Origin of the sequence: Sphingopyxis sp. MWB1 (genome assembly GCF_000763945.1) — a bacterium.
GTDB lineage: Bacteria > Pseudomonadota > Alphaproteobacteria > Sphingomonadales > Sphingomonadaceae > Sphingopyxis.
Map to the genome: position 1 here is coordinate 1,787,501 of NZ_JQFJ01000002.1, position 56,706 is coordinate 1,844,206.

General features: G+C 63.9%; 53 protein-coding genes and 1 tRNA gene (1 of these 54 running past the window's edge). 21 read left to right on the forward strand and 33 right to left on the reverse strand.

Annotated features, from left to right (window positions below; all coding sequences use genetic code 11):
* Positions 1-400: 400 nt before the first annotated feature.
* A complete protein-coding gene (locus JV18_RS0108950; protein WP_033074224.1) occupies positions 401-826 on the reverse strand; it encodes a CBS domain-containing protein in 426 nt (141 codons plus the stop codon).
* A 214-nt stretch (positions 827-1,040) separates the two neighbouring features.
* Here JV18_RS0108950 and JV18_RS0108955 point away from each other — a divergent pair, with 214 nt between their 5' ends.
* Complete coding sequence (locus tag JV18_RS0108955; protein ID WP_033075167.1) at positions 1,041-1,349, forward strand: hypothetical protein; 309 nt, start codon at positions 1,041-1,043, stop codon at positions 1,347-1,349.
* A complete protein-coding gene (locus JV18_RS0108960) occupies positions 1,339-1,722 on the forward strand; it encodes an acyl-CoA thioesterase (protein WP_033074225.1) in 384 nt (127 codons plus the stop codon). The genes JV18_RS0108955 and JV18_RS0108960 overlap by 11 nt, the downstream gene beginning before the upstream one ends.
* Before the next feature lie 21 nt (positions 1,723-1,743).
* Here the strand turns inward: JV18_RS0108960 and JV18_RS0108965 are convergent, their stop codons facing one another.
* The 6 genes from JV18_RS0108965 to hisS all read right to left on the reverse strand — a co-directional run bounded on the left by JV18_RS0108965 (position 1,744) and on the right by hisS (position 9,397).
* Positions 1,744-3,321, reverse strand: coding sequence for a DUF4139 domain-containing protein (locus JV18_RS0108965; protein ID WP_033074226.1), 1,578 nt, complete (start codon positions 3,319-3,321; stop codon positions 1,744-1,746).
* Positions 3,322-3,331: 10 nt separating this feature from the next.
* On the reverse strand, positions 3,332-4,744 hold the full coding sequence (locus JV18_RS0108970; protein ID WP_033075168.1) for a DUF4139 domain-containing protein: 1,413 nt from the start codon (positions 4,742-4,744) through the stop codon (positions 3,332-3,334).
* A gap of 95 nt (positions 4,745-4,839) precedes the next feature.
* Positions 4,840-5,685, reverse strand: a complete 846-nt coding sequence (locus tag JV18_RS0108975; protein WP_052071853.1) for a DUF4167 domain-containing protein — start codon at positions 5,683-5,685, stop codon at positions 4,840-4,842.
* 265 nt (positions 5,686-5,950) lie between these two features.
* A complete protein-coding gene (gene prmC, locus JV18_RS0108980) occupies positions 5,951-6,787 on the reverse strand; it encodes a peptide chain release factor N(5)-glutamine methyltransferase (protein WP_033074228.1) in 837 nt (278 codons plus the stop codon).
* Between the two features lie 202 nt (positions 6,788-6,989).
* The gene (prfA, locus tag JV18_RS0108985; RefSeq protein WP_033074229.1) at positions 6,990-8,060 is read right to left on the reverse strand and encodes a peptide chain release factor 1; all 1,071 of its coding nucleotides are present in this window, start codon (positions 8,058-8,060) and stop codon (positions 6,990-6,992) included.
* An 80-nt stretch (positions 8,061-8,140) separates the two neighbouring features.
* Positions 8,141-9,397, reverse strand: a complete 1,257-nt coding sequence (hisS, locus tag JV18_RS0108990; RefSeq protein ID WP_033075169.1) for a histidine--tRNA ligase — start codon at positions 9,395-9,397, stop codon at positions 8,141-8,143.
* Between the two features lie 96 nt (positions 9,398-9,493).
* On the opposite strand from hisS, the gene JV18_RS0108995 reads away from it, so the two are divergent.
* Entirely contained in the window at positions 9,494-11,434 is a 1,941-nt protein-coding gene (locus tag JV18_RS0108995; protein ID WP_033074230.1) for a M61 family metallopeptidase, read from the forward strand.
* A gap of 25 nt (positions 11,435-11,459) precedes the next feature.
* The gene (ppa, locus tag JV18_RS0109000) at positions 11,460-11,996 is read left to right on the forward strand and encodes an inorganic diphosphatase (protein ID WP_033074231.1); all 537 of its coding nucleotides are present in this window, start codon (positions 11,460-11,462) and stop codon (positions 11,994-11,996) included.
* Between the two features lie 37 nt (positions 11,997-12,033).
* Here ppa and JV18_RS14690 read toward each other — a convergent pair whose 3' ends face one another.
* From JV18_RS14690 to JV18_RS15730, 5 genes are all read right to left on the reverse strand, one after another.
* Positions 12,034-13,386 carry a mechanosensitive ion channel family protein gene (locus JV18_RS14690; RefSeq protein WP_052071854.1) on the reverse strand — a complete coding sequence of 451 codons (1,353 nt, stop codon included), beginning with the start codon at positions 13,384-13,386 and terminating at the stop codon, positions 12,034-12,036.
* A complete protein-coding gene (gene metC / locus JV18_RS0109010) occupies positions 13,383-14,594 on the reverse strand; it encodes a cystathionine beta-lyase (RefSeq protein WP_033074232.1) in 1,212 nt (403 codons plus the stop codon). The genes JV18_RS14690 and metC overlap by 4 nt, the downstream gene beginning before the upstream one ends.
* A gap of 21 nt (positions 14,595-14,615) precedes the next feature.
* Positions 14,616-15,962 carry a chromate efflux transporter gene (gene chrA / locus JV18_RS0109015; protein ID WP_033074233.1) on the reverse strand — a complete coding sequence of 449 codons (1,347 nt, stop codon included), beginning with the start codon at positions 15,960-15,962 and terminating at the stop codon, positions 14,616-14,618.
* Positions 15,963-15,978: 16 nt separating this feature from the next.
* A complete protein-coding gene (gene sseA, locus JV18_RS0109020) occupies positions 15,979-16,821 on the reverse strand; it encodes a 3-mercaptopyruvate sulfurtransferase (RefSeq protein ID WP_033074234.1) in 843 nt (280 codons plus the stop codon).
* Between the two features lie 203 nt (positions 16,822-17,024).
* The gene (locus JV18_RS15730) at positions 17,025-18,479 is read right to left on the reverse strand and encodes a hypothetical protein (RefSeq protein ID WP_033074235.1); all 1,455 of its coding nucleotides are present in this window, start codon (positions 18,477-18,479) and stop codon (positions 17,025-17,027) included.
* A 120-nt stretch (positions 18,480-18,599) separates the two neighbouring features.
* Between JV18_RS15730 and queF the strand changes: the two genes are divergently transcribed.
* Complete coding sequence (queF, locus tag JV18_RS0109030; protein ID WP_033074236.1) at positions 18,600-19,070, forward strand: preQ(1) synthase; 471 nt, start codon at positions 18,600-18,602, stop codon at positions 19,068-19,070.
* Here the strand turns inward: queF and JV18_RS0109035 are convergent.
* Positions 19,052-19,519, reverse strand: a complete 468-nt coding sequence (locus JV18_RS0109035; RefSeq protein WP_052071855.1) for a DoxX family protein — start codon at positions 19,517-19,519, stop codon at positions 19,052-19,054. The two genes, queF and JV18_RS0109035, sit on opposite strands and share 19 nt — an antisense overlap.
* A gap of 139 nt (positions 19,520-19,658) precedes the next feature.
* Here JV18_RS0109035 and JV18_RS0109040 point away from each other — a divergent pair, with 139 nt between their 5' ends.
* Complete coding sequence (locus JV18_RS0109040; protein ID WP_033075172.1) at positions 19,659-20,069, forward strand: acyl-CoA thioesterase; 411 nt, start codon at positions 19,659-19,661, stop codon at positions 20,067-20,069.
* A 33-nt stretch (positions 20,070-20,102) separates the two neighbouring features.
* Here JV18_RS0109040 and JV18_RS0109045 read toward each other — a convergent pair whose 3' ends face one another.
* The 3 genes from JV18_RS0109045 to JV18_RS0109055 all read right to left on the reverse strand — a co-directional run bounded on the left by JV18_RS0109045 (position 20,103) and on the right by JV18_RS0109055 (position 23,042).
* Positions 20,103-21,230, reverse strand: a complete 1,128-nt coding sequence (locus JV18_RS0109045) for an MBL fold metallo-hydrolase (RefSeq protein ID WP_081944758.1) — start codon at positions 21,228-21,230, stop codon at positions 20,103-20,105.
* A gap of 93 nt (positions 21,231-21,323) precedes the next feature.
* Positions 21,324-21,956, reverse strand: coding sequence for a DUF1013 domain-containing protein (locus tag JV18_RS0109050; RefSeq protein ID WP_033075174.1), 633 nt, complete (start codon positions 21,954-21,956; stop codon positions 21,324-21,326).
* Positions 21,957-22,118: 162 nt separating this feature from the next.
* Positions 22,119-23,042, reverse strand: coding sequence for a LysR substrate-binding domain-containing protein (locus JV18_RS0109055; protein WP_052071856.1), 924 nt, complete (start codon positions 23,040-23,042; stop codon positions 22,119-22,121).
* A gap of 82 nt (positions 23,043-23,124) precedes the next feature.
* On the opposite strand from JV18_RS0109055, the gene JV18_RS0109060 reads away from it, so the two are divergent.
* Positions 23,125-23,829 carry an FMN-dependent NADH-azoreductase gene (locus JV18_RS0109060; protein ID WP_033074238.1) on the forward strand — a complete coding sequence of 235 codons (705 nt, stop codon included), beginning with the start codon at positions 23,125-23,127 and terminating at the stop codon, positions 23,827-23,829.
* 3 nt (positions 23,830-23,832) lie between these two features.
* Here the strand turns inward: JV18_RS0109060 and JV18_RS0109065 are convergent, their stop codons facing one another.
* The 3 genes from JV18_RS0109065 to JV18_RS0109075 all read right to left on the reverse strand — a co-directional run bounded on the left by JV18_RS0109065 (position 23,833) and on the right by JV18_RS0109075 (position 25,811).
* Positions 23,833-24,276 carry an acetyltransferase gene (locus JV18_RS0109065; protein ID WP_033074239.1) on the reverse strand — a complete coding sequence of 148 codons (444 nt, stop codon included), beginning with the start codon at positions 24,274-24,276 and terminating at the stop codon, positions 23,833-23,835.
* On the reverse strand, positions 24,273-24,734 hold the full coding sequence (locus tag JV18_RS0109070; protein WP_033074240.1) for a MaoC family dehydratase: 462 nt from the start codon (positions 24,732-24,734) through the stop codon (positions 24,273-24,275). The genes JV18_RS0109065 and JV18_RS0109070 overlap by 4 nt, the downstream gene beginning before the upstream one ends.
* 75 nt (positions 24,735-24,809) lie before the next feature.
* Entirely contained in the window at positions 24,810-25,811 is a 1,002-nt protein-coding gene (locus JV18_RS0109075; protein ID WP_033074241.1) for an NAD(P)H-quinone oxidoreductase, read from the reverse strand.
* Between JV18_RS0109075 and JV18_RS15785 the strand changes: the two genes are divergently transcribed.
* On the forward strand, positions 25,789-26,196 hold the full coding sequence (locus JV18_RS15785; protein ID WP_443027773.1) for a DUF1192 domain-containing protein: 408 nt from the start codon (positions 25,789-25,791) through the stop codon (positions 26,194-26,196). The genes JV18_RS0109075 and JV18_RS15785 overlap by 23 nt on opposite strands.
* An 80-nt stretch (positions 26,197-26,276) precedes the next feature.
* Here the strand turns inward: JV18_RS15785 and JV18_RS0109085 are convergent, their stop codons facing one another.
* Positions 26,277-26,759: an SRPBCC family protein gene (locus tag JV18_RS0109085; RefSeq protein ID WP_033074243.1), complete on the reverse strand. Its 483-nt coding sequence runs from the start codon at positions 26,757-26,759 to the stop codon at positions 26,277-26,279.
* A gap of 48 nt (positions 26,760-26,807) precedes the next feature.
* On the opposite strand from JV18_RS0109085, the gene JV18_RS0109090 reads away from it, so the two are divergent.
* On the forward strand, positions 26,808-27,134 hold the full coding sequence (locus JV18_RS0109090; RefSeq protein ID WP_033074244.1) for an ArsR/SmtB family transcription factor: 327 nt from the start codon (positions 26,808-26,810) through the stop codon (positions 27,132-27,134).
* Positions 27,135-27,155: 21 nt separating this feature from the next.
* Here JV18_RS0109090 and JV18_RS0109095 read toward each other — a convergent pair whose 3' ends face one another.
* From JV18_RS0109095 to JV18_RS0109110, 4 genes are all read right to left on the reverse strand, one after another.
* A complete protein-coding gene (locus tag JV18_RS0109095) occupies positions 27,156-27,887 on the reverse strand; it encodes a class I SAM-dependent methyltransferase (RefSeq protein WP_033074245.1) in 732 nt (243 codons plus the stop codon).
* A complete protein-coding gene (prfB, locus tag JV18_RS0109100) occupies positions 27,887-29,014 on the reverse strand; it encodes a peptide chain release factor 2 (protein ID WP_033074246.1) in 1,128 nt (375 codons plus the stop codon). Before prfB ends, JV18_RS0109095 begins: the two co-directional genes overlap by 1 nt.
* Positions 29,015-29,083: 69 nt before the next feature.
* Positions 29,084-31,600 (reverse strand): penicillin-binding protein 1A, encoded by a 2,517-nt coding sequence (locus JV18_RS0109105; RefSeq protein ID WP_033074247.1) that lies wholly within the window; start codon positions 31,598-31,600, stop codon positions 29,084-29,086.
* 79 nt (positions 31,601-31,679) lie between these two features.
* Positions 31,680-32,894, reverse strand: coding sequence for an N-acetylmuramoyl-L-alanine amidase (locus JV18_RS0109110; RefSeq protein ID WP_033074248.1), 1,215 nt, complete (start codon positions 32,892-32,894; stop codon positions 31,680-31,682).
* A gap of 660 nt (positions 32,895-33,554) precedes the next feature.
* On the opposite strand from JV18_RS0109110, the gene JV18_RS0109115 reads away from it, so the two are divergent.
* The 3 genes from JV18_RS0109115 to JV18_RS14695 all read left to right on the forward strand — a co-directional run bounded on the left by JV18_RS0109115 (position 33,555) and on the right by JV18_RS14695 (position 39,557).
* Positions 33,555-36,314: an Rne/Rng family ribonuclease gene (locus JV18_RS0109115; protein WP_200879089.1), complete on the forward strand. Its 2,760-nt coding sequence runs from the start codon at positions 33,555-33,557 to the stop codon at positions 36,312-36,314.
* Positions 36,315-36,476: 162 nt separating this feature from the next.
* A complete protein-coding gene (locus tag JV18_RS0109120; protein ID WP_033074249.1) occupies positions 36,477-37,841 on the forward strand; it encodes a M48 family metalloprotease in 1,365 nt (454 codons plus the stop codon).
* Between the two features lie 63 nt (positions 37,842-37,904).
* Entirely contained in the window at positions 37,905-39,557 is a 1,653-nt protein-coding gene (locus JV18_RS14695; protein WP_052071858.1) for a DsbA family protein, read from the forward strand.
* Here JV18_RS14695 and JV18_RS0109130 read toward each other — a convergent pair whose 3' ends face one another.
* Genes JV18_RS0109130 through dapB form a run of 4 tightly spaced genes read right to left on the reverse strand, consistent with a single transcriptional unit; the run spans position 39,558 to position 43,784 of the window.
* The gene (locus JV18_RS0109130) at positions 39,558-41,162 is read right to left on the reverse strand and encodes a phytoene desaturase family protein (RefSeq protein ID WP_033074250.1); all 1,605 of its coding nucleotides are present in this window, start codon (positions 41,160-41,162) and stop codon (positions 39,558-39,560) included. It abuts the gene before it with no gap.
* Entirely contained in the window at positions 41,159-42,379 is a 1,221-nt protein-coding gene (locus tag JV18_RS0109135; RefSeq protein ID WP_033074251.1) for an FAD-dependent oxidoreductase, read from the reverse strand. Before JV18_RS0109135 ends, JV18_RS0109130 begins: the two co-directional genes overlap by 4 nt.
* Positions 42,376-43,053 (reverse strand): endonuclease III, encoded by a 678-nt coding sequence (gene nth / locus JV18_RS0109140; protein ID WP_033074252.1) that lies wholly within the window; start codon positions 43,051-43,053, stop codon positions 42,376-42,378. The genes JV18_RS0109135 and nth overlap by 4 nt, the downstream gene beginning before the upstream one ends.
* A complete protein-coding gene (gene dapB / locus JV18_RS0109145) occupies positions 43,050-43,784 on the reverse strand; it encodes a 4-hydroxy-tetrahydrodipicolinate reductase (protein ID WP_033074253.1) in 735 nt (244 codons plus the stop codon). The genes nth and dapB overlap by 4 nt, the downstream gene beginning before the upstream one ends.
* A 121-nt stretch (positions 43,785-43,905) precedes the next feature.
* Between dapB and JV18_RS0109150 the strand changes: the two genes are divergently transcribed.
* Entirely contained in the window at positions 43,906-44,610 is a 705-nt protein-coding gene (locus tag JV18_RS0109150; RefSeq protein ID WP_033075177.1) for an NAD-dependent deacylase, read from the forward strand.
* Between the two features lie 162 nt (positions 44,611-44,772).
* Here the strand turns inward: JV18_RS0109150 and tadA are convergent, their stop codons facing one another.
* Positions 44,773-45,228 carry a tRNA adenosine(34) deaminase TadA gene (gene tadA / locus JV18_RS0109155; RefSeq protein WP_033074254.1) on the reverse strand — a complete coding sequence of 152 codons (456 nt, stop codon included), beginning with the start codon at positions 45,226-45,228 and terminating at the stop codon, positions 44,773-44,775.
* Between the two features lie 139 nt (positions 45,229-45,367).
* On the opposite strand from tadA, the gene rpmB reads away from it, so the two are divergent.
* Positions 45,368-45,661, forward strand: a complete 294-nt coding sequence (gene rpmB, locus JV18_RS0109160; protein WP_033074255.1) for a 50S ribosomal protein L28 — start codon at positions 45,368-45,370, stop codon at positions 45,659-45,661.
* Between the two features lie 36 nt (positions 45,662-45,697).
* On the opposite strand, the gene JV18_RS0109165 is transcribed toward rpmB, so the two are convergent.
* Complete coding sequence (locus JV18_RS0109165) at positions 45,698-46,699, reverse strand: esterase-like activity of phytase family protein (RefSeq protein WP_033074256.1); 1,002 nt, start codon at positions 46,697-46,699, stop codon at positions 45,698-45,700.
* Positions 46,700-46,866: 167 nt separating this feature from the next.
* Here JV18_RS0109165 and JV18_RS0109170 point away from each other — a divergent pair, with 167 nt between their 5' ends.
* The 4 genes from JV18_RS0109170 (at position 46,867) to JV18_RS0109185 (ending at position 50,742) form a co-directional block, all read left to right on the forward strand.
* Positions 46,867-47,271 carry a glycine zipper 2TM domain-containing protein gene (locus JV18_RS0109170; protein ID WP_033075178.1) on the forward strand — a complete coding sequence of 135 codons (405 nt, stop codon included), beginning with the start codon at positions 46,867-46,869 and terminating at the stop codon, positions 47,269-47,271.
* Between the two features lie 183 nt (positions 47,272-47,454).
* Positions 47,455-48,546, forward strand: coding sequence for a Ppx/GppA phosphatase family protein (locus JV18_RS0109175; protein WP_033074257.1), 1,092 nt, complete (start codon positions 47,455-47,457; stop codon positions 48,544-48,546).
* Entirely contained in the window at positions 48,543-49,244 is a 702-nt protein-coding gene (locus JV18_RS0109180; RefSeq protein ID WP_052071859.1) for an RlmE family RNA methyltransferase, read from the forward strand. The genes JV18_RS0109175 and JV18_RS0109180 overlap by 4 nt, the downstream gene beginning before the upstream one ends.
* Before the next feature lie 22 nt (positions 49,245-49,266).
* On the forward strand, positions 49,267-50,742 hold the full coding sequence (locus JV18_RS0109185; protein ID WP_033074258.1) for a S41 family peptidase: 1,476 nt from the start codon (positions 49,267-49,269) through the stop codon (positions 50,740-50,742).
* Here JV18_RS0109185 and JV18_RS15050 read toward each other — a convergent pair.
* Together JV18_RS15050 and JV18_RS0109195 are read right to left on the reverse strand one after the other, a co-directional pair.
* A complete protein-coding gene (locus JV18_RS15050) occupies positions 50,739-51,935 on the reverse strand; it encodes an alpha/beta hydrolase (protein WP_160174190.1) in 1,197 nt (398 codons plus the stop codon). The two genes, JV18_RS0109185 and JV18_RS15050, sit on opposite strands and share 4 nt — an antisense overlap.
* A 334-nt stretch (positions 51,936-52,269) precedes the next feature.
* A tRNA-Gly gene (locus JV18_RS0109195) sits at positions 52,270-52,344 on the reverse strand.
* A gap of 197 nt (positions 52,345-52,541) precedes the next feature.
* Between JV18_RS0109195 and JV18_RS0109200 the strand changes: the two genes are divergently transcribed.
* Together JV18_RS0109200 and JV18_RS0109205 are read left to right on the forward strand one after the other, a co-directional pair.
* Positions 52,542-53,453: a tetratricopeptide repeat protein gene (locus tag JV18_RS0109200; protein ID WP_033074259.1), complete on the forward strand. Its 912-nt coding sequence runs from the start codon at positions 52,542-52,544 to the stop codon at positions 53,451-53,453.
* Positions 53,453-54,103 (forward strand): LON peptidase substrate-binding domain-containing protein, encoded by a 651-nt coding sequence (locus tag JV18_RS0109205; RefSeq protein ID WP_033074260.1) that lies wholly within the window; start codon positions 53,453-53,455, stop codon positions 54,101-54,103. The genes JV18_RS0109200 and JV18_RS0109205 overlap by 1 nt, the downstream gene beginning before the upstream one ends.
* A 15-nt stretch (positions 54,104-54,118) precedes the next feature.
* On the opposite strand, the gene JV18_RS0109210 is transcribed toward JV18_RS0109205, so the two are convergent.
* Positions 54,119-55,348, reverse strand: coding sequence for an FAD-dependent monooxygenase (locus JV18_RS0109210; RefSeq protein ID WP_033074261.1), 1,230 nt, complete (start codon positions 55,346-55,348; stop codon positions 54,119-54,121).
* Positions 55,349-55,478: 130 nt separating this feature from the next.
* Between JV18_RS0109210 and JV18_RS0109215 the strand changes: the two genes are divergently transcribed.
* Positions 55,479-56,706 carry the 5' portion of a DNA translocase FtsK gene (locus JV18_RS0109215; RefSeq protein ID WP_033074262.1) on the forward strand. Its footprint extends 1,091 nt past the window's final position, so 1,228 of the gene's 2,319 nt are visible here — the first part of the coding sequence; the start codon lies at positions 55,479-55,481; its stop codon lies beyond the right edge, outside the window.

Consider the following 56,706-nt stretch of genomic DNA (forward strand, 5'->3'; position numbering starts at 1 on the left):
CGTCCGGTGAAAAGGCCTCTAAGCTGATCCCTGAGTCGGGTCAACAAGGATTTTGCAATTTTGTTTCATCGCCCCCTCATTTTCGCTCCCCCACCCCGCTGAACAGCCCGGAAAATCGCGAAAAATTCATCGACAAAATCTTTTGAGATTTTTTGGCCGGGCCGCACTTCGCGACAGGCCATTATGCAAGCCAATGGGGAAAAAGGGCGAATCTGCCCCAGAATCACGCCCGGGAATCGGAATCAGCAATTCGATTCCTCTCCAGAATCAGCGCAGCGACCGGGCCACACGCCAAAAAGAATCGTGAAAAAAGAGACGAGGCTGTCTTTTGGGGGGCGAATCCCCTCCGCAGCCGCTGGCGGAGAGGCGACGGCTGCGCGCCCGCCCTGTCCGCGCGGCGTCAGGAAGCGATATAGTCGCGCATTGCCGCTGCCTCGGCCTCGATCCGGTCGATCCGATATTTGACGAGATCACCGATGGAGATAAATCCGAGCAGCCGGCCATCATCAACCACGGGCAGATGACGGATTCGCTTTTGGGTCATTTGCGACAAGGCCGCCATGACAGCCGTGTCGGGGGCGCAGGTCACCGGGGACTGGGTCATCACATCGCCGAGCGGACGGTCGAGCGCCTCCGGCCCATAGGAGGACATGAGGCGCACCAGGTCGCGTTCGGAGAAAATGCCCACGATCTTGTCGTCGTCGAGCACGGGCACCGCGCCGATACGATGCTGGGCCAGCAAGTCGATCACCGCGCGGACATTGTCGGCGGGCCGGGCCGAAATGACGGGGCCGCTCCGCCCCTGAAGAATCGCCGCGATGGTCATTGCCTGCTCTCCCTATGGCTTGATCCACTTTTGCCCAGACTATCACGAAACGGCGGCGAGAGGAAAAGCTCCTTCTCTACGCGCGCGCGTGCGCGCGCAAGAGCGGGCGGTGGGGAGAGCAGCGGACAGGGAGAAAGACTGAAGACAGAAAGAGAGCAGAGTGGCCCGCCCTTCGCACTTGGGTTTGCGGCTTGCTTCGTCCATGGTGGCAGCCATGGTCAAACACTCCCCGCTCGACAATCGCGACACCGCCCAAATCGCCTGGGCGCGTTACCGCCGACTGATGCGGGGCATGGCGCTGGTATCGCTGGGCGCGGTCATCCTCGCATTGGGCTGGCTGCGCTTCACCATGGGTGAGGCGCTAACGGTGCATATGATGATCGCGACGGCAGCGGGGGTGGGCCTGTCGGTGCTGCTGGGCGCGGCGCTGATGGGGCTGGTCTTTCTGTCGAGCGGCAGCGGCCACGACGAATCAATTGAAGACCCCTTTGAGGACGATCCGGAGATGAACCATGACCGATAAGATTCGTGATCCGATTCTTCGCGTCGTGCCGCGACCGGCCGACATCAATGCCAATGGCCATATTTTCGGTGGCTGGGTGCTAAGCCAGATGGATATTGCCGGCGGGATCGTCGCCGCCGAGGTCGCGCAAGGCGCAGTCGCGACCGTCGCCATCGAGTCGATGGAATTTATCGCGCCGATCCTGCTGCGCGATGTGATTTCGGTTTACGCCCATCTGGAGAAGCGCGGGCGCACATCCATGGGGATTCGCATCGAGGTGGTCGCGACGCGCGATGGCGGCAAGACGCAGGAAAAGGTGACCGAAGGATTGTTCACCTTTGTCGCGCTGGACGAGAATCACCGGCCGCGCCCCTTGCCTGAACCCGCTGCCTAGGGCGAAAAGCCGGTCGCGGGATCAGCGGCCGTCGATCCGTTCGCGCAATTCGGCTTCGATCTTGCCATGGGCGGGGACGCGCAAGCCCCATACCCAGGCATTGCCGCGCCTCTCCCAATTGCGCGGCGCGCGGTGGATCCGCATCGACACCAGCATTTCGACATCGGCATCGACCGGACGGGCGTTGGTAATCTCCACCTGCCAATGGCGATATTTCGTCCCGCCGCCGGGACGCTCGCGCAGCCGGTAGCGGACCGCAGGGCTGGCGCCGATATCATAATCGACGCGCTCGCCCTTTGCCTTGTCGCCTATTTCGGCCTCGCCCAGCAACAGGCGCTGACCGCCAACCGTTTCGAAAACCGCCGCGCTGCCGCCCGGAAGCGGGAGGCCAAGGCCATCTTCCTCGCGATTCTGCATGCGAAGGCGGATGGTGGCCGCCAGCGGCGCATCGCCATTGTGGGCAGAGAGAGTGCCGACATAGAGCGGCTCGACCGCCACCCCTTCCCTGGCGAGCAACGCTATCTGCTTTTGCCCCTGCGCTGCGACATCAACGCGGAACGGGATGCGGTAAAATTTAAGATCGCCGAGATCTTCCGCTGCCGGAGGCGGTGGAGGGGGCGGGGGCGCAGGTGGCGCGGGGGCTATGAAGCGACTGCCCGTCACGACAATATTTTCGCGCGCCATATCGGCCATGGCTTCGGGAGCGCCGCCCTCGACCGCGGGCAATTCCCACAAGGGATGGGTGCTGGTGATATCCATCGGCCAGCATTGGAGGTGCAGCGCCCCCGGCGTGCTGCGCGGCAGGGGCGGGCTATATTGTTTGTTGAGCCGCCCGGCGATGACATTGAGCTGCGCCTGGTCAAAGCTGGTCACCCCGCCATTGGCCAGGGTGATCCAGCCCTGAAGCGCGAGCGTTTCGCCATCGCTCGCGCGGTCGGCGACATAATGGGCGGCCCAGTCAAAGCCTTCGGCAAGATAGAGAAGCTGGACCGTCACGCTGCGCGGGGCGTCGCTTTCGACCAGCACCGACAGGGTGGGCTTGGCCGACAGATCGGCGGGCGCGCGGGGATAGATCATGCGTTCGGGAAGGCCCGAACAGCCGAGCGCTTCATAGCCCTGATCGGTTTCGAGCAGGACGCCGCCATTGGGTCCGGCCTGAATCACCGCTTCCTGTTCGCGTACCGCGCCGGTTTCGCGATTCGTCCGCTGCAAGGTGACGCGTCGTTTCAGATAAGCATCGACCAGCCCGGCGGGCGACAGGAGGCGCGCGTCGCGGTTTTTCTCGATCACGCCGTTTGGCAAGCCGCTGACCACGGCGGTTTCGGGAAGCAGGCCTTCGGCGACGCCTTCGAAGCGCAAGGTCGAAAGCCCGGCAGGAAGCGTGACGCGGCGCGTTTCGGTGATGAAGGCAAAGCCGCGCGGCCAGCGCGGATTGATTGCGCCGCTACCCCGCCCCGGCGCGCGATAGACGGTGACCGCCACATCCTCGATCCCCGAGGAGGTGATCACGGCCCCCGGCTGTGCTTGCTCCTGCGCTTGCGCAGGAAGAGCGAGTGCGGCCAGCAAGAGCGGAGCCAAAAGCGGTGCGACGGCCCGCATCCCCGCCCCCTTAATAACGTGTGTCGAAAGTGGCGGTCACATCGACTTTGCCATTGGCGGGCACGGGCACCTGCCATTCGATGCGGTCGGCGGAGACGCGATTGCCCTTCAGGCTTTCCTGCTCGACCCGCACATCGCCCCACAAACCGTCCTGCACCAGATGGACAGTCACCGGCTCGCTGCACGCATTGCTGAGCGTGTAGCGCATCGCCGTCTGCCAGCGCGCGGAGCCCTTGCGCGTGCGCGAAACCACCGTCGGCTGCACCTTTACATCAAATGCCTCGCCCGTGAGGAGGGACATGGCCGAGCCCATCGGCGTATGGTCGATGCGATTTTCGCCAATGAATTGCGGGTCGCCGCGCGCATCGCGCATATAGACGCGGATCGTTCCGGCGGGGAGCTGGTCGCCGAGCCCACCCTGGCGCGAGGTAGAAAAGCGCAGCACGCTCGCCGCGCTGACCGGTTCGTCGCTGCTGGCCAGCCAGCGATTGACATATTCATAGGTGGAAGTCGCGGGCGCGCCCTTGATATCGAGAAAGCTGACCTGTTTCTGCTGGGCGTTGGCAATCGTCGTGCGCCGTTCGAGCGGATAGAGATAAAAGTCGCCAAGCCGTTCGCGATCGTTCGATTCGGTGCCCGCGCTGTCCATCACCGCCTCCATCCCGCCGCCCGGAAAGCGGACCGGCCGCGCGCCCGACCGCCGCCCGCCGCCATTGGGGTTGCCCGCGACGAGCAGGGTGCGGGCATTGTCGAAGGTCGTACCGGTACTGTTGGTCAGCGTCACCCAGCCCTGAATATCCATCGCCTGCTTCCCCGCATCGAAGAGGGCGACATAATCGGCGGTCCAGCCCAAATTGGGGGTGAGATAGGAAAGGCGCGCGGGGATGGTCCCGGCGCGCGCCGCATCGACGGTCACCGACAGGGTGGGACGCGCGCGCAAATTGGGCGGCAGCCGGTCGAACACCGCGCGCACCGGCAGGCCGTCGTCGCGCAGCACCTCGATCCGGTCGCCGATCTGGAGAACGATGCCACCATTGGCGGCGAGCACCTTGGCCCGCTCGGTGCGTTCGGCGCCCGTTGCGGGATTGGTGCGGACGAGCGTGATCACCTGCCCCACCGCCTTGTCCATCAGCTTGTCGGGGGTGAGCAGGTCGAAGTCGAAATTCTGTTCGATGATCGACAGGCCTTCGCCCGCCAACGTCACCGTTTCGGGACGGATACGCGCCGACACATCGGGGAATTCGATGCGGTTACGCCCGCGCGTCACGCGAAGCTGGCGATCATCCTGCACCAGCGACTGGCCATTATTGTAAATGGTAACCGCCACATCGCCCTGCGCATTGGGACCCGGCACGCTCGCCGCATCGCCTGACTGGGCCAAAGCCGGAGAGGCCGCCGCCGTAATCAGCAGGCCGCATGACATGGCAAAGCGCATAAAAAACTCCCCTCGGCAAAACCGAGGGGAGGCTATGGCATGGGACAGCCAAAAACCACCCCGAATATCGATATTTGACGCGGTTATTCCGCCGCTTCCTCGACCCCGTCATCGCCGGCATCGCTGGCGGGCGCGGCAAGCGTACGGCGGGTGCGGCGCGGCTTGGCGGCGGGCTTGGCTTCGGCCTCGCCGCTGTCCGCCTCGTCACGGCTTTCACTCCGCCCGATGGCGGGGGGCAGCGCGGCGCTGTCGATGCCCGAACTGCCGGTGTCGCTGTCCGCGGCCTCAGCGGCGCGGGTCCGGCGCGGACGCCGCGCACGCGGGGCAGGAGCGGCATCGTCGCCATCCTCGTCTGCGGCCTTGCTGCTCCGCCGGCCCTTGCCTTCGCTGTCCTGATCAGCGCTTTCGCTATCACGATCCTGATCACGGTCGCGGCGAGCGCGGCCACGCGGCTGACGCGCCGGGCGATCCTCTTCGTCCTCACGGCGTCCGCGGCCCCGACGGCTGTCATCGTCGTTATCGCTGTCGCCGCGATCATTTTCATTCTCGGTTTCGACGTCGCTGTCGTCCTGACCGTCGAAATCCTCAACCCCGCGCACTTCGCGCTGGCGGTCGTGCCCGCGATCATGACCGTTCTGTGCCTGCTTTTCTTCCTGACGCGCGCGAAAATCGCTGTGTACGCGGAAATAATGATCGGCGAATTGCAGATAATATTCGGTCTGGACCCGGTCGCCGGCAAGCTGCGCGTCGCGCGCCATATTCCGGTATTTCTCGATCATCTGGACCGCGTTGCCGCGTGCCCGGCTGTCGATGCGGTTCGCCTGATCGACGCCGCCGCGGCCGCCCGATTGCGAGCGGTTATTATTATTGCTGTTGTTACGACCGCGACGACGGCCGTTTTGCCGGTTGTTCATGTTCAACTGAGACATCCTGTCGAAAAGCTAATTAAGCTATGGCAACCTCATTCATGCCGGACGCGCTGTTCATCCTGTTGCGCGTCGCGCCCGCGCTTCAAGCGCGGCCCTTGCCCTTATCGTTCGAGCGGGCGACAGCCCGACGCGAACATATAAATGGGAAACAGACCCGCCGGACCAGTATCGATGCGTCCGCACCGCCAAAGGGACCCTGATCAGGCCTGTAAGCCGCCCCCTATCGTGCTTTGCGCGTGAAACCAAGCAATTTCTTACAAACAGCCTAGCGCCGCGTCAGACAAAGCGCCCGGTCGCGGCCGCCGAGGTCCTGGCGACAAGAGACCGAAAAGCCCGCCGATTCGGCAAGCCTTGTTACCGACATGGCCTGTGCCGCGCCAATTTCAAGGATAGCGGCCCCTCTTTCGGCCAAAAGAACAGGCAATGCAGGGATAATCCGCCGATAATCATCGAGACCGTCCTCCCCCGCAAACAGGGCGGCGGCGGGTTCATGGCGCGCCACCTGCGGCATCAATGCTTCGTCCGCGCCAATATAGGGGGGATTGCACAAGATGAGGTCAAAGCGCTCTGTGATCCCCGCCGCCCAGTCGCCCTGACGGAAAGACGCGCGCGCATCGAGCCCCAGCGCGGCGGCGTTGCGGCGTGCATAGTCGAGCGCGGCCTCGCTCGCGTCGATGCCAAGGCCGGTCGCCTGGGGCCATTCGCTGAGCGCGGCGAGCAGCAAGGTCCCGGGCCCGGTGCCAAGGTCGAGGATATGGCGCGGCCAGCCGGCGCGGCCCGCTCCGCGCGAAAAGGTGAGCGCGGCCTCGATCAAGGTTTCGCTGTCCGGGCGCGGGATAAGGACGCCGGGGCCGACCGCGAGGCGGATCGTCCAGAAATCGCGGTAGCCCAGAATATAAGCGACGGGTTCGTGCGCGAGCCGCCGCGCAACAAGCGCTTCGAAAGCGGCGGGAACGGTGAAACGCGCGGGGTCGAGCAAAAGCGACGCGCGTTCGGTGCCGAGCGCGTGTGCCATCAGCAATTCGGCATCGAGGCGCGGCGTGTCGGAGACGTCGGCGAGGCGGGCGGCGGCGGCGCGGATGCTCCGCGCGACATCATCCACGTGTGATTCCGTTCGTGCCGAGCGAGGTTGAGACGCCCATCAAATTTGCGCCACGCCGAGGGGCATCTCGACTTCGCTCGATGCAAACGGGGGACAGGGGGTGCAGGGGGCGACTGGGCTCCCGCCTTCGCGGGAGGACACGACTATTTTCCGCACGAGATGGGCTTGTGCCGGACACCCCATATGGGCGGCCATCCTGGCCTTAGTCATCGCTCAGCCCGGCGAGGCGCTGGGCCTGGTCTTCGGCGATCAGCGCGTCGATCAGCTCGCCCATTTCGCCTTCCAATATTTCGGGCAGGCGGTGGAGGGTCAGGTTGATGCGGTGGTCGGTGACGCGCCCTTGCGGGAAATTATAGGTGCGAATGCGTTCGGAGCGGTCGCCCGATCCGACCATCGCCTTGCGCGCCGAGGCTTCGGCATTGTGGCGCTTGGTGCGTTCAAGGTCGAAGAGGCGCGAGCGCAGCACCTGCATCGCCTTGGCGCGATTCTTGTGCTGACTGCGCTCATCCTGCTGGATAACGACAAGCCCGGTCGGAATATGGGTGATGCGGATCGCGCTGTCGGTCGTGTTGACATGCTGCCCGCCCGCACCGCTCGCCCGGTAAATGTCGATCTTGAGGTCATTGTCGTTGATCGCGACATCGACCTCTTCGGCCTCGGGCAGCACGGCGACGGTCGCGGCGCTCGTGTGGATGCGCCCGCCGCTTTCGGTGACGGGGACGCGCTGGACGCGGTGGACGCCGCTTTCAAACTTCAGCTTGGCAAAGACGCCCTGCCCCTTCACCGAGGCGACGACTTCTTTATAACCGCCGACCTCGGCCTCGTTGGCAGAGATGATTTCGACCTTCCACCCCTCAGTATCGGCAAAGCGGCTGTACATGCGGAGAAGATCGCCCGCGAACAGCGCCGCCTCGTCGCCGCCGGTGCCCGCGCGGATTTCGAGCATCGCGGCGCGTTCGTCGGCGACGTCCTTGGGCAAGAGCTTGATCGCAAGGTCATGCTCGGCGGCGGGCAGCGCCGCCTCGATCGCGGCCATTTCCTCTTCGGCCATCGCCTTCATTTCAGGGTCGGCGAGCATATCCCGGAGCGAGACCAGTTCGGCGCGCAACCGGGTGACTTCGCTCGCCGCCCTGGCGACGGGTTCCAGCTCGGCAAATTCCTTCGACGCGGCGACGAAATCGGCGGGCGCCATATCGCCCGTCGCCATCCGCGCCTGAAGCGCGGCATGGCGTTCGATGATGGCGTCGATCTGCTTTTCGGAGACGTGGGTCATCTGCTCGCTGTCACTTCATTGCTTCGTCATCCCGGACCTGATCCGGGATCCATGGCCGCCCGCATCGTCTGGACCCCGGATCAAGTCCGGGGTGACGATTGAAGATGGCCCTCGACCTCTTTTGCCCGCGCGCTGTCGCCGCGCACATTGATGTGCGGCGCGCCGTCACGCAGACCGACCGAGATCAGCGCATGGGCGGGAATTTTCGCGGCCTTGTCGAACCGCTTGCGCGGCGAGCCGGTGGCGACAATCTCGCTGGCAAAGCCCCCGCTGCGAAGCCACGCAAGCTTTTGCATGGCGAGCGCCAGCTGGCTGTCATCCTCAACCGCGATCACCGCGTCGAGCCGTGGGTCGATACCATCGTCGGCAAGCAGCATCGCCAGCCGCTCAATCCCTGCGGCCCATCCGACCGCTGGAGTGGCGGGGCCGCCCAGATTTTCGATCAGCCCGTCATAGCGCCCCCCGCCGAGCACCGTGCCCTGCGCGCCCAGCCGGTCGGTGATAAATTCAAAGGCGGTGTGGCGATAATAGTCGAGCCCGCGCACCAGCCGCGCATTGCGTTCCCACGCGACGCCCGCCGCGTCCAACCCCGACGTGACCGCGCCAAAGAAATCCTGCGCTTCGCTGGTCAGGAACGCGTCGATGTCGGGCGCGCTGTCGGCGACGGGGCGGTCGCGCGGATCCTTGCTGTCGAGGATGCGCAGGGGATTCTTGTCGAGCCGCGCAAGGCTGTCCTCGCTGAGTTCGCCCTTGTGCGCTTCAAAATGTTCGACGAGCGCCGCGCGCCACGCATCGCGGCTGGCCGCATCGCCAAGCGTGTTGAGCGTCAGGGTCACGCCCTCGGCGATCCCCAGCTCCTTCAAAAGCTGGTCGGCGAACACCAGCAGCTCGGCGTCGGCGAGCGGGCTGTCGCTGCCCAGCACTTCGGCGTCGAGCTGGTGGAACTGGCGATAGCGCCCCTTTTGCGGGCGTTCATAGCGGAACAGCGGCCCGTGCGTCGCGACCTTCAGCGGCGCGAACTGCTGCCAGCCATTGCTGATATAGGCGCGCGCGATCCCGGCGGTAAATTCGGGGCGCAAGGTGATCGATTCGCCGCCGCGATCCTCGAACGAATACATTTCCTTCGACACGACATCGGTGGTCTCGCCAAGGCTGCGCGCGAAGACGGCGGTGGGCTCGATCACCGGTACCTCGACGCGCTTGAAACCATAAAGGCGGCGCACGCGGTCGAATGTGTCGACCACATGCTGAAAACGGTCGGCGAAATCGCCGAGCATATCCTGGGTGCCGCGCACCGGCTGCGGCGCCTTTATCTTCGCCTTTTTATCCTTGCTCATGCGCGGCGCGTCTAAAGCTTTTTGGACGAAAGGCAAAGCGTCCATGCGCGCAGGGCGGCTGGACGCGGCGGCCATTTCGCGGCAGAGACGCGGTCCATGAAAAAAGCAGCTCTTGTCGCGGCGGCCCTGACGGCCGCGCCCATCGCCCTTTTGCCCGCCCTCGCCGCCGCGCAGCCGGGCAACAGCCGTCCGCAGCCGGTGGTCGAGCCCTATGTCATTCCGCTGCCCGCCGATGAGCCCTATCCCGGCCTGATGCAGCTTCGCGTCGATGCGAGCGACGTGGCGCGCGGGATTTTCCGCGTGCGCCAGACGATCCCGGTGGCAAAGGCGGGCAAGCTGACTTTGCTTTATCCCGAATGGCTGCCCGGTAAACATGCTCCGCGCGGGGCGATTTCGGGGGTTTCGGGTTTCAAGCCAAGCGCCAATGGCAAGCCGCTGAGCTGGACGCGCCAGCCGACCGATGTCTATGCCTTTGACGTCGATGTGCCCGAGGGCGTGAAAAACATCGACGTCCAGTTCGAATTTCTGTCGCCCGTGCGCGAAAGCGAAGGGCGGATCGTCGTCGCCCCGGCGATGATGAACCTGCAGTGGGAACAGGTGAGCTTTTACCCCGCGGGCTATTTCACCCGCAATATTCCGGTGCAGCTGGAGGTGACGCTGCCGCAAGGCTGGACGGGGGCGGCGGCGCTCGACGGGCTGAAAGTCTCCGGCAATCGTTACAGCTATGCGCCGACCAATTATGAAGTGCTGATCGACAGCCCGATGTTTGCGGGCGCGCATTTCCAGAAATGGGATCTGGGACAGAATGTCACGCTGAACGTTGTGGCCGACGAGCCGCAATATCTGGCCGCCAGCCCCGACCATATCGCGCGCCACGCGGCGCTGGTGTCCGAAGCGGTGGCGCTGTTCGGGGTGCGCCATTTCGACCGCTATGAATTTCTGCTCGCGCTGACCGAGGAAATGGGCGGCATCGGACTGGAGCATCATCGGTCGAGCGAAAACAGCCGCAAGCCCGATTATTTCACCAAATGGGACGAGCATGGCGCCGACCGCGGGCTGTTGCCGCACGAGCTGGTGCATAGCTGGAACGGCAAATATCGCCGCCCGGCGAAGCTGTGGACCCCCGATTATCGCACGCCGATGCAGGATAATCTTTTGTGGGTTTATGAAGGACAGACGAGTTTCTGGGACCTCGTGCTGGGCGCGCGGTCGGGGATGCAGTCAAAGGAGCTGGTGCTGGGCGAACTTGCCAGCAATGCGGCCTTTTACAGCATCCAGCCGGGCCGCGCTTGGCGCTCGGTCGAGGATACGACGCTCGACCCGATTATCGCCGCGCGCAAGCCGCGCCCCTTTGCCAGCGCCACGCGCACCGAGGATTATTATAACGAAGGCGCGCTGATGTGGCTGGAGGCGGACATGCTGATCCGCCGCGCGACCAACAATAAAAAGTCGCTCGACGATTTTGCGCGCAGCTTCTTTGGCGGAAAGGAAGGCGACTGGGGGCAGGTCGGATATGAATTTGACGATGTCGTCGCTGCGCTGAACGCTGTTCACGCCTATGACTGGGCGAGCTTTATGAGCGAGCGCATGCAGGATGCGGGACGCCCCGCGCCCGTGGGCGGGATCGAAGGCGCGGGCTATCGCCTCGTCTGGCGCGACAAGCCCAATGTGTCCGACCGCGAGAAAATGGCGAGCGCCAAAAATGCCAATCTGGTCCATTCGCTGGGACTGGTGATCGACAAAAATGGCGTCGCGGGCAGCATCCTGTGGGATGGCCCTGCCTTTCGCGCCGATATCGTCAACGGCACCAAGATATTGGCGGTCGATGGCATGAGCTATAGCCGCGAGCGGATCGAGGCAGCGATCAAGGCCGCCGCCGACGGCAAAACCCCGATCAAGCTGCTGGTCGAACGCGACGGCCGCTATCGCGAGGTCGCCATTCCCTATCATGGCGGGCTGCGCTGGCCGCACCTTGAAAAAGTGGGGAGTGGCCCCGACTGGTTCGATCGGCTATTGGCGCCGCGCCGCAAATTATAGAATCACAAATCAAGGATATTCTCCCATGCGCATCGACCTGATTCCTGCCGGCGACAGTCCGCCGGACAGCCTCAACGTGCTGATCGAAGTTCCGATCGGCGGCGAGCCGGTGAAATATGAATTCGACAAGGCGTCAGGGGCGCTGTTCGTCGACCGTTTCCTGCACACGCCGATGCGTTATCCCGCCAATTACGGCTTTATCCCGCACACGCTGGGCGATGATGGCGATCCGCTCGACGCGCTCGTCGTCGCGCGCTCACCCGTGGTCGCGGGCGCGGTGGTCAAATGCCGCCCGATCGGCGTCTTGAAGATGGAGGATGACGGCGGCGGCGATGAAAAGCTGCTCTGCGTCCCCGTCAACAAGACCTTCCCTTATTACAAGGATGTCGCGAGCTATCAGGACATGCCGCCGATCGTGTTGCAGCAGATCGAGCATTTCTTTGCCCATTACAAGGATCTGGAACCCGGCAAATGGGTGAAGCTGGGCGGCTGGGGCGATGTCGACGAGGCGAAGCAGATCATCCTCGAAGGCATTGAGCGCGCGCAGACCAAGGGCTTTTAATCCGCAAAGGCGCCCATCCCCGAATCAGGGGAAGCGGCTATCCTCCATTATCCGGCGCCCGTTCCGCATCCTGCGGGGCGGGCGCTTTTTCATCGCGCGCGGCGCCGATCGCGTCGAGCGCCTCCGGCGACAGGCTGCGCAGATGAAGGTCGCGCTGCGGATAGGGAAGCTCGATCCCCGCTTCCTTGAACCGGTCCCATATCCCCATGAAGACATGGCCCTTGATATTGCCAAGCCCGCTTTCGGGATCGCGAATCCAGAAGCGCAGTTCATGGTCGACGCTGCTGTTGCCGAAACCAGTGATCCAGCAGACGGGCGCCGGATCGGTGAGCACGCGCGGGGCGGCGGCCGCGGCCTCTATCATCAATTTCTGCGCAAGATGCAGGTCGGCGTCATAGCTGACCCCGACCTTGATCCGCACGCGCACTTCGCGGTTCGAATAGCTCCAGTTTTCGACCCTTTCGGTCATCATCAATTCATTGGGGACAAGATGCTCCATTCCGTCGCGGGTGATGACCGAAACCGCGCGCACGCCAATCTTGTTCACCCGCCCCACCGAATCGGCGATGACGACGACATCGCCGGGCTTGATCGAACGATCCATCAGCAGGATGATGCCGGCGATCAGATTGCCAAAGGTTTTCTGAAGGCCGAAACCCACCGCCAGCCCCAGCGCCCCCGAAAAAACCGCAAAGGCAGTAAGGTCGATTCCCAGAAGGTCGATGCCGATAAAAAAGGCCGCGACTAGAATGACCACCCCGGCGATTTTCTCGATCAGCAATTGCTGGGTCGCATCCAGTTCGCGCGCGCCATTGCCGCGCACCAGCCGGTGCACAACCCGGTTGCCGATTCGCACCAGCAGGAACAGAATCAGCAAGGTGAGCAGGATATGGACCGCCGCGAGCAGCGAGAAATGAAAGCGCCCGATGGTGAAGCCGATGGCGTCGAGCCGGTGCTGCAACGACGTAAGCCCGCCCATGCTGTGCGACAGAAGGGCGACGAAGGTCACGGCCGCCGCCACCAGCGCAGGCCCCCGCCCGACCCCCACGCCGACGACAAGATTGCGAACGGTCGCCGCCGCGGCAAAAGCAACGACGCAGTCGAGCAGGAGCGCGGCGTAAGGATCCCACGCGTGCAGCCCCCGCGCCGTCGCCACCAGCAGCAATGCCGAGAGCCAGCCGAAAAAGGGTGGCGCGCGATTGGCCAGCGGCCCCTGCCCCGGCAGATCGCGCCCGTCGAGCCAGTCGCTGAGGCGCGGCCCCAGATAGCGCCGCACCAGCCAGCCCCCGAACAGGGCGAGCCCCGCCAACGCACCGGCAAAGCCGATTTCGGCAATCTGCGCCTCGGCCAGTCGCGGCAGTCCCAGGCGCTCGAGCAGGGGGGCGATCATATTGCCCCCTCCATCGCTGCAAAGCCGCGCGACAGATCGTCGATCAGGTCGGCGGGATCTTCGAGCCCGATCGACAGGCGGACGAGCGGGTCGGGGTCGCTCCACTCGGTTGCGGTGCGCAGCCCCGCAGGATCGCAGGGAACGGCAAGGCTTTCAAAACCGCCCCAGCTATAGCCGATTCCGAAATGGGCAAGCGCGTCGACAAATTGTGCGCGCGTCGCATCATCGGCGCCTTTGAGCGTGAAGCCGAACAGGCCGCTCGCGCCCGCAAAATCGCGCCGCCACAGCGCATGGCCCGGATCATCGGGAAGTGCGGGATGGAGCACCCGCCCGACCTGCGACTGTTCGGCCAGCCAGCGGGCGACGGCGAGGCCATTTTCGCCATGCCGCTGCAAACGCACATCGAGCGTGCGCAGCCCGCGGAGCATCAGCGCGCATTCATCGGGCGAGACCGACTGGCCAAGCTGATAGGCCGCCTGTCGCAGCCGCGGCCACGGCGCGCGCGTGGCGGTGAGGCTGCCCATCATCGCATCGCTGTGGCCGCCGACATATTTGGTGAGGCTCATCATCGTCACATCGACGCCGTGGCGCATCGCCGGAAACAACAGCGGCGTCGCCCATGTATTGTCGAGCATCGTCACAATGTCGCGTTCGCGGGCGATGGCGGTGATGGCGGGAATATCCTGAACCTCAAAGGTCAGGCTGCCCGGCGATTCGAGGAAGATCAGCCTTGTTTCGGGGCGGATCAGGTCGGCGATACCCGCGCCGATGCACGGATCATAATAGCTGGTCGTCACGCCATAGCGGGCGAGCATGCCGTCACAAAAGGCCCGGGTCGGCTCATAGACGCTGTCGACCATCAACAGATGGTCGCCGGGCGCGAGCAACGCGAGAAGCCCCGCCGAAATGGCCGCGACGCCGGACGGGTAAAGCAAAGTGCCTTCGGCCCCCGGCTCCAGCCCGGTCAGGGCATCAGCCAGCGCCCAGACGGTGGGCGTGCCGCGCCGGCCATAGAAAAGCCGGTCGTGGGTCGCATGACCCCGCGCTTTCAGATCGGCGACATTGTCATAGAGAATCGTCGAAGCGCGCCAGACCGGCGGATTGACGATCCCGCCGCCAAGCCGGGGGTCGCCGGTCCATTCGGGGCGGCGCCCGCCCTGAACCAATTGGGTGGCGGGGCGAAGCGCATCTTTCGGGCGATCAGTCATGCCCCTCTTGTGAACCGAGGCTCAGCCAAAATCCAGTAGCGGGGCCAAAAGGGTCCAGAGAATCCCGCCGACGGCGCAGCAAGCCAGCAGCGTGAGGACATTGAAGCGCCATCGGAAAAGCAGCAGAAAGGCCAGCGCCGCGAGTGCCGCGGCCGCCCCGTCGAGGCTTGATAACATCGGCAACTGCGCCTTCACCGGTCCGGCGCTAACGACGGTGAGGCGCTCGAAAAGCGTATGCAGCGCAAACCACAAGGACAGATTGGCGATGACCCCGACCACCGCCGCCGTCACCGCCGCCAGCGCCCCGCGCACCGCGGGCGCACGTTCGAGCCGGTCGATCCATGGCGCAAAGGTAAAAATCCACAAGAAACAGGGCGCAAAGGTCGCCCAGAGCGTTACCCCCGCACCGAGCAATCCGGCGATCCAGGGAGTGAAGGGCGCGGCATCGCGCCACGCGGCGATAAAACCGACAAATTGGGTGACGAGGATCAGCGGCCCGGGCGTCGTTTCGGCAAGGCCGAGGCCATCGGCCATTTCAGCGGGGCGCAGCCAGCCGAGGCCGGACACCCCCTCCTGCGCCATATAGGCGAGCGCGGCATAGGCGCCGCCGAAACTGACCACGGCAAGTTGCGAGAAAAAGGCCCCAATGTCCCACAGCACATGATCACGGCCGAGCAGCAGGAGGATGAGCAGCAGCGGAGCGGCCCAGATCATGCCCCACAGCATCAGCGCCGACAGGCTCTGCCGCCATGGCTGCCCTGCGTCTTTCCCGCCCGCTTTGGCCCCGAGCGGGGCGAGGCCCAGCATCGCCGGACGCCAGCGCGCCGCCGCCGCGCCAGTCGCCAGCGCCGCGAGGATCACGACCGGAAAGGGCAAGGCAAAGATAGCCAGCGCGGCAAAGGCCGAAACCGCAATGGCGCGGCGCAGCGGTGTCGTCAGCGCACGCGCCGAAATACGAATCAGCGCCTGAACGACAATGGCGAGCACCGCCGCCTTGATCCCCAGAAACAGCGCCTCGAACCAGCCGACCCCCGCCGCCGCCACATAGAGCGCCGACAGAAGCAGCATGAGCAAGGCGCCGGGCAGGATGAAAAGCATTCCGGCGACCAGCCCGCCCGCCAGCCCATGCAGCCGCCAGCCGATCCATGTCGCAAGCTGCTGCGCCTCTGGCCCCGGAAGCAGGCTGCAGAAATTAAGCGCGTGGAGAAAGGCGCCTTCGTCGATCCATTGACGGTCATCGACGATTTCGCGGTGCATCAGCGCGATCTGCCCCGCCGGGCCGCCGAAGCTGAGAAAGCCGATCCGCGTGAAACAGCGGACCAGCGCCCCGAAATCGGGGGAAGGCGGGGCGTCGGTAGCGGTCGTCACCGACGCCCCGGCTATGTCAGGCGGCGCCGGTCGCCTTGGGCGTCGCGGGATCGGCGCCCCATTCGGTCCAGCTGCCATCATAGACGGCAACATCTTCCTTGCCGAGCAGATGCGCCCCAAAGGCAATCACGGCGGCAGTCATGCCGCTGCCGCAGGTTGCGACGAGCGGCTTGGCCAGATCGATACCCGCGGCGCCGAAAGCGGCCTTCAATTCGTCGCCCTGTTTCCACGTGCCATCGGCGTTGAACAATTCACTGTGCGGCAGGCTGCGCGATCCGGGGATATGGCCGGGGGCCATGCCGGGACGGGGGTCGCGTTCCTCGCCGGTGAAGCGCGCCGCAGGGCGGGCATCGACCACCTGTTCGGCGGCGCTTTCGGTGTTGGCGAGCATCTCTTCCTTGGTCCGCACCGCCTTGGCATCGCGCCACACGGTGAAATGGCGATGGCGCAGCGTCTGCTTGCCCATTTCGAGCGCGCGTCCCTCGGCCTTCCATTTGGCGAGACCGCCGTCGAGCAGCGCGACATCATGCGCGCCGAACAATTTGAGCAGCCACCAGGCGCGCGCCGCACTTTTCAGCGGGCTGTCGTCATAGATGACAATGCGGCTGCCATCGCCAAGGCCGAGCGACTGCATACGGCTGGCGAATTTTTCCGGCGGGGGCGCCATATTTTCAATATCGCTGGAGCTGTCGGTCAATTCCTCCAGATCCATGAACACCGCACCGGGAATGTGGCCAGCCTCATATTCGGCGCGCGCGTCGCGGTCACTGCCGCCCATAAATTTCGTCGCATCGACGACCCGCAGGTCCGATGCCCCCAGTTCGCGTTCCAGCCATTCGGTTGAGACCAAGGCGTCCATGTCATGCTCCTATTGCGACCCGCGGCGGAACGTCTGCGTGTTCCTTCCGTCGGCCATCCTGCGTCATCTTTGCTGGGGAAGGCCGAGCAGCCTATGCCCCACGTCATGCTTTTTCAAGCATGCAACTGATGTGCCCCAGCCGATGGTGCGCCGCAACAGAAAAGCGAGAAAAAAGGCGTAGCGTCCCCGCCGCGCGGTGCGCCCTATTGGCGGCGCTGGATCGCGGTGGCGCGCGCACCGGGGCGGTCGACGGCGTGGGCGACGCGGTCGAGCGGCAGCGGCCCGAGCTTGTCCCCCGCCCCCGCGATCGGCGCGCGGCCCAGTACGAAGCTGCCCGCAATCTGGCCGAAAGCCTCGCCGGGCCCATCCCAATGATAGGTCACGTCAAAGGCAAGCACGGGGACCAGCATGGGCCGCCCGCCGATCATCAGCGGCTCAACCGTGGCGCGCGGCAGGCTGACGTCGGTGGACAGGCGCTCGCTCGCGCCGGGGGCGAGCAGAATATCGTCGCGCACCACGCTGCCCCCCGCCCCGTCGAAGAAGCGCGCGAGCACGGGTTCGGACATCGCCGATCCCTGACCAAAGGCCACGCGAACCATCAGCCCGGTCGCCGCCAGCGGTCCTGTATTGGTGACGGTGAGCACCAGCCCGACCGCGACATGATCGGCCTCGATCCGGATCGAGCGGACGTCGAGCGCCATGGTGACCTGCGCGCGATGCGCGGCCATGTGTTCGTCGGGAACGCGGGTGACGAGCGGACTGCCGCTGCGCGCCGGAGTCGGCGCCGCCGGGGCCGCGCGGCGCGGCGCGGCGACCGGGGCGGGCGGTGCATCCGGTGCGGGCGGCGTGGCGGCTTGCGGTGCGGTGGGCACGGCGGGACGCGCGGGCGTCTCCGGCTCTGACGGCGGCGGCGGAGGCGGTAGCGGTGACGCCTGCTCTTCGGCGCTGTCCTCGGCCGGGGGCGCTACCGGGCGGCGGCGCCAATACCAGACCCCCGCGCCAAGCGCGGCGAGCCCCGCGAGGAGCCAGCCCCATAGCGGCACATCCTGTCCGTCCGAGGGCCGTGAAGGTGCAGGGGTCGCCGCTGATTCGCTCCCCCCTTGCTCGGCGGAAGGCAGGAAGGGTTCCGCGCTGTCGTCGGTGGTCGCAGGCGAATCTATGCTCTCCCCGGCCGGCGCCGTCGCTTCATCGGGCGCGGGTTGCGGTGCGGGCGCGGAAGGCAGCGGCGCGGCGACCGGGCGCGCGGCGGATGGCGCGGGCGTCGGGGTCGGCGTGGCGCGCGGAGCAGGCGCAGGCGTCGCACGCGGTTCGGGGGCGGGCCGCGGGGCGGGCTGCGTCGGTGCGGGACGCGGCGCCGACGGGGTCGGCGCAGGGGTCGGCACGCCGGGCCGCTCGCCGGGGGCAAGCGGCGGCAGGCCATTGTTGCTCGGCCCCTGAACCCCGGACGCACGCCCGTCATTGGCCGGGGGAAGGGTGATTTCAATGGGGCGCGTCGGCGGCGGGGAGAGCGTGGGTGCGGGCGCCGCTGCCCCGCTGCTCCCATCCTGCTGGGCGTGGAGCGGGACCGGCGCTGCCGCCCCTGCCACCAGTGCCATCGCCGTGAGCGTAGCGGTCGAAGCGGCCCGTCCGCTGATTTTATCGGCCCGAATTTTCTTCATCTGTCCTTCGCGTTCCCGCCCTTGCTGTGCCAGCTTCACCCCGTCATACGCACCGTCCGCTCCGCGAAGCGGCCGACGACGGCGGATGACAAGCGCCGCGCGGGGCAGTAGACGGTTTCCATGACTGATTCCAGCCGTCCGCCGCTCAATCCGGTGCATCTTGGCCGCACCAGCGACCTGCCTGCCTCACCCGAGGCCGCGGTGCTCGATTATGTGCCCAATCCGCGCGCGCAAGAACTTTATCTGGTGCGCTTTGCCGCGCCCGAATTCACCTCGCTTTGCCCGGTCACCGGCCAGCCCGATTTCGCGCATCTGGTGATCGACTATGCGCCCGGCGACACGATTGTCGAATCGAAATCGCTGAAGCTGTTTCTGGGCAGCTTCCGCAACCATGCGGGTTTTCACGAAGATTGCACCGTCGGCATCGGACGCCGCCTGTGCGACGAGATGCAGCCGCGCTGGCTGCGAATCGGCGGCTATTGGTATCCGCGCGGCGGCATTCCCATCGATGTTTTCTGGCAATCGGGGCCGCCGCCCGAGGGGCTGTGGCTGCCCGACCAGGGCGTCGCCCCCTATCGCGGGCGCGGCTGAGGCGCGCCGATCAGCGTGCGCCAGATCCACAGGATCACGAACAGCTGCACCGGCGCGCGCACCAGCAGATAGACCGGCCCCAGCGCATGCCCGCCGACCGGCGCCTGAATGAAGGCGGCATAGATATTGGCGGGAAAGAAGAGGCAGAGCGCGGCAATTGCCGCCCAGGCCCCCATGCGCCGCGTGGCAGGGATCAGCAGCGCCAGCGCAATGGCAAGCTCCATCACCCCCGTCGCCCACACGAGCAGCAAGGGGGCGGGCACCCAGGGCGGCAGCATCTGGACCATTTCATCGTCGATCAGCCAGTGGCCCGACGCGGTGAACAGGAAGCATAGCGCCGCGCCCAGAGCGGCAGCATGCGGCCAGACTTCTCCGCCGCGGGCGGCGAGTCGCGCGAGCAGCACCGGCCCTGTCAGCAGCAGGATCATGATGATCAAATTGGTCCACATGCTCGCCCCCCAATGTCAACAACGTAAACATTGTAAGGGCGAATCTGGTGTCGTCAAGTCGGCACATGTCGGCAATATTTTACCGGCCTGGGTGCATTTCACCTTTTCGTTATATGTTGCTGGCACTATTGTCAGTGGCATGAACCACACAGCACAGCCTCACGATTACGGCATTCAGGTCGGTCCCGAAGCCATCGACTTCATGGGGCATGTCAACAATGCCCATTATCTGAGCTGGGTGCAGGAAGCGGTGCTGGCCCATTGGCGTAAAATTGCGCCTCCCGAAGCGGTGGCGCAGCATCTGTGGGTCGCATTGAAGCATGAGATTACCTATCGCCGCCCCGCCTTTCTGGACGATGAGGTGATCGCGACGGTCATTTTGGAAAAAGTGCAGGGCGCGCGCGCCTTTTACGAAACGATCATCAAGCGCGGCGAAGACGTGCTGGCCGAGGTGAAATCGAGCTGGTGCTGCGTCGATGCCGAAACGCTGCGCCCCGCACGGCTGGCCAGCGATGTGATCGAGCGCTTTTTTCCCGGCGAGAAGGGCTGAAACGCCTCCCAATCACGAGGATCGCATCGCCATTCAGGCGACGCCGTGATACCACCAGACGCCGTCCCGGTCCTCGCGCTTGACCCGCCCTTCAACCTCCAGCCGCTTGAGATGCGCGAGCGCCTCGCCCGTTGCGAGCCCCTGATTATGCGGACCGATGGGCCGGTTGAAGAGCATCGGGAAGGTATCGACCGCGCGTAGCGGCTGTTTCGCAATCGCCTCAGCCAATGTGTAAAGCCGCATCCGATGTTCGTCGCGCAGCGCCATCAGCCGGACGTGCAGGCCGCGAAACGGCTCGCCATGCGCCGGGCAGGTGACGACGTCGGCGGGAATGGTGGCGAGAAGCTTGTCGATAGAGGCCAGCCATTCACCCAGCGGGTCAGCATCGGGTTCAGTAATATTGACCGACACATTGGAACTGATACGCGGCAATACCTGATCGCCAGCGATCAGCACCCCCGCTTTCTCGTTCCACAAACAGGCATGTTCGGGGCTGTGGCCCGAGCCGGTGACGACGCGCCAGCGATGCGCGCCCATGTCGAGAATATCGCCATCCTCGATCCGCACATAGCTGCGCGGCAGGGGAAAGATCATGCGCTGGAACATGTTCCAGCCGCGCGCCTTCTGCGCCTCGATCGCTTCCTCGTCCCAGCCCGCCGCGCGCGACTGGGCCAGTGCTTCGTCGGGCACAGTGTCGCTCGAATCGGCGACAATGGCGCGCGCGGTCAGCATTTCGCCGCGGGTCATCCACAGCTTCACCCCATGTTTTTTGGCGATCCATCCGGCAAGGCCGATATGATCGGGGTGAAGATGGGTGCCGATAACGCGGCTGATTCGCGTACCGGATAGCGCGCCCGCATAAAGCGCCTTCCACGCATCCGAACAGATGGTCATGCAAATGCCGGTATCGACAATCGCGACGCCATCGCCGTCATCGAGCAGCCAGCTGTTGATGTGGCCAAGCGAGCCGGGCATCGGAATGCGCGCCCAGCGAACGCCATCGGCAATACCGATGGTTTCCCCCTCCCCCGGCGCAGCTTCGCCCCAGGGGTAGGTCAGGCCCGCATGGCTGGTCGCGGTGAAGCTGTCATCCTGCGTCAGCGAAGCATCGGGCGAGCCGCCGGTCGCCGCAATCCGTTCCTCGTCATCGCGGTCCGCCACGCCTATCGTTCCCGGATCGCCAGGGGCCAGACGGCGCCGGCGGGGCCGACGACCTTACCCGTCCTCTGCTGCCCAGGAAGCGCAGCCACGCGATCAATCCTCGTCGTTGGCGGCATCCTCCGCCGCGCGCGCTTCGGCGGCGGCGCTGCGTTCGGCGCGCAATTCTTCGAGCAGGGCTTCGCGGTCGCCTTCAAAACGGCTGTCCTCGGGCGCCTTGATTCCCGCCTTCTTCGCCGCCTTGGCAACGATGGCGTCAAGCTCGCGCTGCGAGCAAAGCCCCAGCGTAACCGGGTCCTTGGCGACGATATTGGCGCTGTTCCAATGGCTGCGTTCGCGAATGGCGCTGATCGTGTTGCGGGTGGTGCCGATCAGCTTGCTGATCGCGCCGTCCGACACTTCGGGATGATTCTTCAAAATCCAGGCGATGCCATCGGGCTTGTCCTGCCGCTTGCTGACCGGCGTGTAGCGCGGCCCGCGCGTGCGGCGGATCGTATCCTGCGCCTGCGTATTCATCTTGAGCTTGTAATCGGGGTCCTTCTGACCCTTTTCAATTTCTTCCATCGACAGTTCATGCGCGCGCACCGGATCGCGGCCGGTATATTTGGTCGCGGCGGTTTCATCGGCAATCGCCTGCACTTCCAATACGTGAACGCCGCAGAATTCGGCGATCTGCGCGAAAGTGAGACCCGTATTATCGACCAGCCACGCAGCGGTCGCGTGGGGCATCAGCGGAGTCGGATTGGCATTGGCCATGACGGAAAGTCTCCAAAGCGGAAATAATAAGGGCCGCCCCTCGCGGGGCGGCCGTTCGGCCCCGGATGTAGAGCCTAATTGCGCCATGCGCAAGCGCGCGGCGCACAAGCCGCCAACGAGATGGGGGCATATAGCTTACGCAACATGATCCAGCAACCATTGGCGCACCGCCATCAACGCGGGGTCGTGCGCTCGTTCGGGCAGCGTGAGCAGATGATATTCCTCCCCCTCCATGACGGGGCCAAAGGGATGGATGAGCAGCCCCGCATCCATTGCTGGCCGCGCGAGGGCGAGACTGGACAAGACGATACCGTCGCCCGCCGCCGCCGCCTGCAATGCATGATCGTCCGCGCTGAAGCGCGGGCCCTGATCGAACGCCCTTGCGGCCAGCGACACGCCTTCGGCCTGCGCAAGCTGCGCCCAGCGCGGCCAGCTGGGCGCCTTTCCCGCGCGGCGCCATTCGACATGAAGCAATGTCGCGCCCTGCAAATCCTCGGGCGACGTCACTCCCAGCCGGGGGCTGCACAGCGGGCCGAAGCGGTCGGCGAACAGCGGCGTCGCAACCAGCCCGGCAAAGGGCGCACGTCCATAGCGGACAGCGACATCGGCAACCCCGGCCGCCAGATCGACCGGTTCGTCGGAGGCGTGGAGGCGCAGATCATATTCGGGGAAGGCCGCCTGAAAATGCGCGAGCGCGGGGAGGATGCGGCGCGCGGTAAACAGCGTCGTCGCGCTCAGCGTGATGGCGGTGCGCCCCTTGCGGCGGGGGAGAATTTCGCGAATCGCCCGCTCAAACGCATCGAAACCGTCGCTGAGCGTCGGGAACAATCGCTGTCCGGCATCGGTCAGCGCGACGCCGCGTGCCCGGCGGGTAAAGAGCGGCAAACCCAGCCTTTCCTCCAATTGGCGGATCTGATGGCTGATTGCGGTGGGCGTCACCGCCAGTTCCTCGGCCGCAAGGCGGAAACTTTCGTGCCGCGCCGCCGCCTCGAAAGCGCGCAAAGATGCGAGCGGGGGCAGGTTGCGCCGCGCGGCCATAGATGAATCATATTCAGTCATAGGATGAGATATTGGCGTTCGACGGGAGGTAAAGGCAAGTTCTATTCATGCCATATCGCCCCAATGATGAGGACAAGCAACCATGGACCACCACGCGCTGAATATTCTCCATATCGATTCGAGCGCCCGTTCCGGCCTGTCCGGCCGCGACCGGCACGGATCACACAGCCGCCGACTGACCGCGCGCTTTCTGGACCGCTGGCGCACCGCACGGCCACAGGACAGGATCATTTATCGCGATGTCGGTGCCGAACCGCCCGCGCCGGTCGATGAGGCCTGGGTCGCCGCTGCTTTCACGCCGCCGCAGCGGCGTACGCCCGAACAGCAGGCGCGCCTGGCCGAAAGCGATCGGTTGACCGCCGAACTGGTCGCCGCCGATCTGTTGGTGGTCGGCGCGCCCATGTATAATTTCGGGATTCCTGCCCCGCTGAAAGCCTGGATCGACAATATTGTCCGTGTCGGGGTGACCTTTGGTTTCGACCGATCGCGCGATGGCGAGCCCTATTGGCCGATGCTGCCGGGCGGAAAGCGGCTCGTCATCCTCTCCTCGCGCGGCGATTATGGCTATGACCCGGGGCAGCGGCTGGCCGCGCGCAACCTGGTGGAGGCGGGACTGACGGTGCCGCTTTCCTATATCGGCCTGTATGATTGGGACGGGGTCGCCATCGAATATGATGAATTTGCCGACGACCGGCTCGCTGCCTCGATTGCCGCTGCCGAGCAGGGTGTCGATGCGCTGGCCGACCAGCTGATGCACATAAATTGGCGCGAACGCGCCGCGGCTTGAGAATCAGGCAGAAAAACGCAGATGGATCAGGGGATATGGACGCCCCTGGCCATCGCATTCCGACCGGCCCGTCGGAACGAAACCCAGACGCCGATAGAAGGCCATCGCTGGTTCATTCTGTTCGTTGACGTCGGTGGTGAGGGCAGGCTGCAACGCCAGTGCATGCGCGACGAGGGCGCGCCCGACGCCTTGACCGCGAACCGCCGGGTCGATGAACAAGGCCTCCATATGCCCCTTGTCGAGCAGCATGAAGCCCAGCGGGCGATCCCGGGCATCGACCGCCAGCCACAGCGGTGCGGAGGGGAGAAAACCCGCCACTTCCGCACCGATTGCCACGCGGTCGGCGGGAGCCAGGAAATCATGCGTCGCATCGACGGCCGCCGCCCAGATTTCGACCGCGCGCGGGCCGTCGTCGGGGCGCGAGGGACGGATGCGGACCGCGGTCAAAGCTGGTGGCCGCGAAGGGGCATCTGGATAAGGTTGAGGAAAGACATGGCGACCTCTCCATCCTGATTGGTGACGGTCATCCGCATCGTCAGCACACCGCGGTCGGGCTTGCTGCGCGACACACGCACATCCACAACCTCGCGGACAATCGACAGTCGATCCCCCGCACGCACCGGATGGCGCCATTCCAGATCATCGACCTTCAAACCCAAAAGGGGCGTGTCGCCAAAGGCGCCGGCATCGACAAAATCGCGCATGACAAGCGCGGCCACATGCCAGCCGCTGGCAATCAGGCCCCCGAACCGCCCCTCGGCTGCGGCCTTGGGGTCGATATGCATCGGCTGGGGATCATATTCGGTTGCGAAACGGATCATGTCCGCTTCGTTCATGATGATGGGCCCGCCCTCCCATGTCTGGCCAATTGTCAGATCGTCGAGGAACAGCGAAGGCTTCACCACTATATCTCCTTAAGCGGACAAATATTCCGTCCGCCGGGTGATGGCCCATGCCCCGCTTGTCAACCGCAGCGCAGCTTATTCAATGGCGAGCACAATCTTTCCGACATGATCGCCTGCCTCCATCCGCGCATGGGCCGCGGCGGCTTCTGCCAGCGGGAAGATACGATCTATGGCGGGTTTCCAAGCCCCTTCGTCGAGGCGCGGCCAGAGCGTGCCGTGAATTTCATCCGCGAGCGCCGCCTTGAAATCCTGACTGCGCGCCCGCAGCGTCGATCCGGTCATTGTGAGGCGGCGGCGCATCAGATCGGCAACATTCACCTCGGCCTTCATGCCGCGCTGAAAGGCAATGCTGACATGGCGCCCGTCCTCGGCCAGACAAGCGAGATTGCGGGGCACATAATCGCCGCCCACCATGTCCAGCACGACATGAACCCCGACGCCCTGGGTGAATTTCCCGACCGCCTCGACAAAATCTTCGGCCTTATAATCGATAGCCAGATCCGCACCGAGCGCGCGCGCCGCTTCGCATTTCGCCGCGCTGCCGCAAGTTACGATCACCTGTATGTCGAACAGCTTGGCAAGGCCGATGGCCGTGGTGCCGATGCCGCTGGTGCCGCCATGGACCAGCACGGTCTCGCCCTCCTGAATCCAGCCACGCTCGAACAGATTATGCCAGACGGTGAAGACGGTTTCGGGCAGGGCCGCCGCCTCGGCAAAACTGTACCCCTTGGGAACGGGCAGGCAGCTTCCGGCGGGCGCCACGCAATATTCGGCATAGCCGCCCCCCGCGACAAGCGCGCAAACGCTTTGCCCCAGCATTTCGGGATCGCCGCCGGGGCCGATGGCCGCCACCACGCCCGCAATTTCGAGGCCGGGCAAGTCCGACGCGCCCGGCGGCGGCGGATAATGGCCCATGCGTTGCAGCACGTCCGGGCGGTTGACCCCCGCGGCGGCGACACGGATCAGCACTTCGCCCGGCCCCAGCTGCGGAACGGGCCGGGTTTCGGCTTTCAGAACCTCGGGTCCGCCCGCCTCGGTTATGGCGATAGCGGTCATGCTGCTCGGCACGCTGGTCACGTTGATTTCCCCCACATTTCGGCAAAGCACCGTCATCGCTGCCCCAAGGATCCGCAGAACCCATGGACAGCAGCGCGACGGGCGCCCCCGGCGCGTCTTATTGACAGCCAGCGGCCATGGGTCAACAGTTGCGCGCGAGGAAATGCAAGGGGATCAAGGCGATCCCCATGAGAAGGGAGTCCGGCCGATGGATGATGAGGAGCTTCCCCGGCGGCGCGACGATGTGCTGGAGGCTTTGATCCGGCAGCCGCTGGACCCGCTGTCGATCACCGAACTGGATGCGCGGATCGTCGCGCTGGAGCGAGAGATAGAGCGCGTCAAAGCGCATCGTTCCAAAGCGGCAAGTCACAAGGCGAGCGCCGAGGCGCTTTTCCGGAAAGGCTGACCCGACCCAGTCTCCGGCCCGCAGCGCCCGGCTCCCCGACAACCGGCGCGCTGGCCGGGGCATCGGCGCGTCCTCAGGCTTCAGACATACATGCCCTCGCGCAGGTTGATGCCATGCTCAAGCCAGGCCTTCAACGCGCAGAGCATCTGCGCCCATCCCTGGCAATTGCCATAGCTGGCATCGAGCGCCCCCTGATTTTCGCGCCATCCTTCCTCGCGGATTTCGACCAGGGTGCGCCCATCCTCCAGCGCGGTGAAAACCATGGTGACGCGCGTGCGATAATCGCTGGCGGTCAAACCGCCGCCCTCGACATTGGGCGCCTCGCCTTCATTCGCATCCCATTCGAGAATGATTTTCTCGTTCGCCACCACCTCCTGCACATATACCGGAAAAGCGCCCGGAAAATCGTGGAAGTCCCAGCTTACCACCGCTCCGCTTTCCAACCGCCCTTTCGCGCCGCCCGTGGTGAAATAGGAAGAAAGCTTCGCAGGATCGACGACCGCCTCGAACACCTCTTCCACGGGTTTGGCAATGCGCGCCGCCACTCTGAATTTCAAATCCATCGCATCTCTCCTCTTGAGTCGCGGCTGAATATGTTATAAATTTATAACATGTCAATTCATGAGAGCTATGACCTTGTTTTCAAAGCGCTGGCGCACCGTGTGCGGCGGCAGATATTGGATGATCTGAAAGATCAGCCGCTGACGACGGGCGCGCTATGCACGCATTTTCCCGACATCGACCGCTGCACCGTGATGCAGCACCTCAAACAGTTGGAAGGGGCCGGGCTGATCATCGCCGAACGGCGCGGGCGCGAGCGCTGGAACCATCTGAACGCCATGCCGATCCAGGATATTCATGATCGCTGGATCGGGCCGCACGCCGCCGCTGCTTCGGCGCAGCTGGCGCGCTTCAAGCAAAGGGTCGAGGCTGATTAGGCGCCGGCGCTGTTAAGCCATTCAGGGATTTTTGCAGCGCTGAATATCGTCGGGGGCGGGGCGCTTCCCTTCGGGAACGAAGCGCGCCAGATAGCCGCCGGCATGTTGCTTGTCGTCATAGGAAAGCAGCTTGTAGCCCACCGCCTCAAATTCGCAGACGAGCAGCCGAAAGGGCGTGCCATGCTGGGCGATGGGGCGGTCGCCATCGACGACAATCACCTGTCCGCCCTCGCGCAGCGCGGGGCGCAGCCGCCAGAGAAAGGCGTAGGGCTCCTCAATCTCATGATACATATGGACCATGAAGACGCGGTCGAAACTGTCGATGGGCAAGCGCGGATCATCAACCGCGCCCAATTTGATCGACACATTGTCGAGCCGGTCGCGGGCGACCCGGTCGGCAAGGCGTTCGATCGCCTCGGGCAATATGTCCTGCGCCAGCACCCGTCCGCCGGGGCCGACGCGCGTCGCAAGGCGCACCGTATAATAGCCGTCGCCCGCACCGATATCGGCGACGGTCATGCCTTTGCGGACGTCGGCAGAGTCCATCACATCCTCCGCCTCATTCACCCGGTCGCGCGCTTCCTCGGTCGACCATTTGGTCGAAACGGTCGGCGCCACCGGGCGGTCGGCAGGGGGAAATTCGCGCGCGGTGCGGACACGCTCGCCGTCGCCGTCCCAGGGCATATCACAGCCGCCGAGCAGCGGCAGGAGCGCCAGTACAGCCAAAGCCGACCGGACGCCCGCCCCGACCATCAGTCGATATCCTCGACTTCGACCTTCTCGCCGGTGACTTTTTGCGACAAGGCCGCCGCCATGAAGGGATCGAGCGCGCCGTCGAGCACATCCTGCGGCGCGGTCGAGGTGACCCCGGTGCGCAGATCCTTCACCAGCTGATAGGGTTGAAGCACATAGGAACGGATCTGGTGACCCCAGCCGATTTCGGTCTTGGCCTGATATTCGCCCGACGCCTCGGCCTCACGCTTTTGCAGTTCAGCTTCGTAAAGCCGCGCCTTCAGCATGCTCATCGCGGTCGCGCGATTCTTGTGCTGCGACCGGTCATTCTGGCTCGCCACGACAATGCCCGTCGGGATGTGGGTGATGCGCACCGCCGAATCGGTCGTGTTCACATGCTGCCCGCCCGCGCCCGAGGCGCGATAGGTGTCGATCTTGAGGTCGCCTTCATTGACGTCGATCTGGATATCATCGTCGATCACCGGATAGACCCAGACGCTCGAGAAGCTGGTGTGGCGGCGCGCCGAGCTGTCATAAGGCGAAATGCGGACGAGGCGGTGCACCCCGCTTTCGGTCTTGGCATAGCCATAGGCATTTTCGCCCTTCACCAGCATCGTCGCCGATTTGATCCCCGCCTGCTCGCCCGCCTGATATTCGACCAGCTCGACCTTCATCCCGCGCTTTTCAGCCCAGCGCATATACATGCGCTGCAGCATCTCGGCCCAGTCCTGGCTTTCGGTGCCGCCCGCGCCGGCATGAACCTCGATATAGCAATCATTGCCGTCGGCTTCACCCGCGAGCAGCGCCTTGACCTTATCCTCTTCCGCCCGCGCGGCGAGCGCGGCGAGGCTGGCGACGGCGTCGTCGACCAAGGCGTCATCGCCCTCCATCTCGGCAAGCTCGATCAGCTCGGCGGTATCGGCGGTTTCCTGTTCGATTGCGCGAGTCGCGGTAATCGCTTCATCGAGACGGCGGCGTTCGCGCATGACATCCTGCGCCGCCTTGGGATTGTCCCACAGGGTTGGGTCTTCTACCTTGGCATTCAATTCATCAAGGCGCCGCACCGCGCGGTCCCAGTCGAGAAAGCGGCGCAGCAGCGCCAAAGCGGCGCCAATTTTGTCGATATGATCCTGCGCTTCGGCGCGCATCCCGTTGCTCCTGAATATATTTGGCTACGCCCATAGGCTTTCATGGCGCGCAGGAAAAGGTGGATGGCGTCAGATGATGCCACCGCGATCTTCGAGGAAGTCGCTGTCGGAACGGCGCCGATTTTCCTGGCGCACCGGCGCATCCTGTCGGCGCGCGGGCCGCGTCGGCCGGATTTCCTCTTCACGAATCGTGCGGCGCGGCTCGCTTTCGGGCTTGAAAGCCTCCCAGATGATCGACGATTTGGGGTCCGAGCCCGGCCAGCTTCCATAAACGCGCCGCCCCGTCCGCCGGTCGATGCGGACCATGCGAATCCCCTTGGGCGCTGCAAAGGGAATGGGCTGGGGATCAGACACTGCCTCTTCGTAAAATTGCTTGAAGATCGGCGCCGCGAGGCTGCCACCCTGAGCATAGCCGCCCATGTTGCGCGGCTGGTCGAACCCCAGATAGACACCTGCTACCACTTCGGGAGTGCCGCCGACGAACCAGACATCCTTGGGGCCGGAGGTCGTTCCCGTCTTGCCGAACATCGGAACCCCGATGTCGCGCAGCCGCGTGGCAGTGCCGCGCTGCACCACGCCTTCGAGCATGTGCACGGTCTGATAGGCGGTCATCGGATCCATTACCTGTTTGCCCGTGGGGGCAAAGCGCGGCATCGGGCGACCGTCCCAATCCTTCATGTTACAGCCGTCGCACGCTTTCCAGTTGCGCGGAAAAATCACTTTCCCCCGCCGGTCCTGCACATAGTCGATCAGACGCGGCTTAAGCTGGCGGCCATGGTTCACCAGCATGGCATAGGCATTGACGAGCTTTTCCACCGTCGTCGATCCCGCACCGAGCGCGGTCGAAAGATAGGGTTCATGCTCCCCGATCCCCATGTTGCGAATCGTTTCGACGATCGGTTCCATGCCGACCTGGCTTGCGGTCTTGACCGTCATCAGGTTGCGCGACTGTTCAAGGCCCCAACGCATCGTATGCTGGCCCGCGCCGGCGGCCCCGCCGAAGTTCCGGAAACATTTGTTGCCGAAGCGCGCGCCCTGATAAACGCAGAAGGGCCCGTCGACGATCAGCGTCGCCGGGGTCATGCCATTGTCGAGCGCGGTGGCATAAACGAAAGGCTTGATCGTCGAACCCGGCTGGCGTTCGGCCTGCGTCGCGCGGTTGAAGGGTGACAGATGAACGTCGAACCCGCCCTGCATCGCGAAAATCCGTCCCGACACGGGGCTTTCGGCCAGAAAGCCGCCCGACACTTCGGGAATATTGCGCAGCGCATAACGATCGTTGCCCGTGGCCTTCACCGCGATCATGTCGCCGGGACGCATGGCGGAAAAGGCGCTGCCGCCGGTTTTGCGGTAAATCATCCCCGCTGCACTCGACGGCAAAATGCCGGTGGAGCCATCGGAAAAACCGAGACGCGCTTCATTGCCGCTTTTCGACAGCACCGCCGCGATCCGCCAATCGTCATAATCGATGCTGATGAAAGTGGAGGCCAGGCGGCTCGCCCATTGATCGTCCGCCTCGATCTTTGCGACCGGCCCCGACCAGCCTTTGCCAGCGTCATAACGAATCAGTCCCCGGCGCAGCGCCTTGGCCGCCGCCGCCTGCATCTGGGCATTATAGGGGGTGCGCACCCACAGCCCGCCCGCATAAACGCTGTAGGGGCTATCTTCGGCGGTTTCGCCAAATTCGGCGATCAACTGCCGCCGCACTTCCTCCATATAATATCCGCCGACCTGCTCGACGGCGCGGTTGCCGCTGCCGGTGAGGCCAAGCGGCATGGCCCGCGCCGCATCCCGTTGCGCCGTCGTGATCCAGCCATTTTTCTCCATCGAGCTGAGCACGAAATTGCGCCGACCCAGCGCATCCTGTTCAAAACGCGCCCGCCCATATTTTTCCGGCGCCTTTGGCAAGATCGCCAGAAACACCATTTCGTGCAGCGCGAGCTGGTCGATATCCTTGTCGAAATAGGCGCGCGCGGCGGCCTGAACGCCAAAGCTGCGCCGCCCCAACGGAATCTCGTTGAGATAGAGTTCGAGAATCCGTTCCTTCGACAGCGCGCTTTCAATGCGCATCGCGAGGATGGCTTCGCGAATCTTGCGGCGATAGCTAAGCTCGTTGGTCAAAAGCAGGTTCTTGGCCACCTGCTGGGTGATGGTTGACGCGCCAACCGGACGACCGCTGTTGGTCAAATTGGTCAGGATCGCGGAGGCGATGCCGGGGTAATCAATGCCCCCATGTTCGAAGAAAGTCTTGTCCTCGGCCGCCAGAAAAGCCCGGATCAGGAGCGGCGGAAACTCATCATAATCGAGCTGAACCCGCCGTTCGCGCGCATAGCTGTGAACCGGCCGCCCTTCCCCGTCACGGACCATCGTGGGTAGCGGCGGTTCATAGTCGCGAAGCTGATCGACCGAAGGCAAATCGCGCGCAAAAATCGCCCAGATCAAAAACAGGCCCAGAAACCCCGCAAGGATCAGCGCCAACAGCCAGCGAAACCAGCGCCGCGTCCATTTGTCGCGAAACCAGGCGATAAGGGCATTGCCATCGCGGCGCAGGCGAAGGCGGAAATCTTGCGGACTATCGGCGGCCATAGATTTCAGCCTCTAAAGCCTGCTTTGCCGAAAGGGAAGTATGGTTGCGGTGGGCGGACAGCAAGAAACTGTCGCGTCATCAGGGCGCTACCGCCGCAATTTGCCGGGCGAAGTGCAATTGCACCGCTTCGCGGACCCCGCGGGCAATTTTTTTCTGACCGCCGGGCGAGGCCAGAAAGGCGGCATCCTCTTTGTTCGAGATAAAGCCCGTTTCGAACAGGACCGAGGGGGTGTCGGGCGCTTTCAATACGACAAAAGAAGCGAAACGATGCGCACTTGTACGGAATTTTACCTCATCCGAAGCCTCGCGCTGCAAAAGCCGCGCAAAGTCGGACGCGACATTCATCGTCTCGCGCTGCGCCAGATCGAGCAGGATCGAAGACACATCGCCGTCATGACCGCTGAGGTCTACGCCATTGATAATATTCGCTTTATTTTCCCGCGCAGCGAGCCGGGCCGCCTCACGATCCGAAGCAACTTCGGACAATGTATAGATGGACGCGCCGCGCGCTTCCTGATTTTCCGCCGCATCGGCGTGAATCGAAATGAAAAGATCCGCCTTCAACCGCCGCGCAACCCCATAGCGCTCCTCCAGCACCAGATAGCGATCATCGGAGCGCGTCAAAGCCACTCGTACGCGCCCGCTGCCCACAAGTTCGTCGCGAATCGCGCGCGCAAGCGCAAGGGTGATGTCCTTTTCATAGCGGCCATTATGGGGTGAAATGGCGCCCGGATCATGGCCCCCATGGCCCGCGTCGATTACCACCAGCGGCAAACGCTCATTGGATCCGCCATGGATGCGCGGCAGCGGCAACGCGGGTTTGGGCGTACCGATCGGCACGCTGACGCTGTAGCGCTTTTCAGGCGGCTTGGCGCGGAAGTTCGCAGGGGGCTGGAGCTCGACGCGGGGCGCGCGTGCGGCCTGGCGGAAGGCTTCGGCAGAGACAGGCTGCAAACGAAAGGACAGGCTGCGCCCGTCGGCAGCGAAATGCGCCTCTTTCACCAATGCCGGCTGCGCAAGATCGAGCACGACGCGCGCCGAGCCATCGCTTTGCTGTCCCTGACGCACCGCCCGCACCACGCCCCCGCTGCCCGGCGACTGGCCCGGCTGCGCCCCGGCAATATCGAGGGCGATACGGTCGGGGCCCGCCAGCAAAAAAGCGCTCGCCCCCGCAACCAGATCGTCAAAATGCACGGTGACCGCGCTGTCGCCGATTTCGACCGCGCCGATCTGCCCCGCCAGAGCAGCAGAGGGGCTGAATGCCATGGCCAGCAAAAATAGGCTCACACCCATTGCATGATTATGCCGCCCTCGCGGCGCATTGGTCCAGCGCTTATTCGACAAGTGAGGCCCCTAGCCGCTCTTCAAGATGAAGATTGCATTAGCCATCAGGGGTCAAACGGGCGTGAAGCAGCAAGGTTAACCGTGCGTTTAGCATGATTTCATAAAAGGACAGGCGACGACCAAGGCGTTGGATTGCGTCTTTGTTCGGCAGCGGAGGTTGCCGTGGACCGATGCCGATGCTAGCAGGGCCGTCACCGACGGTGCCGTTTTCGGTCTCGTCCGGCCTTTTGAGGGGGAAGTGCCGATCCTGCGGACAGGCGGGAGTCGGCCGCCCTGGTGCCGGATGGGCGGAAAATAGCGACTGGCCGTTGGCCCACCCGGTTGACCGGACGTTGGGGCGAAAGCCGAAAGCCCGCCCTCGCCGCCCGATCACCTCAACAGGTTGATGCCGCATGAGGCTTGCCATGCCCTCTTATTTCCGCAGCGACGCGGGCGCTTTCGCCCCAGCCGTCGCCCGGAGCCAAGACCGCATGTGCGTCCAACACCGGACGCGGCCCTTTTGCGACAATAACATCTCTATATCTGCCACCCATATCCGCCGCGGCCGCTTTGCCGGCGCGTTTGCGGAATTTTTGATTGGCGCGCCGCGGCGCGCCTGGAGTGATAATAATGACCACGCGCATGTTGATCGACGCGCGGCACCGGGAAGAAACCCGGGTCGCCGTCACCAAGGGAAACCGCATCGAGGAGTTTGATTTCGAGTCCGCTGAGCACAAGCAGCTCAAGGGCAATATCTATCTGGCCAAGGTAACCCGCGTCGAACCGTCGCTGCAGGCGGCGTTCGTCGAATATGGCGGCAACCGCCACGGCTTTCTGGCCTTTAGTGAAATCCACCCCGACTATTATCAGATCCCCAAGGAAGATCGCGAGGCGCTGCTGCGCGAAGAGGCGGAACATGCCGCCGAAGCAGCAATGCGCGCCGAAGAGGATCTTGACGAGCTGGAAGGCGATGTCGCCGAAGTCGAAGGCCATGACGAGGACGATAATGGGGACGCGCCCCCTCCTCCCGAAACAGTAGGGGAGGAAAATGACGGCGATTCGGACGGTGAAACCGACCAAGCTGAAACCGGCGATGGCGAGGACGCATCGGAAGAAGGCCGGGATGAGCGCGGCGGACGCCGACGGCGCGGGCGCAATGGCGGCCGCAAGGGCCGTGGACGGAGCCGTCGGGGCGATGATGACGATGGCGAAAATCGCATGTCGCTGCGCCGCCGTTACAAAATTCAGGACGTTATTCGCCGCCGCCAGGTGATGCTGGTTCAGGTGGTCAAGGAAGAGCGTGGCAACAAGGGCGCCGCGCTGACCACCTATCTCAGCCTGGCGGGTCGCTATTGCGTATTGATGCCAAACACGATGCACGGCGGCGGGATCAGCCGCAAGATTTCGAACGGGGCCGATCGCCGCAAGCTCAAGGCGATTATCGACGAAATGAATTTGCCCCCGTCGATGGGGTGCATCGTCCGCACGGCTGGCATGAGCCGCACCAAGACCGAGATCAAACGCGATTTCGACTATCTGGCCCGCCTGTGGGACGAGATTCGTGAAAAGACGCTGCAATCCAGCGCTCCGGCGCTTGTCCATTCGGACAGCGACCTGATCAAGCGCGCGATACGCGACATATATCATCGCGACATCGAGGAAGTGCTGGTTGAAGGCGAAGAGGGTTACAAGGCCGCCAAACAGTTTATGAAGCTGTTGATGCCCAGCCATGCGCGGCGGGTGAAACAATATGCCGACCCCGTCTCGCTCTATCAGCGTTATGGCGTCGAAGACCAGCTTGCGGGGATGCTCAACCCCGTCGTCCAGCTGAAATCGGGCGGCTATCTGGTGATCAACCCGACCGAGGCGCTGGTGTCGATTGACATCAACTCCGGCCGCTCGACACGCGAACATAATATTGAGCAGACCGCGCTCAGCACCAATTTGGAAGCCGCGGCAGAAATTGCCCGCCAACTGCGCCTGCGCGACATGGCGGGGCTGGTCGTCATCGACTTCATCGACATGGATCACGGCTCGAACGTCCGCAAGGTCGAGCGCGCGATGAAGGAAGCGCTGAAGAACGATCGGGCACGCATCCAGATCGGGCGGATCTCGGGCTTTGGCCTGATGGAAATGAGCCGGCAGCGCCTGCGCACCGGTGTGCTGGAAGCATCGACACGTCCCTGTCCCCATTGCGAAGGCACCGGACTGGTCCGCACCGCTTCGTCGGCAGGTCTCAGTGCGCTGCGTCTGATCGAGGAAGAGGCGGCACGCGGCAAGGGCAGCAAAATCACCCTGCGCGCCAGCCAGGAAGCGACCTTCTACCTCCTCAACGAAAAGCGCCGCGAACTGCGGGAGATCGAGGAGCTTTACGGAGTCGAGGTCGAAATCCTGCCCGACGGCGAAACCGAAGGCGCGCGTATGGCAATTGAAGTCGGTGGCCCGCCGCCGACCCAACGCCGTAATTTCGCACCCATCGCGCCGATCGAAGAGGAAGAGGAAGACGAAAATCTCGTCGAAAGCGACGAGGAAGATACCGACACTCAGGAAAGCGAACGCCGCGAGCGTGACGATGGCGAAAACCGCAAGCGTCGCCGCCGTCGCCGCCGGGGACGGCGTGGCCGCCGCGACGAGGAAGGCGCTGAATCCTTTGACGGCGATGGCCGCGAAAGGACGCCGGACGATGGCGATGCTGACGATAGCCGCGACACGCAGGAAGAAGGTGGCGCCGACGCGGACGAAACGGCCGTGGCCGAGACGACAGCGGGCGGCAGCCCTGAAAGCGAGACAAACGAGGAAGCGAACGCAAAGCCGAAGCGCCGCCGTGGCGGACGCGGACGCAAACCCAAGGCAAGCGAAACCGAAGCCGAGGCAGCGAGCGAAGCCGGATCGCCGGAAACCGAGCAGGCCAGCACCGAGCAGACAAGCGAAGCCCCAGTCGATGTGGCGGACGAGCCGACAGCAGAAGCCGCAGCGACCGACGAGAATGTCGTCGACGAAGCGCCGGTGAAGCCCAAGCGCAAGCGCGCGCCCCGCAAGACCAAGGCGGTCCTTGCCGCTGAGGCAGAGGCCGAAACGGCAGACGCATCGCCCGACAAGGATGGCTCGCCAACCGAAAGCGATGCGACGACTGCGGCGCCGCAAGAGCAAGAGGAAGCCCCCAAGCCCACCCCGCGCAAGCGGGCGAGCCGGGCCCGGAAAAAGGTAGCGGAAGAGGCGGCTCCTGCCCCAGAAGCGGCGCCAGCCGAAGCGGCCGCGCCCACTCCCCTCGCCGAACCGGCACCCGCGCCGTCTGAACCGCAAACCGTCGCCGCCAATGGCGACAATGAAGGGGCCGACGAATCGGCTACGCCGCGACGGGGATGGTGGCAGCGCACCTTCGGCAACTGACGCTATGGCCGCCATGCTTTGGCATGGCGGCCATATGCGATACTTGCGTCTCCTCAACCGACCCCCCACAACGCCGATATGGCTTCAGTGAAGGTTCAGGCACATGAGGCAAGGCAGGCGGCGATGACGCCCTTTGCCTTTTCCCCCGGTCGACGCACTTCTATGGCGCGAGCCGGATTGCGCTTTTTCTTGCTGTTATTGGCCGTGCTGATGCTCAGTGCGCGCCCCGTGCTCGCCCAATCCATATTGCGGGATGCCGAGACGGAGGCATTGCTGCAGGATATGATGGACCCGCTGAGCGTGGCGGCGGGGTTGCAGCCCGGGCAGGTGCGCGTGCACCTGTTGGGCGATCCCAGTATCAATGCCTTTGTCGCGGGTAGTCAGGATGTCTATGTTTTCAGCGGCCTGATCGAGACCGCCGATAGCGCCGAAGAGGTGCAGGGCGTGCTGGCGCACGAGCTGGGCCATATCATGGGCGGCCATGCGATTCGCGTGAATGACGGCGCCAAGACCGCGTCCAACATCTCGCTGCTCAGCCTGCTTCTGGGCGCCGCCGCCATTGCTGCAGGCGGGGGCGAAGCGGGCATGGGGATCATGATGGCGGGCCAGCAGGCGGCGCTGGGAAAATTCCTGGCCTTTACGCGCGTACAGGAATCGACCGCCGATGCCGCAGGCGTCCAATATCTGTCCACCGCCGGGATCAGCGGGCGCGGCAGCCTCGCCTTTTTCAAGAAGCTTCAGAATCTGGAGTTTCGCTATGGCATCAAGCAGGATGATGATCAGGCCTATGGCCGCACCCATCCCATGTCGGGCGACCGGATCCAGGCGCTGCGCGACGATTATATGGTTGATCCTGCGTGGGACAAACCCGCCGACCCTGATATCGAGCGCCGTTTCCAGCGGGTGAAAGCGAAATTGTCGGGTTTTGTATCCGAACCCGAACGCACGCTGCGCAAATATCCCGCCAGCGACACCAGCATTCCCGCCCGCTATGCCCGCGCTTATGCGTGGCACAAAAGCGCTTACCCCGCCAAGGCGCTGGCCGAGGTCGAAGGGCTGCTCGCCATCGATTCGCAGGACCCTTATTTTCTGGAACTGGAAGGGCAGATATTGCTCGAATCAGGGCGCCCCGCCGAGGCGATTCCGCCGCTGCGCAAGGCGGTCGCCAATTCGCGGTCGCAGCCGCTTATCAGCGCGCTGCTGGGCCATGCGCTGATCGCCACCGAAGATCCCGCCAATTTTGCCGAGGCCGAAAAGGTACTGAAAACGGCGGTGGCGCTCGATAATCAGAATCCCTTCGCCTGGTATCAGCTGGGCATTGTTTATGCGAACAAGGGCGATCAGGCCCGCGCCGCGCTGGCGTCGGCGGAACGCTATCAGTTGCAGGGCGGACAGGCGGCGCTGGCGCTGCGCAATGCCGAAGTGGCGATGCAGGGGCTGCCCGAAGGGTCGCCCGACTGGATCCGCGCGCAGGATATTTCGCTGGTTGCGCGCGCCGAGGTGGAACGGACGCGCAAACGGCGCTAGATTCGGGATCAAATCCCCAAAGTCGAACCGCACCCGCATCCCGGGGATGCACAAGAGCATGATGTGACAGACCAAAAAGACGATTATTACCAGCCCTGGCTCCGCGACCCTGTGCCGCCGCGCGAGGAGCCGCCTGCCGCGCCCGCAGCGCGCCCCGACGAAGGACTTGCAAAGCCGCAAGATGTGCCGCCGGTCGGGCTCGACCTGTCCGGCTATTCGCGGCCTGATCAGCCGCAACGCCCCCCGATAATCGAGCGCGAGCGGGTGAAAGCGGGTGCGATCGGCGCAGCGCGTGCGATCCGCCGCGGCGCCGAAGCCTTTGCCGCCTGGACGATCGACGTGGGCGAACGCGCCGATATTCCGGCCCGGATCGAAGCCCTGGAAATTCCGCGCCGTTCGCGCGTCGCCGCAGCCCGCAGCGCAGCGCTCACCAAGGCCGCGGCCGCAGCCACCGCCCGCGGAACGGCGAAGGCGGCGCGCGCCAGCGGGGCCGCCAGCCGGAGCCTTTGGACGCGGATGGCGCTGCCCGAACACGTCGCCCGACTGTCCGAAAAGGCCGGCGTCAAAATCGGCAGTGCGGCCGAGAAAACACGCAGCGGATTGGGACAGGTCGCGCGCGATGCCCGTGAGGGATTGGGCGAAGCCGCCACCAAGCTGCGCCCCGCTGCGCCCGAAGAGCCCGTGCCACCGCCGTCGGGGCTGGAACAATTGCTCGCGCGCGAGGCCGCCGAGGCGCGTGAGGCCGAATTGGCGCGGGCGCCCGACCTGCCGCTTTTCGCGAGCGACCTTCCCCCCGCTGCCCCTGCCACGCCTGCCACCCCGGCGGGCGGCGCGGAAAATGGGGCAGGCGGAGCCGAAAGCTTCGCGCACAACGCAGGCAGCGAAAGCGCCGCGGCCTCTTCCGCCGCCTCCCACCCCTCACCGGCCAAGCCCGCCCCCATGGTGCCGCCCTATCGCCGCACAACCAATGAAGGAATTTCCATGCCCGCATTTTCGACGCGCACATGGGCGCTGGGTGGTGGGGCGCTGTTATTACTGCTCATCTTCGCTTTCTGGATGGGCGGGCGTTTTGGCGGGGGCATGAGCCGCGGCGAGGTGGAGACCATCGTCAGCGAATATATCACCGCCAATCCCGAGATTATCCCGGCAGCGCTCGAAGCCCAGCGCGACAAGGAGATGGCGCGCGCCATCGACGCGATTCGCCCGGCGCTGGAGAAACCCTATGCCGGGGCCTGGGCAGGCAATGCCGATGGCGATGTCACGCTGGTCGTCTTTACCGATTATGCCTGCGGTTTTTGCCGTGCGAGCGTTCCCGACGTCGACCGGCTGGTGCGCGAGGACAAAAGGCTGAAAGTCGTCTTCCGCGAACTGCCGATCATTTCGCCGCAAAGCCGCGATGCTGCGCTGATGGCGCTCGCCGCCGCGCGGCAGGGCAAATATGATGCCTTCCACCATGCGATGTTCGCAGCGGGGTCGCTCGACAAAAGCGCCATCGCCGCCGCCGCCAAGCGCGCCGGGGTGGTCACCGACGGCAGCGGCGATGCCACAGCCAATGAAGCGCTGTTCCAGCGCGAACTCGACAGCAATCTGGCGATTGCCACCCAGTTGCAATTGAATGCCACCCCCACCTGGGTCGTCGGCGGCCAGATATTGCAGGGACAGGTTGGCTATGACGCGCTGCGCCGCGCGGTGGCGGAGGCGCGCGCCGACGGCTGATCAGCGCCAGCGCGGCGCGAACAGGCCGCGGTCGCGCAGGATCACCGCGGCGGCATTATGCCCCGGCGCGCCGGTGACGCCGCCGCCGGGGTGGGTGCCCGCGCCGCACATGTAAAGCCCCTTCACCGGCCCGCGATAGCTGCCATGTCCAAGGATCGGCCGCGCCGACCAGAGCTGATCGAGCGTCATATGCCCATGCATGATGTCGCCCCCGATCAGGCCGAATTTGCGTTCCAGCCCCTTGGGGCTGAGGCATGACCGGCCGATGATGCTCGCGCGAAAGCCGGGGGCATAATGTTCGACCGTGTCAATGATGGTATCGGCGGCGGCCTCCTCTTCCTTGTCCCAGTCCCGGCCATCGGGCAGTTCGGGGGCGAATTGCTGGCAGAAAAGGCTCGCGACATGAGCGCCCGGCGGAGCAAGGCTGTCGTCGACGGTCGAGGGGATGAGCATTTCGACGATTGGCGCCCGCGACCAGCCATGGCGCTTTGCATCGAGAAAGGCGCGGTCCATATAGGCGAGCGTTGGCGCGATGATGATCCCCGACTGATGATGTTCGCCCGGCTCGGGCAGGCACGTGAAGCGCGGCAGGTCGCTGAGCGCGACATTCATGCGGAAGGTGCCGCTACCGGCCCTGTATCCCTTCATCCGCCGCACAAAATCGTCGGGCAAGTCGGCGGGGTCCATCAACCGGTCGTAGAGCAGCCGGGGACCGACATTGGCGACGATGTGCTTTGCTGCAATTTCCTCACCACCGACAAGCTTTACTCCGACCGCCTTCCCATCATCGACGAGCACGCTGGAAACCGGGCTTTCAAGGCTGATCTCGACGCCATGGTCGTAGCAGACCCGCGCCATGATTTCGGTGATGCGTCCCATGCCGCCGACACTGTGGCCCCAGGCGCCCTTCTTGCCATTCACTTCGCCAAAGACATGGTGGAGGAGGACATAGGCGCTGCCGGGCGTGTCGGGACTCGCATAATTGCCGACCACCGCGTCAAAACCGAAAGCGGCCTTGACCGCCTCGCTTTCGAACCAGCCGTCCAGCATCGCGCTCGCCGATTTGGTGAAGAGATCGAGCACATCGCGCTGCCCCTCGACGCTTAGCCGCGCAAAGCGCCGCCCCTGCCGCGTCCCGTCGAACAGGGTGTGCAGCCCCTCGCCGACATTGGGGGGCGCGCGAAGGGCCAGATCGCGCAGCAGGTCGGCGACATTTTCGAGCGCATCATAATAGGCAGGCAGCGCATCGGCATCCCGCGCGCTGAATTTGCGAAATTCCGCCTGCGTGCGCTCGACCCCGCCGCCGAGTTTCAGATAGCGGCCATCCGGCTGGGGCAGGAAATTGCTGATCGGCCGTTCGATCACGCGATAGCCATGATCGGCAAGCCGCATGTCGGCGATGACCTTTGGCTGCAGCAGGCTGACGGTATAGCTGGCGGTCGAATTGCGGAAGCCGGGCGCAAATTCCTCGGTCACCGCGGCCCCGCCGACGACGTCGCGCGCCTCGACAATGCGGACCTTCAACCCGGCGCGCGCGAGATAAAAGGCGCAGACGAGGCCATTATGCCCCGCCCCGATGATCAGTGCATCATAGCGGCGCGTCACGCCGGCGGCCCGGCGCGCGGCGATTCGACATGCTGGCGCCCGAAGCCTAGCCCGATGATCCGGCCGGGCACGCGGCGCAGCAGCGGCAGCCGGTCGAGCAGCCGCAGCGCGAACGGCGCGCGCGTCACCTCGCCGCGCAGCATCGGCTCGATCACGCGGCGGTGCGCGGCGCGTTGCAGCGCCTGAATCCGCACCGTCGGCGTCCAGCGGCGCGCCTGAACATCGGCGAGCAGCGGATCGGGATTGTGCCCCTCGGCCAGCGGCGCAGCGAGGATATTGGCGGCGGCCACCGCATCCTGCACCGCCAGATTGACGCCGACCCCGGCCACGGGCGACATGGCATGGGCGGCATCGCCAATCGCCAGCAGGCCGGGCCGGTGCCACTTGGTCAACCGGTCGAGCGCGACCGACAGGAGTTTGACTTCATCAAAGCTCTGGATCGCACCGATACTGTCTGCCAGCGCGGGCGTGATCGCTGCCACCTCGCGGCGGAACAGGTCGATGCCGCGTGCGCGCACGGCTTCGATCGTCCCTTTTTCAATGAGCTTGGCACATTGCCAATAATCGCCGCGCGGAATGGCGATGACCATGCCGTCGGGCCCGATGGAACCCAGCGGAACTTCCTGAAGCGCCTTGCCCGCGGGGCGGGGAATACGGAACCACAGCACGTCCATTGGCGCGCCCAGATCTTCAAGCGGCAACGCCGCCGCTTCACGAATCACCGATCGCCGCCCATCAGCCGCAATCACCAGCCGCGCCTCCAGCGCCTCTCCGCTCGCCAGCCGGACGCCGCTGACGCGGCCTTGTTCATCGAAAAGCGGCGCACTTGCCTCCGTCTCCATCCGCAGGTCGAAACCGGGAAAGGCGCGCGCCTGCTGCGCGACGAAATCGAGAAAATCCCATTGCGGCATCATCGCGATAAAGGGGGCGGCAACGGGCAGGTGGCGCAGGCTCGCGACGCGATAGGATCGCCCCATGACATCGACCGACGCCATGTCGATCCGGGCGTGGGGCCGGGTCAGAAATTCATCGAGCAGCCCCAGTTCGTGGAACAGCTCCATGGTTGCGGGATGAATGGTGTCGCCGCGAAAGTCGCGCAGAAAGTCGCGATGCTTTTCAAGCACAGTCACGCGCAGCCCGGCGCGCGCGAGAAGAAAGCCGCAAACCATCCCGGCGGGCCCGCCGCCCACAATGATAACAGGGCGGCGATCGGTCATGCAGCGATGCTCCTTTTGTTTTTGGACGCCCGCGGTTTCGGGGCCTCGGTCTTGGGCTTGAAGCGGCAGAGGTCCGCCACGGGACAGCGCCAGCATTCAGGCGTGCGCGCCTTGCAGATATAGCGGCCGTGGAGGATCAGCCAATGATGCGCGCCGACGCGAAAAGGCGCGGGCGTGTCCTTTTCGAGGCGTTTCTCGACCGCGAGCACCGTCTTGCCGGGCGCGAGACCCGTGCGGTTTCCGACGCGGAAAATATGGGTGTCGACCGCGAAGGTCTCGGCGCCAAAGGCGCAGTTCATCACGACATTGGCGGTCTTGCGCCCGACCCCCGGCAGTTCGACCAGTGCGTCGCGGTCGGCGGGCACTTCGCCGCCATGGTCGCACACCAATATTTGGGACAAGGCGATCACATTCTTTGCCTTGGCATTGAAGAGGCCGATGGTCTTGATATGCTCCTTGAGCCCCGCCTCGCCGAGGTCGAGCATCTGCTGCGGCGTCTTGACGCTTTCGAACAGGCGGCGCGTCGCCTTGTTCACCCCGACATCGGTCGCCTGCGCCGACAGCACGACGGCGACGAGAAGCTGATAATGATTGCCAAAGGCCAGTTCGGTCTCCGGCGCCGGGTTCAATTCGGCAAGGCGCCGGTAAAATTCGAAAATATCGGCTTTTTTCACGCTTCACCCAGGCCGAGAACCTGCGGCATGGTGTAGCGCCCCGGCTTCTGGTGGAGCAACCACAGCGCCGCGCGGACGGCGCCGCGCGCGAAAATCATGCGATTTTCGGCGCGGTGCGACAGGGTGAGAATTTCCTCTGGTCCGGCGAAAATCACGTCATGGTCGCCCGCAACCGTGCCGCCGCGCAGGCTGGCAAAGCCGATTTTCCCATGACCGCGCGCGCCGGTCACCCCGTCGCGGCCCCGCTCCGAACAATCGCCAAGGTCGATACCGCGTCCCTCTGCCGCCGCCTGTCCCAAGAGCAAGGCGGTGCCGCTGGGCGCATCGACTTTCATCCGGTGGTGCATTTCGACAATTTCGATATCGAAAGCCGGGTCGAGCCGCGCCGCCGCCTCGCGCACCAGATGCGCGAGCAGGGTCACCCCCAGCGAGGTATTGCCGGTTTGCAGCACGGCGATATCGGCGGCGGCATCGTCGATCAGATAATGGTGGCGCTCCTCCAGCCCGGTGGTGCCGATGACAATGGGGCGCCCCTGCGCGACGCAGGCGTCGAGCGTTTGCTCCAGCGCGGCTGGTGAGGAGAAATCCACGAGGACATTGGCTTCTTTTGCCAGTGCGCCGACATCGCCGTCCTTGTCGACGCCGCAATGGCCGTGACCCGCCTCTGCGGCTGCCGCGGCCAGCGCAACGCCCATCCGCCCCTGGCTGCCGACAATTCCGATGCTGGTCATAATGGATCCCCTGTGCTTTCGCTTTCCCCTTAGCGCCCCCGGCCACGCGAAGTCGAGACGCCAACCCCCGGAAAATCGCGGGGCGCTCGACTCTGCACCGGCACCTATCTATCTGGCCTTCATGAGCGTCTTTCAGAATATTGTTGTCCTGACCGGTGCGGGCATATCGGCGGAAAGCGGAATCGATACGTTTCGCGGCGGCGGCGGTTTATGGGAACAGCACCGCGTCGAGGATGTCGCGACCCCCGAGGCCTTTGCCCGCGACCCCGATCTGGTGCTGCGCTTTTACGACGAACGACGCGCCGCCATTCAGACCAAGGCGCCCAATGCCGCGCATGAAGCGCTCGCCCGGCTCGATGCCCGATGGGCGGGCGAATTGCTGATCGTTACCCAAAATGTCGATGATCTGCACGAACGCGCGGGGACCAAGCGGCTTGTCCATATGCATGGCGAGCAATTAAGCGCCTGGTGCACCGCCTGCGACCAGCGCAGCCGCTGGACAGGATCGCTCATCGACCGGCCCGCCTGCCCGGCGTGCGGCATGGTCGGATATTTGCGCCCCGACATCGTCTGGTTCGGTGAGATGCCCTATCATATGGATGATATTTACCGGGCGCTGAACCGCGCCGACCTGTTCGTGTCGATCGGAACCTCCGGCGCCGTATACCCCGCCGCAGGCTTTGTTCGCGAAGCGCGGCAGGCGGGCGCGCGCACGCTGGAACTGAATCTGGAGCCCAGCGAAGGCAGCTATTGGTTTGCCGAAAGCCGGCACGGGCGCGCGACCACCCTGGTTCCGCAATGGGTTGACCAGATGCTGGGCGACTGACGCGGCTGGGGTGGCAGGGGGGGGATCCTTTCGCGGCCTTCACCTACAGCCTCTCGTCATCCCGGACTTGATCCGGGATCCACGACTTCGGCGCGGCTATGGATCCCGGATCAAGTCCGGGATGACGATTATATGGGAAGGACCGATTGTGGGGGCACGGGATTAGCGCCGCGCGGCAAAAAAATCCTTCAGCAGCGCCGCCGCCTCGCGCGCGCCGATGCCGTCGAAAATCTCCGGACGGTGATGAATGGTCGGCTGCGAAAAAAGGCGCGGGCCATGTGTGACGCCGCCACCCTTGGGATCGTCCGCGCCATAATAGAGCCGCGCAATGCGGGCATGGGCGATGGCACCCGCGCACATGGCACAGGGTTCAAGCGTCACATAAAGGTCGCAGCCGTCGAGCCGCTCATTGCCCATTTTCGCTGCTGCCGCGCGAATCGCGACCAGTTCGGCATGGGCGGTTGGATCATGTGATTCGCGGGGGCGATTATGTCCCTCGGCGATAATCTGCCCATCCTTGACCACCACAGCGCCCACCGGAACCTCGCCCCATTCGGCAGCGATTCGAGCGAGATCGAGCGCGCGGCGCATCGGTTCGGGAAGCGGAAAACCAGCCATGCCTTCCCCGCTAGTCCCTTGACGAATCCTCGGCAAGCCGATAAGCGCGCGCCTTTCCCGGCCCATCCGGACCAGCCTCCTCCTGATTCACGGGGAGCACTCGGACGCCGAACCGAATTTTTGAACGAGGAAGAGCATCATGTCGCGCATTTGCGAACTGACCGGCAAGGGCCGCCAGGTGGGCAATAATGTCAGCCACGCCAACAACAAGACGAAGCGCACCTTTCTGCCCAACCTGCAGAATGTGACGCTACTGTCCGATGCGCTGGGCAAGGGCGTGAAGCTGCGCGTTTCGACGCACGGCCTGCGTTCGGTCGAACATAATGGCGGCCTCGACAACTGGCTGATGAAAACCAGCGACACCCAGCTGTCGACGAATGCGCGCAAGGTAAAGAAGGAAGTGGCGAAGAAGCTGGCCGAAAACGCCGCTTAAGCCTCTTTTTTTCGACGATCAAAAAAGGCGGCCCGTTTACGGCGCCGCCTTTTTTCTGTGCTCGCGCGGCGGAAGCTTGAGGGCGAACTGAACAAGCAGGCTGCGCTGCCAGCTTTGAAAATTATTGTCCGAGACCAGCCATAAATCGAGGCGCGTGCCGTCTCCCGTAACCGCCGCGCCCTCGTAATTTTCGGCAAGTGCGCGGGGGACACGCCCTATCCCGCGCGAACGCACTACGGCATCGGGCGCGATATCGGCAGGATCGAGCAAGGCGACATAGGTGGTGAAAATCGGGTGGAAGCCGAGCCGGCGGTGAATAAGAAGCACTCGTCCGTCGGGGAGAGCCGCCGCGTCGCTGACCGCTCCCTTGCCCCGGGCATCATAGAAGAAGCGAATGGCCTTGCTTGTCTTTTCCGCCGGGTCGCCTTGAAAGAGCAAGGCTTCGACCCCGCGCGGATCCTTGTCCGCGCCTTCCGAAATGACGACCGTGCGGCCATCCGTCAGACGCGCCAGTGCTTCGGGACCGCGATTGCCCGGCCAGCGCGCGCCGGGTAACTTGCGGCGTGCCTCGATACGCGACAAGGCAGGGTTGAGCCGCCAGATTTCATTGCGCCCCTCCAGCGCGACCCAGCTTCGCTTGCTATTTGCGTCAAGGGCGACGGCCTCGACATCAGCCTGCGATTTCCGGTACGCCGGCCCGTCAGGAGAGGGGAGCGGGGCGATATGAAAGCCGGAGATTTGTCCGTTCGGCGCAAAGGAGAAACGAACGCGGTGGCCATTATCGCTGACGAGCAGGAAGTGTGCATCTTTTTCCACGGCCAATCCTGAAAAACCGCCGAAGCGGCTGTGCGGACTGATCAGTTCCCACCCTTTGACGAAATGAAGACCGCCCCCTTCCTCTTCGGCGGCCTTGTCGAGCGCACCCAAGGAGCGCAGCGTCATCGCCTGAACAAAATTATCCTGGGGGAAGCGATAAGCCCGCAACGGCCCAGGGCCAAGGATCAGCCATATCGCCAGAGCCAGAAAAATACGTCGCATTCGCACGGCGATAGGCGGGAAGCGCGCGCACAGGCAAGCCTAAGCCTTCCACCAATATTAACCACAGCCAACCGGCGCGTTCAGCAAAGGCTCAATCCGAATCGCTCACAACACCCCTATCGCGCCGATGCCCAGCTCAAAGGCGGACGACGCAAAGGAGAATGATGATGCCGAAGACCGTAACTCTCTCACTTGCCGCCCTGATGTCGAGTGCGACATTGGGACTGGCTGCCCCCGCTGCCGCCCACGACCGCTATGACAGCCGCGACAGCTATTCGACCTATTATGCCGGATATGATGATCGTGACGATCGCCGTTACGACCGGTATGACCGCCGCTATGATCGGCGTGATAATCGCCGGGATCGCCGAAGCGACCGCCGCTATTATCGCAATGACTATCGGCAATGCGACAAGGGAACCGGCGGCACGGTGATCGGCGCGATTGCCGGCGGCCTCGCTGGCCATGAAATTGCCGGTCGCGGCGACAAGACGGTCGGCACCATTATTGGCGGTGCAGTGGGGGCCGTGGCAGGCCGCGCCATCGACAGGGGCAATGACGGCTGCCGCTGATAACAGCCGGTCGCTAAAACAGCCCATTACTCCATGGGATTTCCTTTCCCGCCCGGCCCGACCAGCCGGGCGGTTTTGTGTCCGGGGGTTCCGCCTTGCCATTGGCGGCCACCAAGCCTAGGCTTGATCCAAGTGCTCGTTCGTTTTTCTCGAACGCGTGTATATGGACAGGTTATAATAGCCATGCGGCAAATGGCAGCGCCAACAGGGCGACCGCCGCGGCCCGGACCGACGGCGGCAAGACGAAGCGGGTCTGTCAGCGCTTTTCGCGCGCGGCCCGCACAGCGAACACGCAATTATGGAGCCATCGACCTTGGCACCAACAATTGCAGATTGCTCATCGCGCGCGCCGAGGGCGCCGAATTAATTGTAATCGACGCCTTTTCTCGCATCGTCCGCCTGGGCGAAGGCTTGCACGGCAGCGGGCGGATCAGCGAAGCAGCGATGGATCGCACCGTGGCCGCGCTGGCGATATGTGCCGACAAATTGCGTCGGCGCCACGTCACCCTGTCGCGCGCGGTGGCGACCGAAGCCTGCCGCCGCGCCGCCAACAGCGCCGAACTGGCAGAGCGGGTGCGGCAGGAAACGGGCATTGCCCTCGACATCATTTCAGCTGCGGAAGAGGCGCGCCTCGCGGTGCTGGGCTGTCACAATCTGATGGAGCCCGGCGACGGCCCGGCTCTGATCTTCGACATCGGCGGCGGATCGACCGAATTGATGCATGTCGACATCAGCGAACAAAATGTCGATATCCGCGACTGGATCAGCGTGCCCTGGGGCGTGGTCTCGCTGACCGAACATGCCGCGCCAAGCGAGGACAGTCTGGATGCGCGGCGCGCCAGCTATGCGCATATGCGGGAAGTAACACGCGCTGCCTTCGCCGAATTCGCCGGCCGCGTTGCGCGCTTTTCCGGCGACGGATTGCGCCTTCTGGGGACAAGCGGAACCGTGACCACCCTGGCCAGCGTGTTCCTGGACCTGCCGCGATATGACCGACGCGCTGTCGATGGGCTGATCGTTCCCGCCCCCGCCATGCGCGATATCAGCCGCCGTCTGGCAGAGGCCAGCCTGATCGATCGCGCCGGAATCGCCTGTATCGGGCGCGAACGCGCCGATCTGGTCGTGGCGGGCTGCGCCATTCTTGAAACCATCATCGACCTGTGGCCGGCCGCTCGGGTCGGCGTCGCGGATCGCGGCATCCGCGAGGGGATTTTGCGCTCCCTCGCCATGGCCGGACGCGACATTCCCATCACGCGGCGCAATTTTCGGATATGAGTGGAAACAAGAAAAAGGGCGGCAGCACCCCGCGCGGCGGGCTGCATGTCCGCGTCAAAACCGCCAAGAAGCGTTCGATATCGTCGACCCGTTGGCTCCAACGGCAGCTCAACGATCCCTATGTGCGCCGGGCGCAGGCCGAAGGATATCGTTCGCGCGCGGCTTATAAGCTGATCGAGCTCGACGAAAAATTCTCCTTCCTAAAAAAAGCGCGCGCGGTGGTCGATTTGGGCATCACCCCTGGGGGCTGGTCGCAAGTGGTCCGAAAAACCAACCCTCGCGCGCAGGTCGCGGGCATCGACCTGCTGGCCTGCGAACCGATCGACGGGGTGACCATATTGGAAATGGATTTCATGGACGATACTGCCCCCGATGCGCTGATCGAAGCGCTGGGGACGCGGCCCGACCTTGTCCTGTCCGATATGGCGGCAAACACCGTCGGCCATCCGCAAACCGACCATCTGCGTACCATTGCCCTCGCCGAAACCGCCGCCGATTTTGCGGTGCAGAATCTCCAGCCCGGCGGAAGTTTTGTCGCCAAGGTTTTTGCAGGCGGCGCGGACCGTGAACTGTTGACGCTGCTCAAGCGGCACTTCACAACCGTCAAACATGCCAAGCCCCCGGCCAGCCGAAAAGGGTCGCCCGAACTTTATGTGATCGCACAGGGGTTCAAGGAAGCGGTAGCCAAGGGCGATTGATGAAATACGCACGGGGAGCGTTATGACCAGTCAATCGAAGTCCGCCGTTGCCGCCGTCACTCTTGCCGCCCTGCTGCTCGCGTCGTGCGGAGGAGGCGGAGGCGAAGCCAGCGCAGGTCCCCCCATCGGGGGAACGCCAACGCCATCACCTACGCCGACGCCTACTCCCACACCGACCTGCTCGCTCGCCGCGCGCCAGGCCTTTGCCAAGGCGGTGATCGACGAATGGTATCTCTTTCCGGCCGACGTCACCAATGGCGTCAATGGCGCGCAATATAGCGATGTCCAATCCTATATCGACGCCTTGGTCGCGCCCGCGCGCTTGCAGGGCAAGGATCGTGATTTCACCTACATCACCTCGATCGCCGAGGAAAATGCCTATTATAGCCGCGGATCGAGCGCGGGTTTCGGGGTCCGCATGGCCTATGACCCCGGCGAGCAGGTGATCGTCATCGCCGAGGCTTATGAAAGCGCGCCAGGCCTCGCTGCGGGCATTGATCGCGGCACACGGATCGAGGCGATCGGCACGAACAGCGGCAATATGCGCAGCGTCGCCGATATTGTCGCGAGCGAAGGAACCGCGGGGCTGACTGCGGCGCTCGGCCCCAGCGAAGCGGGAGTCAGCCGGATGCTGCGTATCCGCGATGCCGCGGGCACCCGCAATGTCAGCGTTACCAAGGCCGAATATAGCCTCGACCCGATATCGGATCGCTATGGCGCCAAGGTGATCAGCGAAGGCGGGCGCGACTATGGCTATATCAACCTGCGCAGCTTCATCTCCTCCGCCAATGACCAGCTGCGCGCCGCTTTCCTCGATTTTCACAACCGGGGCATCACCGAGATCATCGTCGATTTCCGCTATAATGGTGGGGGGCTGGTTTCGACGGCCGAGTTGATGGGCGATTTGCTGGGCCGCAACCGGCATGGCAGCGATCTTTTCTCGCAAACCAATTTCCGCCCGTCGAAGGCGGCAGAGAACAGCCGCCACTTCTTCAACCCGCAACCCGAATCCATCGCCCCGACGCGCATCGCCTTTATCGGCACCGGATCGACCGCCTCGGCAAGCGAGCTGGTGATCAATTCGATGCTGCCCTATCTCGGCACCAATATGACGCTGGTCGGCAGCAACACCTTTGGCAAACCCGTCGGTCAGGTGGCGCTCGACAAGGCATCGTGCGACGACCGGATGCGGGTGGTGGCCTTTGCCACGGGAAATTCCGCAGGGCAGAGCGATTATTATAAGGGCCTGGCGCCGAAAATTTCCAACAGCTGCGCCGCCAGCGACGATCTGGGCCTGCCGCTCGGCGATCCGCGCGAAGCATCGGTCCGCACCGCCATTGATTTCCTTGCCGGTCGAAGCTGCGTCGCGCGCATTTCGGAAGCGGGAACCCGGACCGCTTCGACACGGGGCGCGGCCTCGGCCGGGCCAGCCGTGCCCGCGCTGTTAAGCGTCGCCAATCCGACCACCGCCCAGCGCGAGCTTCCGGGGTTGTTTTAAGGGCGAGGGGGCGGCAGGCGCTGCGATACCCAGGTAAATGCCTCGTCGAAGCTTTCCGGTACGGTCAATTGGTGAACGGTATGCGGATATACATCCTCCAAACCCTCAATAAGCTGCCAATCTACAGCGCGTCCTTCGGCCCGGAATTTGTCGACCATGCGTCGGCTATACCTCTCTAGCGTGGCTTGGTCATTCGGGGCCTGAATCACGATGAGGGGCACATTGGGCTCGCGATTTTCTGGGTCCTGGTAGCGAATCATCGCGTCGATCATGGGACGAAAATCCTCAACATCGGCATCGATCAGATCCCCAAGATTACCCGACCACCCATCGGCTTGTCGTAAGCCACTGACACAGCGCTCATCTACCAACGCATATCGTTTCTTTCCTTCTTCCGATAAGAGAGGAGGAATATCGACCGTAGGGTCGACGACTTCCACGCCCTTCATCATCAAGGCGCCAAAAGCGCTCACCTGACTTTCTGGATTGGCCAAAGCTTCTTCGGTTTGCTCACTAAGATAGGCAGCCGGAGCAATTGCAACCGCGCCCACCAAATCATATTCGGGCGCATAGTCTTGGGCCATTTCCGCAACATAGACGCTGGTCTGGCCGCCCTGTGAATGCCCCATAACAAGCCATTGCTGAGTGTAACGATGTGGGGATAAGCGACGCGTTGCACGTACCGCGTCAATCACGTTTTTGGCCGCCACTTCGCCGATCAGATAAGGATGAAGATCGCTCGCCTTCTGCTCTTGAGGTGCAATACCCAACCCTTGGTAGTCGCTCTGAACAACCGCATATCCGCGCTCCACCCAGCGGTTGAGGGTATCACGCATAAGGGAGACATATCGACGCTCGCTATATCGGATACCGTTCAGCGAAGGCGCGCAGTGGGGAGCCGCCCCAACGGTGCCATGAGCCCAGGCTATAATGGGGACCGCCGCTGCCCGTTGCGGAACCGCAAGGGTGGCCGTGACGGCTATTTTCTGGCGGTTCACGTCTTCCGAAACATATTGAATAAGATAATTATAGTCAGCCTTGGTCAGGCGCGCTTCGCTGTTCCGAGGCAAGAACTCAGCGCATAAAATCTGACCCACGCTTGCCTGAGGTGGAATGTCGCGCTTAACAGAGCAATCAGCCTTCTCCTCGGTGGGGGTTGAAACAGAAGCAGGCACTTCCCGCGCCTGTAGCATCTCAACACCCCCCAACACTATAACGGCACAAATGCCCAACCCCGTGGCACACCGATACAACATCGCGTCACCTTCCCTGTTCTCAGCAATCCGTCACGTGAAAAACCTTTCCCGACAACCGATGTCGGCGACCGTTTTCCTTGGTTTCAGGCCCTATTTAACCGAAACATAGAGGGAGATCGGTGTTTGATTCATCTATTATGGAGCGTCTTCCTCACAGCGCGGATTTGTCACCTTCCAAAGCAGCGGTTGCGGACATATGAGCGCTCTACAAGCCGAGCGGTCGGAAGGCCTATGGACTTTCCGGTAACGACGCATATCGGATCAAGAAAACTGGAGCGGGCGAAGGGATTCGAACCCTCGACCCCAACCTTGGCAAGGTTGTGCTCTACCCCTGAGCTACGCCCGCTCTGGCGGCTGGCAACCTGTGGTGCCAGCGGGTGAGGCGGGCGATTAGCACCGGCTTTGCGCCTCGGCAAGCCCCTTCATGCTTTTCCTGTGCGATATTGTCGAAGGGTTGGCATATCGCACATAATTCCCACATAGACGGGTAAGCCAATAACCGCGCGCCGCCGCGGCTCATCAGATAGCAAGGAGCAATTCCCCGTGGCTACATTGGGTCTGAACCCCGCCGAAAAGGAAGCCGTCGAAGCCTTTCGTCGCGACGTCGTCGAACCATCTATGTCGAAACTGGTGATATTGGATTTCTGGGCGGAATGGTGCGGACCGTGCAAGCAATTGGCCCCGGTGCTCGAAAAAGTCGCAGCCGAATATGCCGACAAGGGCGTCGTGCTGGCCAAGGTCGACGTCGACGCCAATGGTTTTATCGCCAGCCAGTTTCAGGTCCAGTCGATCCCGACCGTCTATGCCATTTTCCAGGGGCAGCCGGTTGCGAACCTGACCAATGCACGCAGCGAAAGCCAGTTGAAGTCGATGCTCGACCAATTGCTGGCTCAGCTTCCGGTGGAAAGCGAAGCGAAAGATCTGGCTGTCGAGATTGCCCCGCTGATCGAAATGGGCGAATCGGTTTTGGCCGAAGACGACGGACCGCGTGCGGCGGGCATTTTCCAACAAATATTGCAGATGGCCCCCGATAATGCGGCGGCGCACAGCGGCCTGATTCGTGCTCTGCTGATCGCCGGGGAAACAGAAGCCGCTCAGGCCGCGCTGGATGCGGTCCCGGCCGAACTTGCCGATGATGCCGCTATCGCGCAGGCAAAGAGCGCGCTGGCCCTTGCCGCAGACCGCCCTGATGACGGCGCTCTGGCCGAACTGGAAGCAGCCCTTGCCGCTGCGCCCGAGGATCATCAGCGCCGTTATGACTTGGCGGTCGCGCAAATCGGGGCGGGGCAGCGCGATGTCGCGGCCGATAATCTGCTCCACATCATTGCGGCAGATCGCGAGTGGAATGAGGGGGCTGCGCGCACGAAACTGCTCGAATTATTCGAAGCGGTAGGTTTGGAAGACGCGTGGGTCGCGGCACAGCGTCGCCGCCTGTCGCTCATTTTGTTCGGCTGATGCGAGAGACCGCGCGCCTGACCATTCAGCGAATCGCGATTTTCCCGCTGCCCGGCGCCTTGCTGTTTCCGGGCTTGCACCTGCCGCTGCATATTTTTGAACCGCGCTATTCGGCGATGGTGCAGGAAGTGCTGGCCCGCGACAGGCAGATCGGGATGATCCAGCCCCGCCAACTGCCAGGTGAGGAAGATCGCGAGCCCCCGGCTCTCTATGATGTTGGTTCGCTGGGCCGAATTGTCGATGTCGAAGCGTTGGACGAAGGCCGGTTTAATCTGGTGCTGGAAGGCGTCGCGCGGTTCCGCGTGCGCCGCGAACTGGATGTGACAACATCTTTCCGGCAGATTGAAGCGGAGATCGAAACGGACGAGGAAGAGAATGCGGTCCTAGCCAGCATCGAGCGCGCTAGCCTGGAGCGAGAAGCAAAGCGCTTTGCCGCGCGCCAAGGCTATATCGTGGATTGGGACTCGGTCGGCCAGTTGGACGATGCCACCCTGGTCAATGGAATAGCCCAGATCGCACCCTTTGACGCAGCAGCCAAACAGGCGCTGCTGGAAGCCAGTCCCCTGCACGCACGCGCGGAGTTGGTCGTGCAGATGATGCAGTTTTTCGGGCGCTTTGACACGGATGATGGACGCGCGACGCTACAATAGCGTCCCTGCCAAGAATCAGATCTCAGCCCCGGCAAGGAGGCGCGGCAGATCGCCAGATTCCCCACGCGCTTCGTCCATGAAAAAACGCTTGAGCGGCGGCATCTTCTGAACGGCGGTGAGCCCCGCGCGCCGCACGGCCGCTGCGCCGCGTCCGGGGATACCGAACAGGCGGGTGAGGCCATCGGTCGCGAGGCTGACCATCAGATTATCGAGCCCGCGCCAGCGTTGGTAGCGCGCCAGCAAAGCTGCATCACCCAGGTCAAGTCCATGGCGCGCGCCCTCAACCAGAACTTCGGTCAGGGCCGCCACGTCTCGCAGACCAAGGTTGAGTCCCTGCCCTGCGATAGGATGGATGCCGTGCGCCGCATCTCCTACCAATACGGCCCGATCCCCAACGATTCGCGCGCTGTGATGAAAGCCGAGTGGATAAGTCATGCGCGGGGCCGCCAATTGCATCGCCCCCAGCGCGCCGCCCGCGCGGCGTTCAAGCTCCGCGGTAAAACCGCGCTCACCCAGCTTGGCAAAACCCGGCCCATCTTTTTCGGACACCGTCCAGACAAAGGCCGAGCGATGGCGCCCCGCAGTATCATCGACGAGTGGCAACAAGGCGAACGGCCCGGAGGGGAAAAATATCTCATGCGCAATATGTTCATGCGGGCGGCTGTGCGTCACCGCACCGATCATCGCATGGTGATGATAGGACCAGTTGGCGATGGGAAAGCCCAGTTCCTCACGCGTTACCGATCGTCTTCCTTCGGCCACGATCAACAGAGGCGCGGCAAGCTGCGTCCCATCGGCCAACGACAGGTTGACACCATGCGCGTCGATCTGGCGCTCGATCACCCGGGCCGGCGCGAAAAGCCGGGCATGAGAAGCATCGGCGAGCGCGGCAGCGAGCGCGTGGCGAAGCTGGCGATTCTCCACCATCCTACCCAGCGCCGGCGCTTCTTCCGGTGCAATGAAATCCAAATCGCCGCCCTGGCCGGCATCGCTGACTTTGATCGCACGGATCGGACAAGCATAAGGTGCCAGACGTTCGGCCAGACCCAAAACGTCGAACATGCGCCACACGGCGCTGGCAATGGCCGAAGCCCGGCCATCGAAGTCGGGCGCGATGGTCGCGACGGGGTCAGCGGGATCGACAATATGCGCCGACAAACCATGGCGGGAAAGCGCGATAGCCAACGCCTGGCCGACAAGGCCGCCGCCGGAAATGAGGACATCGCTGCGAAGGGGCTGGGTCATGGCTCCGCTCTACTGTCCTGCGCCGCGCTTGGAAAGGCCGAGAGCAGGCGGCACCATTCGGCCCCTGCTTGACGGCGAGTCCACCCCATGCGCATATCCGCGCTGGTTAATAAAGGGGAATGCATCCAGCATGGCTAGCCGCAAAGCCGCCAAGGCAAAGGCTGATTGGCGCATCGTTTTTCGCCAAAGCATCACCCGGTCACTTGTGATCGGAGGCGCGATTGTGCTTGGGTTATTTTCGCTCTTTCTGACGCTCGCCTTATTGACCCATGATGGCAATGACGCCGCCATTCATACCGCCGCGGGCGGGTCGCCCAGCAACTGGATGGGCCATGCGGGCGCCTGGGCGGCGGATTTGATGCTGTTTATAGGGGGCGCTGCCGCTGCGCTTTTTCTGCCGCTGTTTGCGATCATGGCGTGGCGGCTGTGGCGCGCAACGCCGCAGCCTTATTGGAAACGCCAGCTTGCCTTGGCCTTTCTGGCCATGTTGCTTGTCGGCCTGGCCGCCCAGCTTTGGTCCCCCGACACCGAAACATCGCTTCCCGCTGGCTGGGGGGGCATATTGGCGCTCGTGCTGGGTCGGGGGATTGCGCCCTGGTTCACCCAGATGGGCGATCCGGGCGCCGCCCTTGCGCGCATGGGGACCATCGCCTTTTTCGCGGCCCTGGGCCTTTGGCTAGGCTGGCGCGCCCTGCGGCTGGAAAAAGGCTGGGCGTCACGCCTTCGCCTTCCCACGGCAGAGGGTCGCCGCACTGCCGAACCTGCCGGCGCTTCCGCCCCTGAAGCCGACTCGCAAATTGCTCCGCCCACCGAACGCCCTGCCCGTCCCCGCCCGCGCGCCGAGCCTATGGAGCGCGCGCCACCCGAAATCACCGATCCGGCCGCACGGGCGGCACCTTCGCGGCCGCAGCCCAAGCCGCAGCCCGAACTGTTCACCAATTATGAATTGCCGTCGATCGAACTGCTGTCGCCCGCGCCCGAAGGGCCGGGCGGACAGATCGACAAGGCCGGGCTGGAGCGCAATGCCCGCTTGCTCGAATCGGTTCTGGAGGATTTTCAGGTCAAGGGCGTCATCACCGCCGTCCGGCCCGGCCCGGTCGTTACCATGTACGAGCTGGAGCCAGCCCCCGGAACCAAGGCGAGCCGGGTCACCAATCTGGCCGATGATATCGCGCGGAACATGTCGGCCATGTCGGCCCGCATCGCCCCCATACCGGGGCGCACGGTCATCGGCATCGAACTGCCCAATGCCAAGCGCGAGGCAGTGGTCCTGTCCGAAATGATCGGCAGCGCCCTGTTTCAGGAGCAGACGGGTGCGCTGCCCATTATTCTGGGCAAGAATATCAGCGGCGACCCTG

Bases quoted from the DNA above. Each gene is read 5' to 3' on its own strand.
- JV18_RS0108950 (WP_033074224.1), bottom strand. From the start codon at position 826: ATGACCATCGCGGCGATTCTTCAGGGGCGGAGCGGCCCCGTCATTTCG.
- JV18_RS0108955 (WP_033075167.1), top strand. From the start codon at position 1,041: ATGGTCAAACACTCCCCGCTCGACAATCGCGACACCGCCCAAATCGCC.
- JV18_RS0108960 (WP_033074225.1), top strand. From the start codon at position 1,339: ATGACCGATAAGATTCGTGATCCGATTCTTCGCGTCGTGCCGCGACCG.
- JV18_RS0108965 (WP_033074226.1), bottom strand. From the start codon at position 3,321: ATGCGGGCCGTCGCACCGCTTTTGGCTCCGCTCTTGCTGGCCGCACTC.
- JV18_RS0108970 (WP_033075168.1), bottom strand. From the start codon at position 4,744: ATGTCATGCGGCCTGCTGATTACGGCGGCGGCCTCTCCGGCTTTGGCC.
- JV18_RS0108975 (WP_052071853.1), bottom strand. From the start codon at position 5,685: ATGTCTCAGTTGAACATGAACAACCGGCAAAACGGCCGTCGTCGCGGT.
- prfA (WP_033074229.1), bottom strand. From the start codon at position 8,060: ATGACCCACGTCTCCGAAAAGCAGATCGACGCCATCATCGAACGCCAT.
- hisS (WP_033075169.1), bottom strand. From the start codon at position 9,397: ATGAGCAAGGATAAAAAGGCGAAGATAAAGGCGCCGCAGCCGGTGCGC.
- JV18_RS0108995 (WP_033074230.1), top strand. From the start codon at position 9,494: ATGAAAAAAGCAGCTCTTGTCGCGGCGGCCCTGACGGCCGCGCCCATC.
- ppa (WP_033074231.1), top strand. From the start codon at position 11,460: ATGCGCATCGACCTGATTCCTGCCGGCGACAGTCCGCCGGACAGCCTC.
- JV18_RS14690 (WP_052071854.1), bottom strand. From the start codon at position 13,386: ATGATCGCCCCCCTGCTCGAGCGCCTGGGACTGCCGCGACTGGCCGAG.
- metC (WP_033074232.1), bottom strand. From the start codon at position 14,594: ATGACTGATCGCCCGAAAGATGCGCTTCGCCCCGCCACCCAATTGGTT.
- sseA (WP_033074234.1), bottom strand. From the start codon at position 16,821: ATGGACGCCTTGGTCTCAACCGAATGGCTGGAACGCGAACTGGGGGCA.
- JV18_RS15730 (WP_033074235.1), bottom strand. From the start codon at position 18,479: ATGAAGAAAATTCGGGCCGATAAAATCAGCGGACGGGCCGCTTCGACC.
- queF (WP_033074236.1), top strand. From the start codon at position 18,600: ATGACTGATTCCAGCCGTCCGCCGCTCAATCCGGTGCATCTTGGCCGC.
- JV18_RS0109035 (WP_052071855.1), bottom strand. From the start codon at position 19,519: ATGTGGACCAATTTGATCATCATGATCCTGCTGCTGACAGGGCCGGTG.
- JV18_RS0109040 (WP_033075172.1), top strand. From the start codon at position 19,659: ATGAACCACACAGCACAGCCTCACGATTACGGCATTCAGGTCGGTCCC.
- JV18_RS0109050 (WP_033075174.1), bottom strand. From the start codon at position 21,956: ATGCCCCACGCGACCGCTGCGTGGCTGGTCGATAATACGGGTCTCACT.
- JV18_RS0109055 (WP_052071856.1), bottom strand. From the start codon at position 23,042: ATGACTGAATATGATTCATCTATGGCCGCGCGGCGCAACCTGCCCCCG.
- JV18_RS0109060 (WP_033074238.1), top strand. From the start codon at position 23,125: ATGGACCACCACGCGCTGAATATTCTCCATATCGATTCGAGCGCCCGT.
- JV18_RS15785 (WP_443027773.1), top strand. From the start codon at position 25,789: ATGCTGCTCGGCACGCTGGTCACGTTGATTTCCCCCACATTTCGGCAA.
- JV18_RS0109085 (WP_033074243.1), bottom strand. From the start codon at position 26,759: ATGGATTTGAAATTCAGAGTGGCGGCGCGCATTGCCAAACCCGTGGAA.
- JV18_RS0109090 (WP_033074244.1), top strand. From the start codon at position 26,808: ATGTCAATTCATGAGAGCTATGACCTTGTTTTCAAAGCGCTGGCGCAC.
- JV18_RS0109095 (WP_033074245.1), bottom strand. From the start codon at position 27,887: ATGGTCGGGGCGGGCGTCCGGTCGGCTTTGGCTGTACTGGCGCTCCTG.
- prfB (WP_033074246.1), bottom strand. From the start codon at position 29,014: ATGCGCGCCGAAGCGCAGGATCATATCGACAAAATTGGCGCCGCTTTG.
- JV18_RS0109105 (WP_033074247.1), bottom strand. From the start codon at position 31,600: ATGGCCGCCGATAGTCCGCAAGATTTCCGCCTTCGCCTGCGCCGCGAT.
- JV18_RS0109110 (WP_033074248.1), bottom strand. From the start codon at position 32,894: ATGGGTGTGAGCCTATTTTTGCTGGCCATGGCATTCAGCCCCTCTGCT.
- JV18_RS0109115 (WP_200879089.1), top strand. From the start codon at position 33,555: ATGACCACGCGCATGTTGATCGACGCGCGGCACCGGGAAGAAACCCGG.
- JV18_RS0109120 (WP_033074249.1), top strand. From the start codon at position 36,477: ATGGCGCGAGCCGGATTGCGCTTTTTCTTGCTGTTATTGGCCGTGCTG.
- JV18_RS0109135 (WP_033074251.1), bottom strand. From the start codon at position 42,379: ATGACCGATCGCCGCCCTGTTATCATTGTGGGCGGCGGGCCCGCCGGG.
- dapB (WP_033074253.1), bottom strand. From the start codon at position 43,784: ATGACCAGCATCGGAATTGTCGGCAGCCAGGGGCGGATGGGCGTTGCG.
- JV18_RS0109150 (WP_033075177.1), top strand. From the start codon at position 43,906: ATGAGCGTCTTTCAGAATATTGTTGTCCTGACCGGTGCGGGCATATCG.
- tadA (WP_033074254.1), bottom strand. From the start codon at position 45,228: ATGGCTGGTTTTCCGCTTCCCGAACCGATGCGCCGCGCGCTCGATCTC.
- rpmB (WP_033074255.1), top strand. From the start codon at position 45,368: ATGTCGCGCATTTGCGAACTGACCGGCAAGGGCCGCCAGGTGGGCAAT.
- JV18_RS0109165 (WP_033074256.1), bottom strand. From the start codon at position 46,699: ATGCGACGTATTTTTCTGGCTCTGGCGATATGGCTGATCCTTGGCCCT.
- JV18_RS0109170 (WP_033075178.1), top strand. From the start codon at position 46,867: ATGCCGAAGACCGTAACTCTCTCACTTGCCGCCCTGATGTCGAGTGCG.
- JV18_RS0109175 (WP_033074257.1), top strand. From the start codon at position 47,455: ATGCGGCAAATGGCAGCGCCAACAGGGCGACCGCCGCGGCCCGGACCG.
- JV18_RS0109180 (WP_052071859.1), top strand. From the start codon at position 48,543: ATGAGTGGAAACAAGAAAAAGGGCGGCAGCACCCCGCGCGGCGGGCTG.
- JV18_RS0109185 (WP_033074258.1), top strand. From the start codon at position 49,267: ATGACCAGTCAATCGAAGTCCGCCGTTGCCGCCGTCACTCTTGCCGCC.
- JV18_RS15050 (WP_160174190.1), bottom strand. From the start codon at position 51,935: ATGCTACAGGCGCGGGAAGTGCCTGCTTCTGTTTCAACCCCCACCGAG.
- JV18_RS0109205 (WP_033074260.1), top strand. From the start codon at position 53,453: ATGCGAGAGACCGCGCGCCTGACCATTCAGCGAATCGCGATTTTCCCG.
- JV18_RS0109210 (WP_033074261.1), bottom strand. From the start codon at position 55,348: ATGACCCAGCCCCTTCGCAGCGATGTCCTCATTTCCGGCGGCGGCCTT.